A 57,671-nucleotide genomic window follows, 5' to 3' on the forward strand; every position below is an offset into this window, starting at 1 on the left:
AACTCAGTAGTGAAACGATGCATCGCCGATGGTAGTGTGGGGTTTCCCCATGTGAGAGTAGGTCATCGTCAAGATTAAATTCCGAAACCCCAATTGCGAAAGCAGTTGGGGTTTTGTTTTGGGCGCTCGGAAACCTCGCAGCCCTTAGTCCTACCCAGCATTAAATAACCCACCGTTGAGGGAAATCAATGCAAAGTGTTTCTGCATTTTTGGTATGGTGCAGCACATTTTCACAAGGATTGATCTTTATCCGCAGGAAGCGGCGTCGACCTTTTTCAACGAGATGCTGTAGAAATGCCTGAACCAATACCTATCAAGGATCACGAAAAAGAAAACCGCCTGGTCAACAAGCGCTTGCTCGCCTGTGCGCTGCTGGTGATTGGTATCACCTGCGCCCTGGTGGGGCGCATGTATTTCCTGCAGGTGGTGCAGTACGACTACCACTCCACGATCTCGGAAAACAACCGAGTCCATGTGTTGCCTATCACACCGACTCGCGGCTTGATCTACGACCGCAATGGCGTGGTCCTGGCCGACAACCGCCCGAGTTACAACCTGACTATCACCCGTGAGCGCACCACCGACCTCAAGGGTGAACTGGACGCAATCGTGAATCTTCTGCACTTGCCTGCCGAAGACCGCGCCGTTTTCGATAAGGCGCTTAAACAGGCCCGTCACCCGTTTGTCCCCGTCACGTTGTTCTATGAGTTGACCGAAGAGCAGATCGCCGTGTTGGCCGTCAACGAGTTCCGCCTACCTGGAGTGGACGTCGAGCCACAATTCGTCCGCCACTATCCGCTGGGCGCCCACTTTGCCCACTCCATAGGCTACGTCGGCCGTATTAACGAAAAAGAATCCAAGACCCTCGACTCCGTGGAATACCGCGGTACCCAATCCATCGGTAAAACCGGGATCGAGCGCTTTTACGAGTCTGAGCTGCACGGCCATGTCGGTTATGAAGAGGTCGAGACCAACGCCCAGGGTCGCGTATTACGGGTGCTCAAGCACACTGATCCGGTTCCTGGCAAAAACATCGTCCTGAGCCTCGACGTCAAACTACAGGAAGCCGCCGAAGAGGCCCTGGGCGACCGTCGTGGTTCGGTGGTTGCCCTGGACCCACAAACCGGTGAAGTACTGGCGATGGTCAGCAAGCCGAGTTTCGACCCCAACCTGTTCGTCACCGGTATCAGCTTCAAGGAATACGCCGCGCTGCACGACTCGATAGACCGGCCGCTGTTCAACCGCGTACTACGCGGGCTCTACGCCCCGGGCTCAACCATCAAACCGGAAGTGGCCATCGCCGGCCTCGACAGTGGAGTTGTCACCCCACAAACCCGGGTGTTCGACCCCGGTTATTACCAACTGCCGGACTTTGACCATAAATACCGCAACTGGAACCACAGCGGCGACGGCTGGGTGGATATGGACGCGGCCATCATGCGTTCCAACGACACTTACTTCTACGACCTTGCCCATAAACTCGGCATCGACCGCTTGCACGATTACCTCGCTGAGTTCGGCCTCGGTCAGAAGGTATCTCTGGACATGTTCGAAGAGTCTGCCGGGCTGATGCCATCCCAGGCCTGGAAGCGTGCGACCCGGCGCCAGCCGTGGTTTCCAGGTGAAACCGTTATCCTCGGTATCGGCCAGGGCTATATGCAGGTAACGCCGCTGCAACTGGCCCAGGCCACTGCATTGATCGCCAACAAGGGTGTATGGAACCGCCCACACCTCGCCAAGACCATCAATGGCGTGCCTCCCGTGGATGAGAACCCGATGCCCAACGTAGTCCTCAAGGATCCGCGCGACTGGGAACAGGTCAACCATGGCATGCAATTGGTGATGCACGACCCACGGGGTATCGCCCGGGCCGCCGCACAAGGTGCCCAATACCGCATCGCCGGCAAGAGTGGTACTGCCCAGGTGGTGGCGATCAAGCAGGGTGAACGCTATAACCGCAACAAGACCTTGGAGCGTCATCGCGATAACGCCTTGTTCGTCGGCTTCGCGCCGGCCGAACATCCGACAATCGTGATTTCAGTCATGATCGAAAACGGTGAGGCCGGTGGCCGCGTGGCTGGCCCGGTAGTGCGACAGATCATGGACGCCTGGCTGCTTGACCAGGAAGGCCATCTCAAGCCGCAGTATGCGACACCAGCCAAGGCGCCAGGCGACCCACGCGTCTAAGTCAGACCTTCCCACTCTTCCCAGCGCGCGACGCCGTCATAGGCAAGCCAGGGCACCTCATGGGCCGTCCAGATATGCGAGGTGGGCCTGACTCCCGGATCATCGTCCAGCGTCGCCACCCGCACAATCACATGAGGCTGATACCCACGTTCGGCGATCAGGTGTGAGCCGCAGCGTGAGCAGAAATGCCGGCGTTTGCCCGGTGAAGATTCAAAGGACGACAGCAGCTCTTCACCGTGCGTCCAGCGAAAATGCTCACGCATCACCCCGGCCGTGGCGACAAACGCGGCCGCATGTGCCTTGCGACAGCTTTCGCAGTGGCAGTGGCTGATGGGCATGTCCAGGCTGTCCACTTGGTAGCGCACACCTTTGCACAAGCAACTTCCGCTCAATGGGTCAGTCATAACCTATGGCCAGGTCAAGGATGGGGTCATCATCATGGCGCACAACTGAAGGTTGCGCATTGGTTGATGTCGCCTACTGTTCAATGGAGGAGGTGACTTATGCACGTATTAGATCGCATCGAACGAAAGGTCCTGCTCAACGCATCACGTAAACAGGTGTGGGAGGCACTTACGCAGGCCGAGCAATTTGGTGATTGGTTCGGTATTGCGCTCAGGGGTAAAAACTTTGTCGCCGGGGAAACCATCCAAGCGCCGATTACTTACCCAGGCTACGAACATGTGGTGTGGAAGGCCAGGATCGAGCGCATCCTGCCGCAAACCCTGTTCTCTTTCTGGTGGCACCCTTATGCGGTAGAAGAGGGTGTCGACTACGACATGGAAACACCGACCCTGGTGGAGTTCACCATTGAAGATCGCGCACCGGGCATCCTGCTGCGGGTCGTCGAGTCGGGTTTCGACAATGTGCCTGAGGCTCGGCGCCAGAAGGCTTTCAAGATGAATTCCCGCGGCTGGGACGAGCAAATGGGCAACATTGAAAGCTACCTGAGCCCAGCCGGATCAAAGTGATGGTATGCAGGGGGAAATCATCCCTCACATGTTTAAGCGTTTAGAAATCAATCGTCGCCGACAACTTCGCCACCCGCGGATCGCCCTGGCTCAGGAAGCCGCCCTGGGCCGACTCCCAGTACTTCTCGTTGGCGACGTTCTCTACCGTGGCGCCAATTGTCACATCGCGCTGGTCCAGCGTGAAGGTATAGCGCGCGCCCACGTCGAAGCGGTTCCAGGCCGGCAAGCTAAGGTTGTTGGCTGCGTCGGCGTACTGGCCGCCGGTGCGCAACATGCGCCCGTTGAGGGTCACACCCTGCAGGCCAGGCACATCCCAATCCACCCCGGCGTTGAGCTGGAATGAAGGTACGCCGATGGCCCGGTTGCCGTCGTTGGCGCCGTTGAGGGTGCCCTTGAGTTCGGTCTTCATCAGCGTCACCCCGCCCAGCAAGCGCAGGCCACTGACCGGTTCACCGAAGACGTTCAGTTCGACGCCCTTGTTGATCTGCTGCCCCTCACGCACGTAGCGGGCCGTGGTGGCATCGATGGCCTCGGCATACCCCGCGCCGGGTTGCTCGATACGGTAGACACCCAAGGTCGCGCCATAAGTACCCATGTCCACCTTGACGCCTGCTTCGATCTGCTTGGAGCGAGCAGGCGCATAGGCTTGCCCGCCACCGATGACCGTCAGTTCTCCTGATTTGAGTGGCGATGTCGGGCCCTGGGCCAGGCCTTCGATGCGGTTGGCATACAGCGACACATGCTCCCACGGCTTGAACACAATGCCGTAGACCGGTGTAGTGATCGATTCGTCATAGTTGGCCGTGCGGGTACCGCTCATGTAGTGGTAGCTCTGCACCACCATCTGCTGACGACGTGCGCCGACAGTCACCAGCAGGCGGTCATCGAAGAAGCCCAGGGTGTCGGAAACCGCTGCACTACGCACGAAGGTCTTGTCGGTGATGGTCGGATCGCTGAAGTCAGTGCCCGGGGTATTGCGTGGGCTGTTCAGGGCCGGTGGCGCGCCGGTCACGGGGTTATAGATATTGGTCGGGGTTTTGGCGCTGGCGAACACATAGGCGTTGCGCGCCTCGGTCCAGATGCCGGCCAGGCCGAAGTTGAGCCGATGGCTGACGGGGCCGGTCTGGAACTTGCCGTTGAGGCCACCCATCGCACTGGTGTTGTTTTCTTCGTGGGCAATAGTCGAGCCACTGGCGCTGGCATTGCCGAGATTGTCGCTCAGGGTCACAGACGAATAGCGCCCCATTTCACGGCTATGCTTGGCACCGGCTGCCGCATAGGCGGTCCAGTTTTCGTTCAGGTCGTACTCGGCGCGCAGCATCCCCAAGGTGTCTTCAAGGTTGGTACTGCTCCAGCTTGGCGCGTAGTTGGTGTCTGCCGACGGTGCATCCGGCACATGGCTGATCTTGCCGAGGAATACCGAGTTGCGTCCGCCGTTGATACGTTGCTTCTGATACACAAAGTCACCCGACAGCCGCAAAGCATCGCCGCGGTAATCGAGGCCGACGGCAAACAGCTTCGAACGCTGGTTTTCATCGTCAATGCCGGTATCGCCTTCGCGCTGAGACAGGTTGGCCCGTGCGCCGAATCGGTTGTCTTCGCCGAACCGCTGACCAATATCCAAGTGCTCGCCAATCCGGCCATCGCTACTGATGTCGGTGCTGAAACGACGCAGCGGCACATCATCGGCACGCTTGGGTTGCAGGTTGACGCCGCCGCCAATCCCCGAGCCCGTGGGCGTGACGCCATTGATAAAAGCGTTGGGGCCCTTGAACACTTCCACGCGCTCCAAAGCGTCAGTGGACATGATCTGGCGCGGCAGGATGCCGTACAAACCGTTGTATGAAATGTCGTCGCCACTCAACGGCAGGCCACGGATCATGAAGGTCTGGGCCTGGTTCGCATACCCCGAAGCCTGGCGCACCGAGGAGTCATTGAGCAGCACGTCGCCGACGGTTTCCGCCTGCTGGTCGCGAATCAGCTTCTCGGTATAGGAGGACATGCTGAAGGGTACATCCATGATGTCCTGATTACCCAGTACACCCAGTTGGCCGCCGCGCGCAACCTGGCCACCTGCAAACTCGGGTGGCAATGCAGTGGGCGCGGGCGCTTCAGCATTGATGCTGGTGGCTCCTAGCTCCAGTGCGTTATCCGCACCCGCTGGCGGTGCTGCATGTGCAGCAAAACTCAGGGAGCAGCAAAGCGCGAGCAGAGTGGGGCGAAACGGCAAAGCGGGAGTGTTACTGATGGGCATGGTCGATCCTGACGGCGAACCGTCAATGGTGAGGAAGTGGGCAACAACGTTGCGCTTCCTCACTGCGCGGATACGACTCCGGCGCAAATGATAGTAATTATTATTATCGGCGTGCAACAAGAATTTTAGATTGCGGTCTGCGTGCGCGTTAACGTGCCGCGTTTGCACGGATGCCGAGTAGAATCACGCCCTTAAAGCGATTCTTGAGGTGCGGTACGGTGGATTTACAGCAGGGTTTTGTTCTGACCCGGCATTGGCGCGATACCCCGGCGGGCACGGAGGTCAGTTTCTGGCTGGCCACCGACCATGGGCCTCGCTGCATTCGCCTACCCGCGCAAACCTCGGTGATGTTCATCCCCGAGGCGTACCGCAAGCCGCTCGATTGGCTGCTCAAGGGCGAGCGCGATCTCGAGTTGCGCCCGTTGCAACTGTGCGACTTCCACCACCGCCCGGTCCTGGGCCTCTATGCTCGCCAGCATCGCCAGTTGATGGACATCGAAAAGCGCCTGCGCAGCGCCGGGGTCGATGTCTACGAAGGCGACGTACGCCCACCCGAGCGCTACATGATGGAGCGTTTTATCACCGCCCCCGTATGGTTCGGCGGCACGCCCGACGCGAGTGGCACGTTGCTCGACGCGCAGATGAAGCCCGCCCCCGACTACCGCCCGCCCTTGAAGCTGGTGTCCCTGGACATCGAGACCACCGCCCAGGGCGACCTCTATTCCATCGCCCTTGAAGGTTGTGGCGAGCGCCAGGTGTACATGCTCGGCCCGCCGAACAAAACCGACGCCGTAGACTTCAAGCTCGACTATTGCGACACCCGCGCCCAACTCCTCGAACGTCTCAACCAATGGCTGGCCACCTTTGATCCCGACGCGATCATCGGCTGGAACGTGGTGCAGTTCGACTTGCGCGTTCTCCACGAGCACGCCCAACGCCTGAACGTGCCGCTGTTGCTGGGCCGTGGCGGTGAAGCCATGGCCTGGCGCGAACACGGCAGCCGCAATCACTACTTCGCGGCGGCGGCGGGGCGGTTGATCATCGACGGCATCGAAGCCTTGCGTTCGGCCACCTGGAGTTTTGAGTCCTTCAGTCTGGAAAACGTCGCGCAAACCCTGCTCGGCGAAGGCAAGGACATCTCTACGCCGTACCAGCGCATGGACGAAATCAACCGCATGTTCGCCGAGGACAAGCCCGCCCTGGCACGCTATAACCTCAAGGACTGCGAACTGGTCACGCGGATTTTCGAGAAGACCGAGCTGCTCAAGTTCCTGCTGGAACGGGCCAGCGTCACCGGGTTGCCGGCCGACCGCAACGGCGGTTCCGTGGCCGCATTCACCCACCTGTATATGCCGTTGATGCACCGCCAGGGCTTCGTCGCGCCTAACCTGGGTGACAAACCGCCCCAAGCCAGCCCTGGCGGGTTTGTCATGGACTCACGCCCGGGCCTTTATGAGTCGGTGCTGGTACTGGACTACAAAAGCCTTTACCCGTCGATCATCCGCAGTTTCCTGATTGACCCCGTGGGCTTGATCGAAGGCCTCAAGCACCCTGACGACAGCGACTCAGTGGAAGGCTTTCGCGGTGCGCGTTTCTCCCGCACTCGACACTGTTTACCGTCCATCGTTACCCGAGTGTCCGAAGGCCGCGAAGAGGCCAAGCGCGAACACAATGCGCCGTTGTCCCAGGCCCTGAAAATCATCATGAACGCCTTCTATGGTGTGCTCGGTTCCAGCGGCTGTCGGTTCTTCGACACCCGGCTGGCGTCCTCGATCACCCTGCGTGGGCACCAGATCATGCGCCAGACTCGCGAGCTGGTGGAGGCCCAGGGTTACGAAGTGATTTACGGCGACACCGACTCCACCTTCGTCTGGCTCGGCAGTGCCCATTCCCCGCAGGACGCCAATCGCATTGGCCTGGCGCTGGTGCACCACGTCAACGACTGGTGGCGCGCGCATCTAAGCAATGAGTACGGCCTGCAAAGTGCACTGGAGCTGCAATACGAAACCCACTTCAGCCGCTTCCTGATGCCGACTATCCGGGGTGCCGAGGAGGGCAGTAAAAAACGCTACGCCGGCTTGGTCGTGCGCGACGATGGCAGTGAAGATATGGTCTACAAGGGCCTGGAAACCGTGCGCAGCGACTGGTCGCCCCTGGCCCGGCAATTCCAGCAGGAACTCTACCAGCGCATCTTTCATCGCCAGCCCCACCAGGAATACATCCGCGACTATGTGCGGCGTACCTTGAGCGGCGAATTCGACGAGCTACTGATCTACCGCAAACGCCTGCGCCGGCCCTTGCACGACTACGAACGCAACGTCCCGCCCCACGTGCGAGCGGCGCGCCTGGCGGACGAGTACAACGACCGTCTGGGACGCCCGCGCCAATATCAGCGCGGCGGGTGGATCAGCTATGTGATCAGCGTCAACGGCCCGGAACCGCTGGAAGTGCGGCAAGCGCCCATCGACTACGACCACTACGTCACCCGTCAATTGCAGCCCGTGGCGGACGCGATCCTGCCGTTCGTGAATGACGATTTCGGCACCCTGGTGGGCGGGCAGATGGGTCTGTTCTAAAACCCTTGCGAGGCATTGCGAGATTCGCAATGGCCCCAGGTGAAGGCCCACTTACAGATCAAGCTATTGCGATAGGAGGAAATGCCCATGTACACGCTGTATGGCACTGACGAGTCCGGTTCCTGCATGATCGAAATCGCCCTGCAGCGCTGCGCGGTGCCCTGGCATCGCGTGGATGCCAGTTCATGGCAGGACGGCGAAGGCAGTGATGCCCTCGCACGTATCAATCCGCTCAAGCAGATCCCCACCCTGGTGACTCCCGACGGCCAGGTCCTGACCGAAAGCGCCGCCATCCTGATCCACCTGGGCCTGGAGTATCCCGACGCCGAGCTGCTGGCCGGCAATCGTGCGCAGATCCTGCGCGGCTTGCTGTACATCGCCGCCAATTGTTATTCGGCGATTGGCATCATCGACTACCCGCAGCGCTGGTTGGGCGACGCCGATGAGGCGGCGCAAGCGCAATTGATCTCGGGCACGCGTCGCTATCTGCATCAGGCCTGGGTGGTGTTTGCCGAGCAGTTTGCCGACCAGTTGTTCACCCCCACTGATGCGCCGAACGCACTGGGCATCATGGCGGCGGCAGTGTCACGTTGGGATGAGGCGCGTGAGGTGCTGAGCAGGCTGGCGCCGGGGTTTGCCCTGACCCTGGCGCGGGTGGATGCCGACCCTGTCGTGGCACCCGTTTTTGCCCGGCATTGGCCTGATTGGACGGCCTCGTAATCAGAAGAAACAATGACTCTTGCTACTACCCAAGCCCTTGCGTAGCGGGCGTCCTGACCTACGCTTCTCAAAGTGGTGTAGGAATCATCCTTGAATTTGACTGTCGCAGACATGAAACTCAAGAACCCTGCATGGAATTCAAAGGAGGTGCGCATGCTCATCCGGTCGCTGACCCTGGCTACCTTGATGGCTTTTACGGGGCCGTTGTTGGCCGCTGATGATATCAACCCGCTCAAGCAAGACGTGGGCAAGGCTCGACCGCTAGTGGTGGTGGAGCTGGATTCCGGCAACGACACCTTGGCGACCCTCAAGAAACAGCTGGACGAGCCTGCCACCAGGCAGTCTTTCGAAGAGCGCAGCATGGTGTTCTACACCGTGAAGTTCGGCAGCATTGGCGCCGAGGGGGAGAAGTTCGCCAAGGACGCCAAGGACAACAAGAAGCTCACACCGCCCGAAACCAACGCGCTGATCCGTGCACTCAAGCTCGGCGCCGGCAGCGGCACCAAGGTGATCCTGATTGGCAAGGACGGCGAGAAGAAACTCGAGAAGACCGTGCCACCGGATAACCTCGACCTGAAGGACTTCTTCGGCGCCATCGACCAAATGCCGATGGCCGAGAAAGAAGCGGCTGCGCCGGCTGCGCCAGAACCTGCGCCTGCCAAGAACCCTGCCAAAGCGGGTAAGGCAACCAAGCCCGCTGCGGCTCAGCAGCTGGATGACTGAGTCTGCGCAGGAGCTGGCTTACCAGCTCCTGCGCCGGCGTATGTGCAGCGGTGGCTCTATAGGTTTGCGGACTTTACTGTTTCCACGGCTTGAACCATCCAGCCAATCCCCCCAATACCAATGCACCCGTCAAGGTGCTCAAGCCCAGTTGCCAGCCATCATTGTGCAGCGGGTGCAAGATGACTGCTGCAAAGCCCAGTAGTACGGCACTCAGCCCCCATTGCAGCGGCCAGCCAAGTTGCCCAAGCAAGTGCTGGCGCTGCATCAGCAGCAGGTTGGTGACGACAACCCCGCCCAACGCCGCCAGTGCGATACCCGGCAAGCCAAAAAAGTACGGCAGCAGCACCAATAGTATGGCGTTGATCACACTGCCCTGTAGTTCGCACCGCAAGGGCAGACGCGTGTCGCCGCTGGCATAGGCGTAGCGGGCGAGCATGGCGTTCCAGGCGCCGAACACCAATGGCGTCGCGAACCAGGCAAGCAGTGCCGGCAGTGGGCCGTCGGCGCTTTGGGCGGGCATCAGCAGGTGAATCAGCACAGGGCTGGCGCCAATCAGGCCGAGGGCGGCAGGCAGGCTGAGCAGGGTTGCTGCATCGAGGCCTCGGCGTAGCAGGGCCAGGCGCTGTTGGCCTTGTTCGCCGCTCATCATGCCCAGCAGCACTTGGTTGAGACTCATCAGGGCGATCAATGGCAGGTTGATCAGTTTGCGTGCAAGGTTGACCCAAGTGACGGCGCCTTCCCCCAGGTAACTGGCGATCAATCGCTCGAGCAACGCCAGACCCTGGCTGGCGACATTGCTGGCCAACAATGGCCCGATGCGGCCCAGCAGTTCGCGGCCCGCCAGCGCATCGCCAGTGACCTGCCACGGCCGCCAGCCGAAGGACCAGACCGGCGCCAGCAACGGCAGGCACATCAACACACTGCCGGCAAAAAAACTCATGGCCAGTTCGGCGCTGTCGCTTGCGCTGCCACGGATAAACAGATACAGCACGGGCGGCAGGTTGAACAGTAAAGAGCCCAGCCCGGGCAGGACAAAACGTCGGCGTGCCTGCAATGGAATACTGAACAAACCATGCATTACCAGGCCCGGCGCACAGGCGGCCAGCCAGCGCAAGTTGGCGGCGGCTTCGGCATGGGCCGCAGCGTCCAGGCCGGGGCCGATCAGGCGCACCCACAGCGGCGCGCCCAGAGCCAGCACGGCAAACAGGCCCAGGCCCACGCCCAGTAGGCGTGGAGACAAGCTGGCCAGCCAGGCTTGCTGGCGTTGTGGGTCGCGTTGTTGATAGAGGGGCAGTGCGGCCGCTGCGAGCAAGCCGGCGGCCAGGGTCATGCGCAACGCCTCTGGCAAAAACACCGCCACCAGAAATCCGTCGCTGCGGCTGCCTGCGCCCCAGGCCGCCACCAGCAGCCATTCGCGGGCAAAACCGGCCACCAGCCCGGCGAGGGTCGCCACGGTCAGCCAGAGGGTGCTGCCGAACATCAGTGGAACAGGGTGAACAGGCCCTTGCCACCCACCTTATAATTCAGATCATGGCAACGTTCGCCCATGATTTTGGCGCCGGAACCGCCAATGATTTTGTAGGGGGCTACGGCTTTGGCCACCACGGTATTGGCGCTGATCACCGAGCCATGACCCAGGTGCGTGCCGTAGCCGATCAACGCACGGCTGCCGATCCAAACGTAGTCGTCGATGTAGATCGGCCCGGAAACCGACCAGAACTCCGGCGCTTGCAAATCATGACTGCCAGCGATGATCAGAACGTGAGAGGCAATCGCCACGTGGTTGCCAATCACCAGCCCGGCGCGGGCGTCCACCTGGCAGTGCCAGCCGATTACCGTATCGTCACCAACCACTAAATTGTGCATGCCCAACACTTCGGTGTTACGCCACAAACTTGAGCCCTTGCCGATCTTCGCGCCACCCAGGCGCAGCCAGGCAATGCGTACATGGTGGCTGGGGATCTTGTTGATCAGAATGTTGTAGGCCATGTCCCAGGCGTTGCGCCATCGGTCTTTGACGGTTGCCCAGTTTTTGCCGTAGCGCGGCAGTAGCTTGCACGGGATGTCCTGTTTCAGACGGTGGAACAGGCGGCGGGCCACCGGGTGCTCAATGGCGGCTTCCAGGTCGATGGAGCTTATCCAAAAACGCTTGTTATCTCCTTCGCCCTCTTCAAACACCACGTCATTGGCCAGGCACCAGTCCAGCGCCTCTTCCAGGTCTGGCAGGCTTACGCCTATTTCACCGGCCAGCGTTGGGAGGCGGTCGCGCAAGTCGGTGGAGTGAATTATCCGGTGCTTCATGGTTGGTTATCCTTTGGCGCAGTAACAGGAACAGTACCGGTAACGGTGGGGCGCAGACGCACCTGTTGCAGGCTCATGCCCATCAACAGCCAGAACAGCGCGATCAGTACAAAGGTGAAGCTGAAATAGTGGTCGAAAATCCCCGTCAACAGCGCTGCCATCACGCCGCAGATACACCCCAGCCACAGGGCGTTGTCGGCGGTGACCTTGCGCACCTGGCCCAGCGGCCGCACTTCCCGCCACCACAACACAGTGACGGTGATAAACAACAGCATCCCTGGAACGCCGACCTTGTAGATGAAGTTCAGCCACAGGTTGGAGATGCCCAACAGGTTGGTGCCGGGCACGGGCGGGTCGATCTTGAAGCCGATCCCCAGAGGGAATTTAGACATGGCGTCGGGGAACCTGGCGTACTCGTCGAAGCGGATTTCGGTACTGGCATTGGTGGACGAGAAGATAGTCAGCAAGCGCTCCTGCAACGGCGGATAGAACATCACCAGTGCAACCCCAAACGCCACGCCGATACCGATGATGCGCCCGCTGTTAGGCACACGCTTGTAGGTCAGCCAGATCAGGACCAGCGCCAGGGCGACGATGGCGCCACGGGAGATGCTCAGCAGCAGGCCGGCGCAACCCAGCACCGCCACCGCCAGGCCCAGCGCCCGGCGCCAACCGCTGCGGGTCCAGCCATAGAACAGCGCCAGCGGGATAAACAGCACCAGCACGCCACCGGTCAGGTTGGGGTGCACCCAGGGCGAGGCCATGCGCGTGTAGTTGGCGGAGAAAATATCCTTCACAGCTTCGGGGTGGGCGTACTTGAGGTCGGTGAGCACCTCGATCATCGACATGGCGTTGCGTGTCTTCAGAAACATGAAAATCGACAGCAACAGCATCGCCAGGTTGCCCAGCAGCAGGGCGACCACCACCTTGTCGCGGTCGGCGTCGGTGCGCAGCAGCAACGGCACGATAAACAGCAACGACAGGTTCATCAGCCAGCGTACCCAGTTCACCGGCCCGTTGCCTTCAGCATGGATGATGACCATGCCCCAGATAAACGGAATAGTGCTGAACAGCATCAGCCACATCAGCGCGCGCTCGGTCGGACGCCAGAGGATCAAGCCGCGGGTCTTGCCGATAAACGACTGCCAGAACACCCCGACCCAGGTCAGCCCCAGCACCGCTTCACTGATGGTGGTGCGGATGCCCAGTTCCAAGGTGGTGTAGGGAATGCTGGTGGCCAACACGGCGAAAATCAGCAAGCCCCACAGGGGAAAGCGGATCAGCGTCAAGGCCACGCCCATGCCGGCCACCACCAGCAGAACCTTTATCGGCGACAGGGCCAACAGCAAGCTGCCGAAGACCAGGCCCAGGAGCAGACTAACGAGTTTTCCTGGCAGCATCAGCGGTCCAATTCCTTGAGCAAAGTGTCCAGACGCGAGCGATAGGCGGGTTCGGCAAATTGTCGGGCCCAGGCGCGCTGCGTTTCGGCGTCTGCCGTGTTGCCTGCGGTTGCCAGTTGCTGCATGACGTTCTGCAATTGCCCGGCATCGTGTGGGTCGAAGCGCGGGGCGCCGGGCGGCGCGACTTCATCCAGGGCGGAACCGCGTGCCGCCGCCACCGGCGTGCCGACACTCAAGGCTTCCACCACCGGCAGGCCAAAGCCCTCGGCATAAGAGGGCTGCCATAGACAAGCGGCATGACGGTAAAGGGCTTGCAGTTGGCCGTCCGATAAACCGCTGCACCAATGCAGGCCCGGCAGTTCGCCAAGGGCTAGCGGTACATCGCTGGCGTGGCCCACCAGAACCAGGTCTGGTACGTCAAGGTTCACCGCGCGGCAGGCCTGCCATTGGCGCAGGAAAAACGCCATGTTCTTGCGCGGCTCCCGCGTGCCCACTACCAACCAGTAACGCGCCGGCAGGCTTGCTGGCAGAGGCTCTGGCGCTGCATTCAATTCGGGTACCAGGTTGCTCAACACCCGGAACTTCGCCCGGGCCCAAGGGAACACGCGGGCGGCTTCGTTGCAGGAAAACTGCGAAGGGCACCACACCCGATCCGCCTGCCACACCGACCAGGCAATCGAGGCGCCGTCGATCAAGCGATAGGCCAGGGCCTTGAGCCTGGAGCGATGGAAGTTACGGTGAGTCAGCTGAAACAGGTCGTGCAGCACCAGGACATAGCGGGTGCCGGCGGGCTTGCGGCACAGCGGCAAGCCCATATTGGCCGTGGCGATGTACAGGTCGACCTGCTGCTCGTGCAAGGCTTTGGGCAAAAACCTGCGCTCGAACCGCATTCGGACTTGCGGCCGTTGCAGACCATCCAGCGGGCTGGCCCAGGCTGGGCAAATAGCGCTCTGGCGTTGCGGGTGGTCCAGGGGGGCTTCGCTGAACAACAGCACCTCGGTGTTGCCCCGTGCGCGCAGGGCCTGCTCCAGGGCCAGGACCTGGCGGGCGATGCCCGACGACGGCGCAACCGTAGCGGGGCGATAGTCCAGGGCTACGCGCATGGCTGAGGCTCCTTAGCGGTGAGCAGGGTGCGGTAGATGTGCTCCAGTTCGTTACCGGCCACCGCCCAGTCGTGATATTGACGTGCATAGTCGCGCGCCGCATCGGCCAGTTGCCGGGCCAGCGACGGTTCATCCAGCAAGCGCACGATGGCGTCGGCCAGGGCCTCGGTGCTTTCGCCCGCCAGGTAATGCGCCTGTGGCTGTACTGCCAACCCGGAGACGCCCTGCGCGGTGCTGACCAGCGGCAAGCCGGCGGCCATCGCCTCCAACACCTTGAGCTTGGAGCCGCCGCCATGGCGCAATGCGGCGACAAATCCGGCGCAGCGGCGTTGCAAGGCGCACAGGTCGGGAACAAATCCCAGCCACTCGATACGTTCATCCGGCCAACGGGTGCGCCAGTGTTCGGGCAAGCCGTAACCGGCTACCGCCAGGCGCGCATTCGGGCACTGCAGCCAGACCCTGGGGAAAATCTCCTCGGCCAGCCACTGCACAGCGTCCAGGTTCGGTGCGTATTCGTAGTTGCCGACAAACAACAGACGCTGGCTTTGCGCATCGGCACTCACCTCGGCGAAGGCGCGGCTGTCGACCCCATTGACCACCACGCTCACCGGTGTCGAGGACAACGGCCGCATGGCCTGGGCGTCCGCCTCGGTCACCGCGATCACATGGGCTGCGCCATCGAACGCCTTGCGTTCCCATTGCCGGCAGCGCCATTGGTCGTACTGCACAAACGGCCCGGCCCACTTCGGGAAGCGGTCGTAAGTGGCGCCGCCGAGGCTCGACTCCAGGTTGTGTTCGGTCAGTACAAATTCACGCTGGCGCTGCTGCAAAGTACGCAGAAACGGCTGCAGACTGTAGCTGTGTTCCACCTGAATCACGTCCCAGTGTTCGTTCAGCAGTTGGGTAAAACGGGTCTGCAACGGTGCGGACAGACCGTTGACTGTGGTCAACAGCGGCCACGGTGCGAACACGCCACCGAGCAGGGTCAGCGGGTGTTTCAGCGGGCGGCGCGGCACCACGATCAAGCGTTCGAGCAACGGCTCAAGCGCTGCATGCACCGCGTCATCGGCCAGCGTCTTCGATTGCACCAGCAGCGTGATGCGATGCCCGCGCTCACTCAAGGTGCGCAGCAAATGGTACTGCCGGGTCTTGCCGCCGCTGGTGGTCGGCCACGGCAGGTAGGGCACAATCCAGAGGATTCTCATGTGTCGCTCTCCATGCCCGGCACTACCACACCAGTATCTGCAAGCTCGGCTTCACCACTGGGCGAATGCCGTTGTCGTCACTCAGGGTCTGGCTGGTCCCGGTCAGCGGGTCCAGCAGTTCTGCACGTTTAACCCCTGGCAGGCTGATGCTGCTGCCTTCGGCGCTCCAATACATCAACAGGTGCTTTCCGTCTGGGCGGGTCCAGGCCACGCTGTAGAAGGTGTCCGGTATATCTTTGAGCTGCGGCGTCGCGCCTGGTTGAAGCGTGGGGCCGGTGATCTCGAGGAAGCGGGCGAGGGCGGTGTACACCGGCTTCGGTTCGCCGTCGAGGTTCAGCAGGCCGTAATGCTGGTCCCGCGCCGAGGCGCGTTGGTCGAGGTCGGACAGGGCGAACAGGAAAATCTTCTGGTAGTCCTGGGACGCCATCAAGGCCAGGCGGCGCAAGGTGTAATCGGCCTGCCCATCGATACCGATCAGGTCCTGCATCTCCTTGGGGCCGGCATAGCTGGACCAGCCCCATTCAGTGGCCCATACCTGCTTGATCCCGGCGCCGTGCAGCATTGCATTGAGTTGATCGCCGCGCAGCAGCACTTCGTTCTTGCCCGGCTCATCGGTTTCCGGGGTCATCGAATAGGGGTGATAGGCCGCGACCATGCCCAGGTTTTGCACGCCCAGCGCGCCGAGTGCTTCAAACATCAGGGTTTTGCCACGGGGCGGCATTTGGCTGTAGTACGCCATGCCGCCCATGACCTGCAGTTTGCCGGGCGCGGCACTATTCAAGGCTTGGTGACTGGCCAATAACAATTGGCCGTACTCCTTGGCGTTGACGTTGGGGCGCCAGTTGTTCGGCAGGTTCTGTTCGTTCCACACCTGCCAGGCATCAATATTGGGGTAGCGTTTGGCCAGGAGCGCCAGGCGCATGGCATAGACTTCGACGTCCCGTGGTCGATACTGATCCTGGAACGGCGCGCCCTTGGGGGCGGTGGTGATAAAGGGCGCCGAGCCCACCAGGTAAAACACCGAACGGATTTTTTCGGCAGTCAGGGTGCGGTCCAGTTCATCGAACGTGCTGAGCTGATAACCGTCCTCCTTGGGCTCCAGGCGATCCCAGTGCAAGTCGACCCGCACCCATTCCAATCCAAGCTTCTGATATTGGTTGATCTGCTTGCGGTACTGCTCGGGTTTGAACCACAGAAAGTGCGCGTTCACGCCCAGAAAGTCTTTCCAGACTACGGTGCGCTCCGGCGCCAGGTTCACCGGTTGCGCATCGGCTTTTGCACTCAACAGCAGGGCGCCACCGATGGCGATTGACAGCACCAGCGGCAGATAGCGCCACATGGGGCGAACGGATGAAAGGTTCATCGCAACGGCTCCTCACAAGCATCCCGAAATAGTTCGGCAAAACGTTGGGCCGTGTTGGCCCACTGGCGCTGGCGGCCGATTTCCCCCGCTTGAGCGGCCCATTGCTGGGCCTGTTGCGGGTCGAGAATCAAGCGGTTCAAGGCGTTGCTCAAGGAATCTATGTCGCCCTGCTGATAGGTGATGCCATTGCCGCCGGCCACCTCTTCGGCAAAGGCACGGGCGTTGGAGGTGATCACCCCGCGCCCGCAGGCATTAGCCCACGACAGCGCGCCACTGGTGCCACGCATCTGCCCTAGAAAGCCGAGTTTTTTCGATTCACGGTAGGGCAGTACCATCACGTGGTGCGCCTGGATCGTAGGGGATATCTGGGTCGATGGCAGGTCGAGTTGCCAGTCCACCACATCCTCCAGGTGCAGCGCGCTGATCTGTTGGCGCAGGCCATCGAGGTAGTTACCCGCCGGGTCAAAGGTCATTTCCGGGGCGGTGCCACCGGCCAGGGTCAGGCGTACCTGGCCGCGGCATTGAGGGTGGGCGGCCAGTGACTGGGCCAGGGCCTGGAGCAGGTCCTCAATGCCCTTGCCGCGATAGATAAAGCCGAAATACAGCAGACGTAACGGCGCAAGCGGCGGCAACGCCTGGGGCGCGATGGGCAGGTTGCCGTGGGCAATAACGGCCAGTTGTTCCGGGCGCAGGCCCATGCGTTGGCGCAGGCAGTCGCCGCCCAGGCGGGTGAGGGTGATCAGGCGACGCATGCCTTTGGCCAGGCGCCGTTCTTCGTGCAAGGTCAGCGGGTCGGCCAGCAGCGCCGCCGCCTGGGGCAGCGGGTGGGGCAGGTGTTCGAGCAGGGTCAAGGGGAAAAACAGCTTGGCCCGACGCCAGATCAGGCGCTCTGGGTCATGAACCGTGGCGGTCAGGGGCAGGTGCGGTTGCGCCCGGCGCAGGTAGTTCAGCGCCTGGAACTCGCCGAAACGCCCACCGCCCAATTCGCCATGGACCAGGTCCACATCGCTCCAGTCAAAGGCCTGCAGGCGCCGCAACTGTTCAGGCAGGTCCTGGCAGCCCTCAAGAGGGGTCACCACCTCAAGGCCCAGTTCGATCAACGCAGTGCGCAGGTGCGCGGCGTAATCAGCGATCCCGGTTTGCTCCGGTGGCAGGGGGGCCAGCAGCGCGATACGCATCAGGCCGCCCCGCGCCAGCTGTTGATTCGCGCCAGGACCTTGGCCGGCACTTCAAAGCGGCGACGGTTGAGGATCATGCCGTCCACTTTGCCGAATGCGGTGGTCAGCAGCGACACGGCATTTTCGAGGGTCGGTACGGTGCTGGTGCGGGCCTCGATCACCAGCACGATCTGGTCGGCGCGGCGCAGAATCAGGAAGGCCTGCGGGTTGGACGACAGGGCAGAAGCGTCCAGCAGCAGCACTTCACCCGGCGTTGGCGCGTGCGCACCATTGACCGAGACGCGGTGGCCACGCTCCTCCAGCAGGCACTTGAGCTGCTCGACGATAAACGTCACGCCCTCGCCATGCCGCGCCGAGGTCAGGCCCAGGGCAAAGCCTTCAGTGGCGATGCGCTCCAGGGGAAGCAGGCTGTACAGGCGGTAGAGGCTGGCGGTGACGGCTGCCGGCGTTGCGTCCTGCACATCGGGGATGCTGCTCCACAGCGGTACATGGAACATCTCCTGCAACCGTGTGCCATCGTGGATACGTTGGTCCAACAGGTACAGCACATAGATGGTCAAAAAGCCCACGGCCACGCCGGCAGGAATGGCGAACAGCAGAATCAGCAAGCTCTTGGGAAACACGCGTGCCGGGTTCAGGGTGGCGTGTTCGATCAGGGCGATGTTGCTGATCTGACTGTTATCCAGTTCGTAGTCGATTCGCGCCTGTTCGAGGTTCTCCGAATACAAGGCGTAGCTCTTTTCGGCCGTGCGCAGTTGTTGGCTCAGCTTGTTGAGCTCCGGCTCATCGGTCATTGCCTTGTCACGCTGGGCACGCAGCTCGGCAAGGGTCTTGTCGTAGTTCTCGATTTCCCCGGCCAGTTTGCGCTCTTGCAACTGCGCGTCGATCATCTGCTGTTTGACGTTGATCACCAGGCTGTTGGGCGCAGTGTTTTGCGAGCGTTCCAGGCGTGTGGCTTCCTGGGCGCTGAGTGCTTCCATATCGCGGATGTTCTGCTCGATCTGGTTGACCTGAGGCGTGCCCGGCAAGTAGGTGCGCAACAGGCGTGCCCGCTCCACTTGCAGCGCATTGAGCTGACGCTTGAGGTCGAGTTGGGTGGGGTTGAGGCTGGTTTCACGCATCGTGACCACGTCCGCCGGCTGGCTCTTGATCTGCTGGCTGGCGTTGGCCAGGAGGCTGCGAATCCCCGAGATCTGGTTTTGTGCGCTGACCTTGGCGTCGGTGACGCGGTCGATCTGGCTGGTCAGGTTCTTCAGGCGCGCATCGACACTGATCGAGTCGATCTGCTTCAAGCGGCCTTGGAGTTGGTCCTTCAGACTCTGGATGTTATCTGCAACCTTGCTGCGTTCGGTTTCATAGAAAGTGTGCAGGCTCTTGCGCCCGAGAATCCGCGCACGTTCCTCAAGGTAGGCGTTGACCCATTCCTCGACGATTTTTTGTGCAACTGCCGGGTCGTCCCAGGTGAAAGAAATTTCAATCACCGAAGAGCCCGGCTCGTGACCGGCTGTGAAGTTTTTTTCCAGTGAGGTCGCCAAGCGCTCCAGCGGGCTTTGTTTCTCGGCCAGGCCGATGAACTGCAACACACTGCGCACGCCATTGATGACTTCGCCAACGCCCTTCTTGATGTAGAACTTGGTGACCTTCCAGAAGCCTTGCGGCGGTTCGGCGGTCATCGCCATATAGCGCTCGGCAACGATATGCACGATAGGCCGGCCCGTGAGCATTTTTTCTTCGTCGACAATCGGGTCGTGCTGGGTGCTCGGGGCAACCAGCGTCTGGCGGTTGGCGGCCTCGATCGGCAACGTGGTGTTATCCCGCCCCGGCTTGACCAGCAAGCGTGCGTCGGACTCGTAGCGAGCCGGCAACAGGAAGGCACCCAGCACGGCGACGACGATGGTCGTGATCACTGCCAGTTTGAATTCGCGGCGATAGATGAAAAACAGCCGCAGCAGGTCGCGAAGAGAGCGGATTTCGATCACAGGATCACTCCATTGGATAGATGTTGTTCGTCGAATGAAATCGACGTGCTCAAGTGATACAAAGCCTGCGTCATAATCATTGTGGAGCGCTGATATAGGTATCGCCGGACTTGTTGCCGTTGAGCTGATAATTCAAGCCCAGTCCAACCCCTTTGCTAACCGGAAACAGCTTGGTGAAGTACATATCCACAGCCTCCACCGTCGCGCCGATGCCCGACTGCGGCACAAAGATCAAGTCGCCGCGCTGCAACGCCACCCGGGGGTGATTGGAGTTGGTCAACATGCTTTCCAGGCTGATGAAGTACGTTTTGTACTTGCCATCCGGCCCGGTACGCATCAAGGCCACGTTGGAGGCATCCGCCGAAGGCAAAACACCACCGGAACTGAGCAGCGCCTGCTCGACGCTGACGTTGCCGGCCAGGTCGAAGAACGCCGGGTTAGGCACCGCACCGCCGATAAACACCTTGTTGCTCGGCGCGCTGGCGATGTTCACCGTGACTGCCGGTTCGCGGTAGATGCGCTTGTACTTCTCGGTGATTTCCCTGCCCAGGTCTTCGGGCGTGCGCAAGGCCGCCTTGACGCGGCCAATATTGGGTACCGAGATCACGCCATCGGGGCGCACGACGAACACGCTCATGTCATCGGCTGCCGCCGGTTCCTGGGCATCACGCACGATACGCAGCGAGTCGCCGCTCTGGATCAGCACTTGCGGCGGTGGCAGGTCAGCCAGGGTCAGCGCCGCTTGATGGCCGGCCTTGAGCGTATCGTTATCAGGAAGCGGTACCCGCGCGGGGGTCGAACAGCCAGTCAGCCAGATCGAGGCACTCAAGAGGCCGAGCAGGGTAAGACGGGAACGTCGGTTGATAGTCTTCATGACGGCTCAAGTCCAGTAGGTGGAAAACATGCCCAGGCGCCGTTTAAGCGAGTTGGGCAAGTAGCGTTCAAGGTGGCCGAGGCGATAACCCAGCAATTTAAAGGCGCTGCGCACGACCACTTCGGGGGCGCGGTGCAGCGCGTTGGCCTCGCGCAACGCGCGTAATTCGGCCAATACATAACGTTTGCCTTCGCCGCCGGCGTCGCCAAACGCTTGGCGAATCCACGGCTCGCGACCGTAGAACACACCGATATCGAAGTAGCGGTGAAACTCTTCCAGCAAGCGGTAATCGTGGGAGTGATAAACCTGCGCACTGGCGGCGTAGCGCACCTGGTAGCCGGCCAGCAGCATGCGTGCGGCGACGTAGGCGTCTTCGCTGCCAATCACATCCTGGGGAAAGCCGTCCACCGCGTGCAGGGCGCTGCGCCGGTACACCGAAAACGAATCGGAGCTGAAGCAGGTCTTGATCCCCAAGTGCGGTACATCGGCCAGGCTTTTGCTGCGGCTGGCCGCCGGGTAATTGAAGTGTCGCGATTGTGCCCCCAGCACCCCAGCGCCTGGGTGCGGCAGTTGTCGGCCATAGGCCACGCCATTGAGCGGGTCCAGTTGCAGTTCGCTGATCAGGTTGGCGAAGGTCTCGGCTGTGGCGGGGATCGCGTCCTGGGTCATGACGATCAAAGCGTCGCCACCCACCTGCTCACTGGCCCAGCGCCGGGTGCCGCCGTGGTTGAAGTCACGCGCATCAATCACCTCCACACGCGCGCCAAACTCGCGAAAGCGCGCCACCGTGTCATCGCTCGACGCGCTGTCGACCACCAGCATCTCGTCCGGTTGCAAGGTCTGCATGCGCAGGGCAGGTAGCAGGCGGTCCAGATGGCTGGCCGCGTTGCGGGTGGGGATGATCAAAGACGTACGCATCAGGGTTTGCCTTCCACCGGCGCACGGCCGTAGATGTCGTCATAGCGCACGATGTCGTCTTCACCCAGATACTCACCGCTCTGTACCTCGATCATCACCAGGTCGATGATGCCGGGGTTGGTCAGGCGGTGCTTGTGCCCGGCGGGAATGTACGTGGACTCGTTCATGTTGAGCAGGATCTCCTGCTCGCCATTGGTGATCATCGCCGCGCCGCTGACCACTACCCAATGCTCGCTGCGGTGATGGTGCATTTGCAGGGACAGCGAGCCTTTAGGCTTGACCACAATGCGTTTGATTTTGAACCGCGTGCTTTCTTCCAGCACCGTGTAGGTGCCCCAGGGGCGGGTGACGGTGCGATGCAGGCTGAACGCCGGGTGATTCTGGCGCTTGAGTTCGGCGACGATATACCGCACGTCCTGGCTGCGGTGGGCGTCGGCAATCAGCAGTGCGTCCGGGGTGTCGACGATGATCAGGTCACGCACGCCCACTGCACCCAGTACACGCTTGGGCGAGTCGATATAGCAGTTATGGACGTCGTGCAGGATCGCCTCGCCATTGATCTGGTTGCCATTGTCGTCACTGGGCGTCAGTTGGCGCAGGGCTTCCCAGGAGCCGATATCGCTCCAGCCAATGTCGCAGGGCACGACTGCGACCTGTGCGGATTTTTCCATCAAGGCCACGTCGATGGAGATATCCGGCGCGGTGCCGAAACCTTCCGGGCTCAGTTCGCGCTGGCGACTGCTGCTGTTTTGCAGGCTCTGGCTGTGCTCCAGTGCGGCCTTGGCCGCGTCCAGGACGGCCGGGGCGTGGCGGGCCAATTCGTCCAGCACGGTGGCAGCCTTGAAGCAGAACATTCCGGCATTCCACAGGTGCTTGCCGCCGTCCAGATAACCTTGGGCGGTGGCCTGGTCGGGCTTTTCGACAAAGCGCTGGACCTGGAACCCAACACCCAAAGCCGCGCCTTGTTCGATATAGCCAAAGCCGGTTTCCGCTCGTTCAGGCTGGATGCCAAAGGTCACCAGGTAACCGGCCTCGGCCAGTGCGCGGGCTTTTTCTACGGCTTGGGCAAAGGCGCTTTCATCGAGGATCAGGTGGTCGGCGGGCATCACCAGCAACTGTGCGTCTGCGCCGAAATGTTCCTGCACATGCAAAGCGGCCACGGCGATGGCGGCGGCGGTGTTACGGCCAAAGGGTTCCAACAGCAAGTCAAGGGCCAATCGCTGGGTGTTCACCGCGCGGTAGTCATCGAGGGTGCGAAACAGCAGGTCGCGGTTGGTCACCGTCAGAATGCTGTCCACTCCGGGCAAGTGACTGGCCCGCAGGAAGGTCTTCTGCAACAGGCTCTGATCGTCGCGCATGCGCATGAAGGGCTTGGGCATGTTCTGCCGCGAAACCGGCCACAGCCGCGTACCCGAACCACCGGAGATGATGCAGGGAATCAATCCGTTAAGTGGGTTCATCAATAGACTTCCTTGGTGGAAAGGACGGCAGGAACCGTCATGAAAACGATGTACAAATCCAGCCACACCGACCATTTGGCGATGTATTCCAGGTCGTATTCGACCCGTTTCTTGATCTTGAACAGTGTGTCGGTCTCGCCGCGGTAGCCATTGATCTGCGCCCAGCCAGTGATGCCCGGCTTGACCCGGTGGCGCGAGCTGTATTCGCTGACCGCTTCCTCGAAAGGAATCCCGGCGGCCTTGGTGGCCGTGGCGTGGGGGCGCGGGCCGACCATCGACATATTGCCCAGCAACACGTTGAACAGTTGTGGCAGCTCATCGATGCTGGTCTTGCGGATGATCCTGCCTACCCGGGTGATGCGTGGGTCCAGGCGCGTGGTCTGGTTCTCGGCGTTGAGGTCGGTCTGGTCGACGTACATCGAGCGGAACTTGAACACGCGGATCAGGTTGTCGTTGTAGCCATAGCGTTTCTGGCGAAACAGCACCGGGCCCTTGGAATCGAGTTTGATCGCGATGGCGGTCACCAGCATCAGCGGTGACAGCAGCAGCAGGCCCATGCTGGCCAGTAGCAAGTCTTCGCAACGCTTGATAAAGGGCGACCAGCCGCGCAGTGGCAACTGCGAGGTGTTGAACATCAGGATGCCGCCCACATCGGTGATGCGGTTATGGCCATAGCGCAAGGCGGCCATTTCCGGCACCAGCATGACGTTCACCGACATTTGCCGCAGGCGCTTGACCAGCCCGTTGATGCGCTGCTCGGCGGCCCAGGGCAGGGTGATCATGACCTGGTTGACCTGTTCGGAGCGGATCAGCTTTTCCAGGTCGCGGGTATTGCCCAGCAAGGGCAGGCGGCTCAATTCCTTGGGAATGCGCTCGGTACGGTCGTCGATAAAACCGATCAGGCCGGAGCGGATATCACTGTTGCGCGACAGGTGTTCGGCCACATGGACCGCTGTCTCGGTAAAGCCGAGGATCACCGTGCGCTGGAGAAATTTGCCGTTCTTCATCAAATGGCGGTACAGGCGCAGCATCAATATCCGCTCCACGCCGAACAGCACCAGGCTCATGGAAAACCAGGCCACCAGATTGCGCGGGCTCAACTGCGGGAACAGCAGCAGGATCTGGTACATGAACAGCAGGATGCAAAACGCCGAGATCCAGGCCACCAGCATCACTCGAAAACGCAGGCGATTGCTGAACAGATCCTCGGAGTACACCCCCAGGGCCTGGAACAGGATGATGGTCAGCAGCGCAAAGAATACCAGCAGGCCCAGGTAGTGGTTACGCATGTGCTCGGCGACTGGGTCCGGGTAGAACAACAGGAGAATCGCCGGCAACACTGCAGTCAGGCCATGGATCAATTTTACGAAAACAACAAAAAACTCAACGAAACCGGGACGAGTCAAAAACAGGCTATCGACCGACGATTTACCGCGCATAGATCAGATCCTCAATACACCACCAGAACGTTCCTATTCGTTTGCTCATCCATAAGGCAGGCTTGCTTTACAAGTGGTGCAAATCGAACGACTGCTGTTGCTGGGTAATACGTAATGCCTGTCTAGACGCAGGAATTCACGGAACAATGGCTAACAGTGGCTTTCCTGAGGTTTGCGTCAATTGTATGTCGCTTTAAGCCCGTGCCATCAATAGCTCTCATAACGCCTACATGATATGACGGTTTGTTGACTTGCATTGGCGAGGTTTCAGAAAAATCGAGAATCGATGATGGCTTTTTGGAGTGTAGGAACAAACCTGGAGATTTTCCTGCCAGCAATAAAAGCTTCTTTGACGGAGGGGGATGGGGAAGGGGGGTGTCGAACCAGAGCCGAGTTGCCGGCTCCGGTGCAGGGACTTGTGGGGCTTAGAAGTTGCCTTTGAGGCTCAGTGTCAGGTTGCGTGGCTCCCCGTAGAGATTGCCCCAACCCGCTGTGCCCACGGTTTGGTAGTAGGTTTTATCGAATAGGTTGTTGCCGTTGAGCGCCACGGTCCAGGTGTCGTCCACCTGATACGCCAGGCGTGCACTCCACAACGCATACCCGGCCTGTTCCAGCTTGATGGTTTGCAGCCGGTAGTTGCTGCTTTGGGCGTTGACTCCTGCGCCGACTGTCCATTTCGACAGTGCACCGTCCAACTGGTAGTCGCCCCACAACCTGAGCATATGCCGTGGTACGTAGGTGTTGGACACCGCGCCTTCGGCGGTGCTGTCGATGTTCTTCAGGTTTTTGGTTTGGGTGTAGGTATAGCCGCCGAACACTTGCAGGCGTTCAAGCAGTTCACCGCTCAACTCGGCCTCGACCCCCTGGGCGCGAACTTTGCTCGTGTCGGTATAGCAGTAACCGTCGGAAGAACTGCCGCAACGGGTCATGAAGTCTGTTTGAGCGGCGTTTTTTTCGATTGCGCGGAACACCGCCACAGAGCTGTTCAGGCGTCCGTCAAACCATTCGCCCTTGATGCCCAACTCATAATTCTCACCCATTTTCGGCTTGAGCGCCGAACCGCTGACCGTGGCGTAGGAGCTTTGCGGCTGGAAGATATCGGCGTAGCTGGCATACACCGAAAGGTTGTCATTGAGGTCGTAGATCAACGCGGCAAACGGCGTAACTACGCCGGTTTCCTTGGTGCGAGCGTCTTGATCGGCCCACTCGTCCCAGGCCAGGTTCAGGGACTGGCGGCGGTTTTCGTACCAACTGACGCGACTGCCGACAACCAGCATCAAAGGCTCAGCCAGGCGCAGGCGCAAGGTGGCATAGGCGCCGTATTGCGTGGCGGTCTCGTTGACGGTGCCGCCACGGTACATGTTGGGCCAGAAGGTATCGTCGGCAGGTTCCGGGAAGTGGTGATTGGGGGTGAAAACACTTTGGCGCTGGGGCAGGTTGCGGATCGCATAGACATCGTCTTGGGTGCCACGACTGCCATTAGCGCCAAGGATCAACTCGTGTTGCAGGCCAAACGCTTCAAATTGACCGTCGATATAGGCATCCAGGCCGTAGTCCTTGTGATCGTAGTTCAGCAGCGCGGCGTAGCTGCTGAGGGTGGGGGCCGGGTCGCCATAGTCCACGGTGTCTTGGCTGGCAGCGTATTTGATATCTTGCAGGTTGCGGCTATGCACGGCGCTGACTTTGAGTTTCCAGGCGTCATTGAAATGGTGGGTCACATCAGCGAACAGCGTGGTGCGCTGGCTTTGCCAGTCGTTCCAGGCTTGGCCCAGGCAGGTGGAGCGGCTCAGGCCGAGGCTTTTGCCGTCGCGGTAGCGCGGCAGGCCGCTCCAGCACGGGGTGGCGTCGACATCCTCATGGCTGGCACCGAAGCCTAGGGTGGTGTCGGGCGTGACATCCACGTCCAGGGCCGCGTAAAACGCTTGGTCCTGGCGCTTGGCAAGGTCCATGTAGGAACCACGATTCTGTTGACTGACCGACGCGCGGCCACGCACCGTGCCGCTGTCGTTCAACGGGCCGCCGGTGTCGAGTTCGGCGTGGTAGTTATCCCAGGTGCCCGCCGACAGCCCGAGGCTGGTGGTGGGGGTGGCCTGGGGCCGCTTGCGCACGAAGTTCACCGCACCACTGGCAGTGCCCGCGCCCTTGAGCATGCCGGCAGCCCCCTTGAGAACCTCCACTCGGTCATAAATCGCCATGTTCGCGCTGAAACTGTCGGCCTGTATGTAGTCCTTGCCGATGTCCAGCGGTACGCCATCGAACTGGTACTGGCCGAGCATCTTGAAGCCGCGGGAGTAAAAATACTTGCCGCCCATGGGCGACTCATAGCTGGTGATGCCTGGCGTGCGCTCCAGCAATTGGTCGATGGTGGTGATGTTCTGGTCATCCATCAGCTTGCGGGTCATCACGCTCACCGATTGCGGGGTGCGTCGCAGGCTGTGTTCGCCCTTGCCGATGGTCACTGCGCCAGTGGTGTAGGAACCGCTGCCTTCGGTGGTGGCACCCAGGCGCTCGCCGGTGACGGTGGTCGCGCCCAGGTTTAGCGCCGAGCCGTCTCGCTGCTGGGGCAACAGTAACCAAGCGTTTTGGCCCTGGCTCTGAGCCTGCAACCCCTGGCCTTCAAGCAACCGGCTCAGGGCCTGTTGTGGGGCCAGGGTGCCGCTCAGCCCAGGACTGCTTTTGCCGGCCACGCTGCCCGCGTCATACGACAGGCTGATACCGGCCTGCCGTGCAAATTGATCAAGGGCGCCGGCCAGAGGGCCAGGAGCAATACTCCAGGCGCGGGCCTGGCGCTCGTTGCCGGGTTCCTGGGCGCTTGCGGTATACGGCAGGGTGCTGGCCGCCACGCACGCACCGAGGAGGGTGGCGTTGACGGCGTGTCTAAAAGGTGAACGTTTGGAGGGGAACGCTTGCATGACCGCGGGATGCTCCTGAGGGAAATGGATAACACCGGCCTGTTGATCGGCCTTTCCTTACAGGTCGAACGGCAATGAGAATTCACCTCATTTATTTCTAGTCAGTTAAACCCGAGCGGAGACGGACACCCAATAGCGGCTGCGGTAGGTCACATCGATGGGCAGCGATTGGGCCACCAGCTTCAGTACTTGATCAGTGTCATCCAGTTGATAGGTACCCGAGACCCGCAGCCCAGCCACCGCCTCGCTGCAACGCACCAACCCATTGCGGTAACGGCCCAGTTCGACCAGGAAGTCATCCAGGCGCATATTCTGGGCGCTGATCACGCCGTCACTCCAGGCCCAGGGGTCAAGGCCGTTGGTGGGCGAGGGGCGTATGCCGCTACGGTTGAACAGCACCTGCTCGCCGGGCTTGATGACTTGGCGTGCGCTGGCGTCATGGCTGTCGGCAAACACCGCCACCGCACCCTTCTGCACGGCCAGTAGCGTGCCTTGGGATTCTTCGCGCACCAGCAAGCGCGTGTCGAGGGCACGCAGGTAACCGTCACGGGTATGCACCCAGAATGGGCGGAGGTCGCCGCCGGTATTGACCAGTATTTCACCCTGGTGCAAGTTCACAAGCCGACCCTCGGCATTCAACGCGATATCAATGGCGCTGGCGCTGTTGAGTTGTACCTTGCTGCCATCGTTCAACGCCACCCAGCGCCGCTCGCCGACCGCGGTGCGGTAGTCGGCCAGCAGGGCAGGCAAGGGGGTGTAGTCGCGACCCAACCAGGTTAAGCCGGCAGCGCCGGCAAACAGCCCCAGCACCTTCAAGCCTTCACGACGACTGATGCGGTGGCGTGCGCCAGTGAGCGCATGGCGGCTTACCTGCGCTGACAGTTGATTGAAATCGTCATTCATTGTGGCCACTCGGTGCCACGCCTCTTGATGCGCAGCACTGGTCTGCAGCCACTTCTCAAAGGCCGTAGTGCTGGCGTCATCGGCGCTGTTGAAGCGCAGCTTGATCATCCACTGGATGGCCTGGTCCACCAGGCGCGGGTCAGAGCTCGGCATAACGCAACCGATAACAGGCATGCAGCGCCTTGGACAGGTCGCGCTCCACCGTGGCCTTGGAAACGCCCAGGCGCAGGGCGATCTGTGGGCAGGTCAGGCCATCCAGTTGCGCCAGTAGGAATGCCTCGCGCACCCGAGGCTTGAGCTGGTCGAGCAAACGGTCGATGCGTTCCAGGCTGTCGAGGATCAGTAGCCGGGTTTCTTCGCTCGGCACCTCGACTTGCGGGAAGTGCGCCAGGCTTTCCAGGTAGGCGCGTTCCAGCTCGCGGCGCCGGTACTGGTCGATCATCAAGCTGCGCGCAATGCTGCTCAAGTAAGCCCGCGGCTGTTGCAGGGTTTGTTGCGCGCGCGCGTTGAGCAGGCGCACGAAGGTTTCCTGCGCCAGGTCGGCGGCGTGTTCACGGCAACCGGTACGTCGGCTCAACCAGCCGCGCAGCCAGGAATGGTGGGCTTGGTAAAGCTGGCCGATGGCGGCAGGGTCCAGAGGGGGATCGCTCGACATGGTCATCCTGGCACAGCAGGCTTAATTGATAATGTTTCGCATTCTAGACGTTGGTCGTGGTAATGAGCAATCATCGCTGCGGTGAAGCAACAAGGCCGCTGAAATTGTATCCCGCACAATTTTTTGTTTGTGTCAGTTGCGCTGATTAACCTGCAGGCTTTGTCGGCGGATGACTGGCCATGATTGATCTTGCAACGTTGGCAATTTTTTCAGGCGCGGTTTTACTCCTGCTGTTGTCGCCCGGGCCGAACATGGCGTTTGTCATCAGCCAAGGCGTACTCCACGGCTGGCGTGGCGGTGTGGCCTCTGGCCTGGGCATCGGCGTGGCGGACTTGATACTCACGGCATTGACCGCCACCGGGGTGACCGCTGTGGTCGCCAGTTGGCCGCCCTCATTCGACCTGATCCGCTACGCGGGGGTGGTCTATCTGTTGTGGCTGGTGTTCAAGACCTTGCGCAAAAAACCTCGCCTGGCGGCTGCCAAGGTTGAGCCGGCGCGCCTCGGCCTGGTGTTCTTGCAGGCCGTGCTCAACAGTCTGCTCAACCCCAAGGCGCTGCTGTTCTTCGTGGTGTTTTTACCGCAGTTCGTGCGCCCCGAGGCAGGATCCATTGCTGGGCAGCTGTTGGTGTTGGGAGGCATCCTGACGTTGATCGCCGCCGTATTTCACATACTCCTGGGGATTTTTGGCGGTGCCGTGAGCCGCTTTTTCAGCGCCCGCCCAGCGGGCGCCGCCCTACAGAAGTGGGGGCTGGCAAGTGTATTGATGGTGTTGGCGATACGCCTGGCGCTGATGTCGCGGCGCACCGCATAAAAATGTGTGTAGGTATTTTGCGTTCGGGCCTGGTAACAAATCAGCGAAAGCGTCAGCGGAAATTTCATATCGCCCGTATTGTTAATATATTAACAACTTGAAATAAGTCACCCCGAATAAACACGATACTCAAAATTCTTACATATTCTTTTGCGGTTTTTGTTTTTTACAAAAATCAAGCCTCAGCATGTGTTGTAAAAAAATAATTCCATTAGCTGCCGCACTTTAAGTTATGGCGACTGACACGGTGGTTTAAAAAAATCGCCAGAAACCTAAGCCGTTTCCTACGTGAGAAAAACGTTTATACCCTGATGTATCTGCCCTCGCGCTACCTGCCAGTATAGGTTTCAAAATGTTTATCTGCGATTGCTTGAAATATAGTTAACCTATTAACTATGTCTCACGCCTAGCGACACATGGCGCTAAGCATCGGTATTGAACACTCGGAAATTAAATTTCGCGCCTCTCTACAAAGTTGCGTGTTACGGGCAATTAATAGGTATCTAAAATGAATAATCCCTCGTTCGACATCTCGGTAAACATCTTGAATGAAATCCTCAAAGTACATCGCCGTGATATACAGAGTGATAAATCGGATATGCACAGTCATGAACTAGAGCTGATTCGGTCTGTACAGATTCCGCGGATTCAGCACTTTGTGGAAGCGGGAAAACCTATTGAATTCGTATTGCCGGCTTTCCCCGCCAAATCACCCAACCCCGGCAAAGTAATCGGCCGGCTGCCCGATCTGGCAGAACGGCTTTCCTTGCAGTCCCTGGATAAATTGTGTGCTGACATCCAGCGTTTCTATACCCCGGGGGCTCATCTGACTATCTGCTCGGATGGCCGGGTGTTCGGCGATGTGATCGGTGTCGACGACAATGATATCAGCCAGTATCAGGCGGTTATCGGCCGGCTCATCGCGCAAAAACACGCCGATCATCTGCGGCTCTATAACCTTGAAGACTGCACTCGGTTCAACGCGCCCAGCCGTGACTTTGATACGTTGCGCCAATTGATGATCGATAACCATGCTGATTCGTTGTTTGCGATCAAGAGCACACTGATGAAGTCTGATGAAGGCGTGGCGTTATACCGTGCAATCTCACGCTTCATGTTCGAAGACGGCCTGACTCCGGACTACTCCGGAAGCCGAACGGCCTTGCAGCGAAAAGCCAAACTCATGGCGGTTGAAGTCATTCAACGCAGTTGGGCGTGGGGAGATCTTCTGGCAAAAGAGTTTCCACACGCAATACGATTGTCCATTCATCCGCAAGCACCCAGCAGCCTTAAGATCGGCATTCATATGATGCCGACACACGATTGCTGGATAACGCCCTGGCATGGCGTAGCGGTAGAGACGGGCGGGCGGGTTGTATTGATGAGTCGCAAGAACGCACAACTCTGTGGTGCCCGGTTGGTGATGCAGGACGGCCAGCCCAGTCACTATGTTATGGCGGCTTCTCAAGTCGACGAGTTAACCCCAGCCATCGTGCAATGGCAGGGAGCGCACGCATGATGGACTTGAACCTGCATCACCTGATCACGATGACACCACTGCCAGGGGCCCATGGCTCGCCTGAGTTTGGCGTAATGCTGACTGCTCGGCGTGAGTTGCATATTGGGCAACTGTCACCGGCCTGGTTGCGCATGCTGGTGTACAGCCATCAACTGGTGATCCTTCGCGGTTTCGAAGGCTTCAACTCGTCCGAGAGTTTCAGTCGTTATTGCGCCTCGTTCGGCGAAATCATGATGTGGCCTTTCGGGGCAGTGCTGGAGCTTGTGGAGGCCCCTATGCCCGATGACCACATTTTTTCCAATAGCTATGTGCCTTTGCATTGGGACGGAATGTATCTGGATACCGTGCCCGAATTCCAGATCTTCCACTGCGTCAATGCGGGCGATTTCGCCCACGGCGGCTGCACCACGTTTGCCAGTACCCCTCAGGCATTACGCATTGCATCGCCTGAAACGCTGGACTTGTGGAGCCGGGCACAAGGCAGCTACAGCCGGACCGTCAAACTTTACAGCAACCAGGCTCAAGCGCCGATCATTAACATCCACCCACGGCGCGAGTTTCCAGTACTGCGGTACTGTGAACAGCCGCTCGCAGGCGACAGTAGCTTTATCAACGCGTCGCAATATGAATTCAGTGGAATTGAAGCCAGTGAGCAATCCACGTTGCTCGACAGCCTTCACGCTGCGCTGCATGACCCCAGCGTTTACTACGCACATCAATGGCAAACCGGGGATGTGTTGCTGACGGACAACTTCAGCCTGCTCCATGGCCGTGAGGCTTTTACCCACGGTGGGGGACGGCATTTGCGTCGGGTGCATATCCACAGCACCCCGCCATTGCGCAACCCGCACATTCCATCGGCCGCGTGACGTCATGCTTCGCAACGCAACGCAGGCATGTCTGGCGCGCACACACCTGAGAATCGCTGTCGATAGGTCTGCGGCGTGACGGCCAGTATGCGAAGAAAGCTGCGGCGCATGGTTTCTTCGCACTTGAATCCGCATTGTGTAGCGATTCGCTTGATCGGCGCATCGCTATCGGCAAGGCGCCTTCTTGCGGTTTCTACCCGTAACAGCTCCACCGCCCGGGCGGGTGTCTGTCCGGTGTCGGCGCGGTAATGGCGGATAAAGCTGCGTTCACTCATCCCGGCCTGCGCCGCCAGGGTTGATATATTCAGGTCCTGCGTCAGCCGCTCAGCAATCCAGGCGTGCAACTCGGTAAAACGGCTACTGCTGTTCTGCAGCGACAACGTCACGCTGAATTGGGATTGGCCGCCCGGGCGTTTTAGAAACACCACCAGATGCCGTGCGATCTCCAGAGCTACCGCACGGCCCAGGTCTTGCTCCACCAGCGCCAAGCACAAATCAATCCCGGCCGTGACGCCGGCGGAGGTCCACAATGCCCCTTGCTGGACGAAGATAGGGTTGGTCTCAACCTGCAATTTCGGATATTGGCGGGCCAGTTCCCCACAGCGCGTCCAGTGGGTTGCCACACGACAGCCGTCGAGCAGACCGGTGGCCGCCAGTAGGAAGGCGCCGGTGCACACCGAGACTGTTCGACGCGAATGGGCGGCTTTTCTGCGCACCCAATCCACCAGCGCAGCGTCCTCGGCGGCACCATACACGCCCCAGCCCCCGGCGATCACCAGGGTATCGCACAGCGCATCGATCGCCGGCAACGGCTCAGCCACCAGCGCCAGGCCCGCGGACGTCATCACCGGTGCCGCCTGGGCAGCCACCACATTGACCGCATAGGGCACGCACAAACCTTGCTGTCGCGCCAGGTCGTTGGCCGAGGCAAAGACTTGCAGTGGCCCGGTAACATCCAGCACCTGCGCATTGGGGAAGGTGAGCACATGAACGATTCTTGGCATGTTGGCGTGATTCGTGGGCGGAATGGCGTGTAGGCCAAATCCTGAATCACTAGAGTGAAACCGTCTACTCCCTTACAGGAAAATCGGCATGACTCTACAGATTGGCTTTCTGCTATTCCCTGGCATCCAGCAACTGGACCTGACTGGCCCTTACGACGTTCTCGGTTCTCTGCCGGACGTAAAACTGCATCTGGTGTGGAAGGATCTGGCGACCGTGACCTCCAGCACGGGACTGGTGTTCACCCCGACGATAACCTATGCCGACTGCCCGAACCTGGACGTGATCTGCGTACCCGGCGGCGCCGGTGTCGGCCCGTTGATGGAAGACCCCCAGACCCTGGGTTTCCTCAAGGACCAAGCCCATACCGCACGCTATGTCACCTCGGTGTGCACTGGCGCGCTAGTACTCGGCGCAGCGGGTTTGCTGCGCGGGCGCAAGGCAACTACGCACTGGGCTTACCATGACCTGCTCGCCGCGCTCGGTGCCACTGCGGTTAAGGCGCGAGTGGTGCGCGATGGCAACCTGCTGACCGGCGGCGGTATCACCGCCGGGATCGACTTTGCCCTGTCCCTGGTAGCCGACCTGTACGGCGAGGCTGCCGCGCAACTGGTGCAGTTGCAGATTGAATATGCACCCGCACCCCCTTTCGATTCGGGCAGCCCGCAGACTGCGCCCGCGCATGTGCTGGCGCAGGCGCTTAAGCGCACGGCGCAATCGCGTAAGGACCGTGCAGAGATCGTGGCACGTGCCGCTGCGCGTCTGGACCGCTGAGATAACGGTACGCTTGATGGTGTGAGCCTGAAACGAACTTTTCCTGGCTCACGCTGACACGGGGTATTGTTATTGAATTAAATAAGACGTTGCCTATAGATGTCGACTTTTATATTGGCCCGCCCGCAGAGTGAACTAAGAGTTTTGCGAGCCAAGCAGTAAAAAAGTCGATTGATTAAATGTCTGTGCTGCAATGTTCGGCCAGTTACAAATTTTAAGTATCATTTGCGTAATTGAAGACAAGTTTAAGTAACTTATGATGGTCGGCCCATTGTGAGAGGTCGGCCATCATGCAAATAAGTACTTTCAACTTGATCAAGGCGATTGCCAGCCAATATCGTCTATGTAATATAAATCCTACGTTCGTAGGTCTGGTTGGTTTTCCAACACTTCGCTGTTGTGAAACGCCTGTTCGTATCAACGCCTGCCGTGGAGTTCGTCCATGATGGCGCAGAAAACTGATGTCGTCATTATTGGAGCGGGCCCTGTGGGGCTTATGTGTGCCTATCTCGGTCGCCTATGTAACCTCGAGGTAGTGATCATCGATAAATCGCTCGAGCCCTTGCAAGTGGGTAGGGCCGATGCGCTCAACGCCCGTACTTTGCAATTGTTCGAGAGCGTTGGTCTGTTCGACCAGTTGCATCCTCTGGGCAAGCCTTGTAATACCAGTTCGGTATGGGCAGACGGGAAGTTTGTCTCGCGTAAGTCAGCCTGGTGGGACGAATTGGAAGGCTGTTTTCATAAGTATTATCTTATGCTCGGGCAATCGTTCGTCGAGCAGGCGCTGGACGAGCGGATCAAGACGTTGGGCTGCCCGGTCCACCGTCAAACCTCCGTGCGTGATATCAAAATCCTGGAGGAGGGTTGCATGACGACACTGTCGACAGGCGAGACCATCCAGTCGGAGTTCGTCATCGGTGCCGACGGTTCCCGTTCGTTTGTGCGTGATTGGTTCAATGTGCCTTTCGAGGTGACCTATCCGCAGCTGATTTGGGCGGTGCTGGATGGCATCGTCGACACCGACTTCAATAAGGTGCCGGAAATCATCGTCTTTCAAGCCGAGACCTCGGATGTGGCGTGGATTCCGCGGGAGGGCGAGATCGACCGCTTTTACGTGCGCATGGATACCCAGGACTTTACCGTCGAACAGGCCGTTGCAAAGATCAACCGCGCAATGGCGCCACACACCTTGCGATTCAAGGAACTCGTTTGGTCTTCACAGTTCACGGTGCGCGAGTCAGTGGCGCAACACTATGCAATCGAGGGCAAAGTCTTTATCGCCGGTGACGCCTGCCACATTCATTCGGTCAATGGCGGCCAAGGCTTGAATACCGGTTTGGCTGACGCCTTCAATCTCATGTGGAAGATGAGCATGGTGTTGAAACACGGTGCGTCGAAGGCGTTGTTACCGACCTATGAGCAGGAGCGTAAGCCGGTTGCCCTGGGTGTGATCGAGACGTCCGGCGAACTGGTGCGCACTACCAAGTACTCGGCCCAAGGCACCCACGCAGAGGACTATCTGAAGGTTGTCGAGCGGCGCGCAGGCTTTATCACAGGAATGGGTATTCGTTACGGCCAGCACGACCTCGATGGCCAGCGGTTGCTCGATTTCAAGCTTCGCGAACCTGTCAGTGGCGAACTGACCGCTACCCGCATTTATTCCCTGCTCGACTATCGGTTTTTTACCCTGCTGGTGTTTGGTGACGCGCCGATAACCGCGGATCTCCCTGCCTACGTCAAGCAGATCCAGATTAATGATGAAAGCAGCCCCTACGCCAATCAACTGATCCTGGTTCGGCCCGATACGTATATTGCGGCGTCTTCTGCCCTGAACGACCTTGCACCGATAACGGCTTATCTGGATTCAGTGGTGTACCCGCGCACGACATGACGCCATCCCGGTGCGCAAAGCAAGGCAGCTATAAAAGTACCGGGTGGTATCAAGCCAGCAATTCCAGCAGCGCATCAAGGGTGGCCTGGGGGGCTTCCTGGGGAATATTGTGCCCCACACCTTTCAATATCCGGCGCCGATAAAAGCCGCTGAAATGTTCTGCGTCGTCGTCCTCTTCAGGGGCTGGGCCCACTCCATCATCGGCGCCACACAGCGAAATGCTCGGCACGCTGATCGGAGGTTGCAGCGCCAGTGCCTGCTCGATAGTTTCCAGGGCCGGGTCGCCGGGGGCATACATGAAACGATGGCGATAGGAGTGGATCACGACCGCGACAAAATCCGGGTTATCGAACGATGGCGCGGTTTTGCCATACAGGCTCGGCCCTTCGACCCAGGACGGTGACCACAGCGACCACAGCAGTTGGCAAAGGTCGCGGCGGTTGGCGGTCAAACCGTCGACCCCGCGCTGGGTGTGAAAGTAGTACTGGTACCACAATCGATGCTCAGTTTCCGGTGCTCTAGGCTTGAGCGACTTGGCGATGTCCTGAATGTTGTAGCCATCGCCGGTCATTAACCCGCGTACCCGTTCCGGCCACAGCGCCGCGACAATACACGCGGCGCGCCCACCCCAGTCAAACCCGGCGAGGGTGGCCTGAGGGATCGCCAGGGCATCCATGAAATCCAGCAAATCCTTGGCCAGCGCTGCTTGTTGGCCGGAACGAATGACCTGAGCGTTGATAAACCGCGTCGGGCCATAACCGCGTAAATACGGGACGAACACCCGATAACCACGCTCGGCCAGCACGGGTGCGATCTCGTCGTAGCCGCGCGGGTCGTAGGGGAAGCCATGCAACAGGATCACGGGCTCACCCTCGACAGGGCCGTGGGTTTCGTAGGCTACCTCGAGCATGGGCGTGCGCACATACAACAGCGGGGCAGGGCGGCTCAGGGTTGCCATACGGTCTTCTCCCCGCTGAGCTTGCGGTCCAGGAACGTCGCTGCACTGATCAACGCCAAATGGCTCAAGGCCTGAGGCGTATTGCCCAGGTGCCGGGCCTGGCTGTCGAACTCTTCGGCGTATAACCCCAGCGGGTTGGCGTAACGCAGCAATTGTTCGAATTCCAGATGGGCTTTTTCCACCTGCCCGGCGCGGGCCAGGCATTCGACATACCAGAACGAGCAGGCAGCAAACGCGCCTTCGGTGCCTTGCAAGCCGTCGATCTGACTGTCGTCGTTGCGGTAGCGGTAGACCATGCCGTCGCGCACCAGGCTTTTCTGGATCGCTTCCAGTGTCGACAGCCAGCGCGGGTCGGTCGCCGCGACGAAGCGCACCAGTGGCATCAACAGCATCGAACCGTCCAGCGCAGTGCTGCCGATATGCTGCACAAAGTGCCCACGCTCCTCGTTCCAGAAATTGCTCCAGATGTCGGCGTAGATCGCCTGGCGCGTCTGGTCCCAACGCGCGAACGGGGCCGGCAGTGAACGTTTGGAGGCCAGTCGGATGGCACGGTCCAGGGCCACCCAGCACATCAGGCGCGAATGTAGGAAGTGGTGCTCTTCACCACGCATTTCCCAGATGCCTACATCCTTGCGGTTCCAGATCTCACACACTTGGTCGGCGACGTCCACCGTATGTTTCCAGCCTTCGTGGGAGATGGCTTCGCCATACTTGTTGACCAGGTACACCGCGTCCATCAGCTCGCCGTAGATATCCAGTTGGATCTGGTCGAACGCTTCATTGCCCACGCGTACCGGTTGGGCGCCGCCGTGGCCACTCAAATGGTCGAGGGTGGTTTCCGGCAGTTCCTGGCGACCGTCGATGCCGTAGAGGATATTGATCTTGGTCGGCTGGCCGCAGCAGTCGCTGACCCGGCCTTTGAGCCAGCGCATATAGGCATTGGCTTCTTCGACAAAACCCAGGCGCATGAATGCGTAGACGGTGAACGAGGCGTCGCGGATCCAGGTGTAGCGGTAATCCCAATTGCGCTCGCCACCTGGGGTTTCCGGCAGGCCGAAGGTCGCAGCGGCGATGATTGCGCCGTGTTTGCGCGAGGTTAAAAGCTTCAGCGCCAGGGCCGAGCGGTTGACCATTTCGCGCCAGCGCCCACGGTAATTGGACTGAGAGATCCAGCCGCGCCAGAACTTCAGGGTGCGCTCCAGGTACAGGTCCGTGCAATCGTTGATCACTCGCGGATCATCCTGGCCGCCGAGCACGAATTCGGCGCCTTCGTCCTGGGCCAGGGTGAAGCTGGCGACGGCTGCATCCTCTTCGAGGGTCAGCGGGTGACTGCCCACCAGACGCAGGCCGGGCTGGCCGTCGGCGTTGAACAACACGCCGGTGTCGTCAGACCTGGCCTTAGTCTTGGCGCGGGCATAGTCGTGGCGCACGGCGCAGCGCAGGTGCAGGGTAGCCTGGCCACTGACCACACGCACCCGGCGAATCAGCAGCGGCAGCTCGTCGACGTCTTCGCTGACGGCCAGCAGATCGGTGACCTCCACTACCGCTGCATCGCTGAGCCAGCGGGTTTGCAGCACGTTGGTGTCGGGCAGGTAAATCTGCTCGCGGCGGGCATTGGGCAAGTCCGGGGTGAGCTGGAACGTGCCAGCCTCGGGCGTGTCGAGCAGTGCGCAGAAGATCGACGGGCTGTCGAATTCCGGCCAGCAGAAAAAGTCGATGCTGCCCCGGTCGTTTACGAGTGCCGCACTGCGCATGTCGCCGATGATGCCGTGGGCATCGATGGCGCTTTGGGGTTCTTTCTTCAAGTCAACCATTGCCACGAAACTCCGGATACAGGCTCATGCCACCGTCAATAAACAGCGTACTGCCGACCACATAATCAGACGCGTCGCTGGCCAGCCACACCACCGCATTGGCCACGTCTTCCACATCCCCGACGCGGCCATAAGGAATCAATTTGAGCAGCTCTTTTTCCGCCGCGCCTTCAGTGGCCGCACGGTTGATCGCCGTACGAATGGCCCCCGGCGCAATGCCGTTGATGCGAATTCGTTGCTCGCTGACTTCCTGGGCCAGGGTGCGCATCAGCATCTCCACGCCTCCCTTGGATGCGGCGTAGTTCACATGCCCGGCCCAAGGGATGATTTGATGCACGGAGCTCATATGGATGATTTTGCCGGCGGCGCGGGATACGCCGTCCCGAATGCCCTGGCGATTGAAAATACGCACCGCCGCACGCGCACAGAGAAATTGCCCGGTGAGGTTGACGCCGATTACGCTGTTCCAGTCATCAAGGGTCATGTCGACCAGGTTGGCGTCTTTTTGCAGGCCGGAGTTGGCCACCAGGATATCCAAGTGGCCGAAGGCGTCGAGCGTCTGGGCGAACAGGCGTTCGACGTCAGCCTCTTTGGATACGTCGCCACCGATGGCAAGTGCCCGGCCGCCGTTGGCATTGATCTGCGCGGCGAGGGCCTCGGCCGGTGCCGCCTGGGAGTTGTAGTTGAGCACCACCGCCGCGCCCGCTTCGGCCAGGGCTTTGGCCGCGCCCGCACCAATGCCGGAACTGGCGCCGGTGACCAGGGCCACTTGTTGCTGCAAGGAAATCTGCATCGCCCACCCACTGTGTTTATGAGAGTCCTTTCAGCTGACTGGCGGCGGGCAGTGGAAGTTCACCGGCAGCTCACAGGCCCAGGCCGTGGGCGACAACGGTGAGCGCGCCGTTGCAGGCTTGTCGCCTGACCCTGGCGGCCGTATCGAACCGGGACAGGTGTTGAAACAGCGGATCGGCTATGTAGGCATCAATGGCCGAATCCGGATCATGCGGACTGGGAGGCGGCCCTTCGCGCGCAGCAGCCGGCCGGTTAATGATTTGCCCGTCGAGCATGCCGATTTCTACCGCGGCCCTACCTGCCATCAGGTTTACGAACGTGTGCATGTCATACAGCAGGATGCCGTTCTGCAGTGACCACATATCCATGCTGCCGACATTGTGTAGACCGACGGGGATGATGCGGTCGCATTCGGCAGGTGTGAGCCCGTTGCTGATCAGGCATGCCCGCGATTTCTCATCATCACGGGCAAGCAGCACCAGGTTCTCCAACTGCCGAACCAGGTTACCCAATCCGCTTGAGGGCTCTCTGAGCAGGCTGAGCCATCCCAGTAAGCCGCTATGGGAGCGCTTTTTGAGGTGTTTGAGCTGTACGCCATAAATCTGGCTGTGCACGTGATCCCTGATGAAGAAATCGACATCCACTTCAACGGCATTGTCTTTTGTGTGGTGTTGCAGCAGTTCGAAATCGAGCACTTCAATATGAGCGCAGCGTTTGAGCCGGTTCACCAGGTAGGCCTTCTGAGCATCTGATGTGGCCTTGCCGTGCCAATTGGTGCCCAGCTTTATTTCTGCGAGTTTTTCGGCTGTCTCGATGGCGCCACTCGCCAAATTGCGCGTTCCCAGTACCAGCCCGCCTCCAGAGAAATCGAAAAGCCGGTCAACCACGGGGAGTTGCGTTTGAATTCGATGGACATGTTCGTAGACCTGCGTAATGCCCTTTTGCGCGGCGTGGCGATGATCGAAGGGTGGGGTTCCAGGATGCTGTGTTGCATGGACCGCGTGAATGATCATCAGCAGCAAGGGTTCAAGTTGATCGAATAATAGGCCGGCCACGGGACCATAGTCTGGCGGCAGCCGCCAATGCTGGGGAAATAGAGTCAGTGCCGATACCCTGGCATTTTGCAGTTGGTTTCGTCGAGCCGGGTCGGCAGCCACGATGGCAAGGCTTTGGATGGCCAGCGAGGCGGACGCAAGAGATGCCTGTTCCAGGGCTGAACCAAACCATACCCTGCGAAGGTGCGCGCGCATGGCGTCCGATGACGGCGTGATGGTGCAATTGCCAGTCTCGTCAACGGTTGCCCTGGCGATGCCCAGGATGACCAAGGCCAATAGTTCTGAAAGCCAGACGCAGTGGCACGCCAGGCCGACAGTGTCTTGTGAGGATGGGGCACCCTGGGGGTCGCATGGCATTGTCGACAGCACGGTTCAAGCAGTTGCAGGTCGTACAGTCGCGCAACATCGGTGAGGGTTCCGTCGGGTAGAGGTGCCGTGTCGAGGGTGGTTTGTATCTGGGTTTGCTGCAGCCACACCTCGCGGGATTTCCACAGTGTGGTCGTGCCAGTGAGTGGGAGCTTCTGCGCTAGCATCGCCTGCATTGGGTACAGCCGTTCGACCAATGTCTGCACGCCTGGGCATTGATCGGTCAGGGAGGTGATGAGTATTCGATTTGGCTCGCTCAAACAGAACTTATGCGGGTAAGTGCTGACGTTGCAGGCAAGGCGTAAAGCATGGTGGCAGCGGGTGTCGATAAAAGGCGTGTGCATAGACGTAGCGCTCGGCCGCAAGGGGAGTGTTATCGTATTATGCTGAAAATAAAGGGAATACAAGGGGCGAGGGAATGTATATGCCGACAGGCACCGGACGCGTGAATATCGTACTCATCGGCCTATCCGCAGTTTTATCACTGGCTCAAGCATCAGGGGCCTTTGCGGAAAACATCAATGGCAAGACGCTCTACTTACAAAGGTGCGCTGTGTGTCATGGGCTCGATATCAAAGCGACAGGGCCATTGGCTAAAAAAAGCAATCCTCCAACGCCTGACCTTACAACCATCGTTTTCAAGAAACGACTCAGTGATTATCCAGGCGTTATCGTGTCGTCAATCATACTTCGCCCAAATGGAAATCTGATTCCAAAGACGTTGCAGGAGAACGGTGTAAAGATAGCGCCGCACGCGTGGAGCGTTAAGGATTTACGAGACCTGCATCAGTACATGAGTGATGTCATTTCAAAAAAATAACGCTCTTGATAGGGGATAGGGTGCAGCGACAGGCAGCAATTGCCCTGCTTAATAGGAAGCATTACTATTCACGCCCCGCCTTCCCAGTGCATCCGCGATGATTCCCCAGCCGCCCCGCAGAACAGGCTTTTTCGAGCACTACGAAGAGTTGATCGGAACCTGGACGCGCCGCCTGAGAAACCGTCAGCAGGCCGAAGACCTGGCCCATGACACCTTTGTGCGAGTGCTGGAGTCGAGTACCAGCGAGGTTGCGCAACCGCGCGCCTACTTGCATCAAACGGCGCGCAATATCGCAGTGGATGCCCATCGCCGCGAAGACCGCCGCGAGGCGCTGACGCTGCAAGCGGTTGATCACAGTGCGCCCCATAGCGGCGACCCGGAGCATTACATGCACGCGATCCAGTTGGCCGACTCCATCGAGCGGGCGTTGGCCGAGTTGCCGCTCAACTGCCGCAAGATTTTCATCTGGCAGAAAATCGAGGGACTCACCCAGCTGGAAATCGCCGAACGCCTGGGCCTGTCTAAAAACATGGTGGAAAAGTATATGATCCGCACCCTGCGGCATCTGCGTGATCGTCTGGATGCGATGGCGCCATGACCCGCTTTGAAACAGGATCTTCCACGATGGATACCCGTGTCCGTGATGAGGCCGCGCAGTGGTTTGTGCGCCTGCAGGACGGCCAGTTGAGCGCCGAAGAGCGTCAATGTTTCGATGCCTGGCGTGCTGAGCAGCCCGAGCACCAATATGAATTCGATGTGTTGCAAGGGCTGTGGAGCGCCACGGATCTGCTGCCCAAGGCTCGCTTGCAGGCCCTGTGCGAGGCGCCGGCCGAGCATTCCAAGCGCCGTGCGGTGTTGCGCTATGCCGTTGCCGCCAGTGTGGTCGCCGTTGCAGTGGGCGTGGGTTTATTCAGCGGGTTGGGCCAGCCAAAGTCGTACAGTGCCGAGTTCAGTACCCGGTTGGGCGAGCATCGCCAGGTGGCCTTGCCCGACGGTTCGGTGATGGACCTCAACAGCCGTAGCGTGGTTGCGGTTCACTATGAAAAAGGTCGGCGTGGCGTGGAACTCAAGCAGGGCGAGGCGATGTTCAGTGTCGAGCATGACGCCAGTCGTCCGTTTGTGGTGGCCGCGGGGGCAGGGCAGGTGACGGTTACCGGCACGCGCTTCGATGTGCGTCGGGATGCCGACCAGACCCGCGTGGCCGTTGAGGCCGGCACGGTCAAGGTACAGGGGCGCCTGTTGGATCAGACGGTGACGCTGACCGCCGGCCGTGGCACCCATGTCGATACCCAAGGCCAAGTGGCGGCGGCCTACGCGGTGAACGCTGAAGAACTGACCGCATGGCGCACCGGCAAACTGGTGTTCAACAACGCCACACTTGGCGACGTGGCGCGGGAAGTGTCGCGCTACCGCGAGCAACCGCTGCGCGTCAGTACCACAGCGGTGGGCAACCTGCGCCTGACCAGCGTATTCAAGTCCAACGATACCGACGCCTTGCTCAAGGCCTTGCCACACATCCTTCCCGTCGCCTTGCGTACCTTGCCGGACGGCAGCCAGGAAATTATTTCACGCTGACATTCAGGTTTTTTTCGAGTTCTTCGTCTTCTCCTGCAACTGCAACTGGTTTGCGTTAACAGCCGCGCACTCTTGCCATCACAGGACTAGGTTCGACGTGAAAAAACTCGCCCTCTACAACTATAAAGTTTCTCGCTGGGCGCCCCTGGCCCTGGCCCTGGCAGTCAGTACCGCGCTGCCAGCCGCGTATGCTGGCGATGGCATTCATATCCGCGCCCAATCCCTGGGCGCAGCCTTGAGCCAACTGGGCCAGCAGACCTCGCTGCAAGTGTTCTTCAGCCCCGACATGGTCGCTGGCAAGCAAGCCCCGGCGGTGGATGGCAACCTCTCGCCCGAACAAGCCCTGCGCCAATTGCTGCAAGGCAGCGGCCTGGATTACCGGATCGACGCCGGCTCCGTGACCTTACGCCCGGTTAGCAACGGCACCGGCGAGGCTGGCTCGCCGCTGGAGCTGGGCGTCACCGACATCAAGGTAGTAGGCGACTGGCTTGCCGATGCCGATGCAGCCGTGGTGCAAAACCACCCGGGCGCGCGCACGGTGGTGCGCCGCGAAGCCATGGTGGAGCAAGGCGCGATGAATGTCGGCGATGTGCTGCGACGTATTCCGGGTGTGCAGGTACAGGAATCCAACGGTACCGGTGGCAGCGATATTTCCCTCAACGTCGGTGTACGCGGCCTGACCTCACGCCTGTCGCCGCGCTCCACCGTGCTGATTGACGGCGTACCGGCAGCGTTCGCCCCGTACGGCCAACCGCAACTGTCGATGGCGCCGATTTCCGCCGGTAACCTGGAAAGTATTGACGTTGTTCGCGGTGCAGGTTCCGTGCGTTATGGGCCACAGAACGTGGGTGGGGTGATCAACTTCGTGACCCGCGCGATTCCGGAGAAATTCTCCGGTGAGGTCGGCACCACCCTGCAAACCTCCGCCCATGGTGGCTGGAAGCACGTTGAGAACGCCTTTATCGGCGGCACTGCCGACAACGGCATCGGCGCCGCGCTGCTGTACTCCGGGGTCAATGGCAACGGCTACCGCAACAGCAACAATTCCAACGACATCGACGACGTGATCTTCAAAACCCACTGGGCGCCGACCGATCAAGATGACTTTTCGCTGAACTTCCACTACTACGATGCCAGCGCCGACATGCCCGGCGGCCTGACCCAGCAGCAGTTCGACGCCAACCCCTACCAGTCGGTGCGCGACTGGGACAACTTCAGCGGCCGCCGCAAGGACGTGTCCTTCAAGTACATCCGCCAGATCGACGACCGTACCCAGGCCGAAGTGCTGACTTATTACTCCGACAGTTTCCGTGGCAGCAACATCGCCAACCGCGACCTCAAGACCATCAGCTCCTACCCGCGCACCTACTACACCTTCGGCATCGAGCCGCGAGTGTCCCATGTGTTCGACGTGGGCCCGAGTACCCAGGAAGTCAGTGTTGGCTATCGCTACCTCAAGGAAGGCATGCACGAGCAAGCCACCAGTCTCAACCTGGCCAACAACGTGCCGACGCCGGGCGGGCAGAGCGATGGCCATGTGTATCAGGACCGCACTGGTGGCACCGAAGCCAATGCGTTCTACATCGATAACAAAATCGATATCGGCAGGTGGACCATTACCCCGGGCATCCGCTTTGAAGACATCCGCACCGAATGGCATGACCGCCCGGTCGTGGCCCTGAACGGCAAGCGTACCGAGGAGAAACGCCGCGAGGTCCACAACAACGAACCGTTGCCGGCCCTGAGCGTGATGTATCACGTGTCTGACGAATGGAAACTGTTCGCCAACTACGAAACCTCGTTCGGCAGCCTGCAGTACTTCCAGCTGGGGCAGGGCGGCACCGGCAACCAGACCGCCAACGGCCTGAACCCGGAAAAAGCCAAGACCTACGAGATCGGTACGCGCTACAACGACAGCGTCTGGGGCGGCGAAGTGACGCTGTTCTACATCGACTTCTCGGATGAGCTGCAATATGTCAGCAACGACGTGGGCTGGACCAACCTCGGCGCCACCAAGCACGCTGGTATCGAAGCGTCGGCTCACTACGACCTGTCCAACCTCGACCCGCGCCTCGATGGCCTGACCGCCAACGCCGGCTTCACCTACACCAAGGCCACCTCTGAAGGTGACGTGCCATTCAAGGGCCGCGATTTGCCACTGTACTCCCGTGAAGTGGCGACCCTGGGTCTGCGCTACGACGTCAACCACTGGACCCACAACCTGGACGTCTACGCCCAGTCCGGCCAGCGTGCGCCAGGTACCGGCACCACCTACATCACCCAGGGCACCGCTGACGGTCAATACGGTGATATCCCAGGGTATGTCTCAGTCAATGTGCGCAGTGGTTATGACTTTGGCGCGCAACTGTCGAACCTGAAACTGGGTGTGGGGGTGAAAAACGTGTTTGATCAGCTGCACTACACGCGCTCCAGCGACAACAACTCCGGGATATACCTGGGTGAGCCGCGTACGTTCTTTGTACAAGCAAGCGTCGGATTCTGATCTTTAGCTGATAGGAAAAATCGCAGCCCAAGGGCTGCGATTTTTTTTGCTTGGGCAGGGCGTGCCACCCATTTACTGCTGGAAGACCACCGCCTGCCAATCTGTTTCCTACAGCTGCACAGCACATATTGTTGCTGGATCAGGAACTGGTTCCGACACAAAACCACATAGGGAAGAGCTGATGGGCTTCGACGTTACGTTGGAGCGACAAGCCGAAAATTGCGCCCACTGTAATGGAGAAACTTATGTCGGTATCGATGTCGGATACACCCCTACCTACTTCATCAACTTCTGGCCTCCCACAGGCCGATGCCAAAACGGAGTCTAAGGTCAGTCGCGAGGCGCCTGCCGCGCCTTCTTTCAAGGGGCAGAATGCGGCCAACGTCAATTTCCAATCGCAGGCAAACAAGGGCGGACCGATGTTTGGTTCTGATCAGTCACCAGCAGGCAGTACCGACGCCCTTGCTCGTCACTATAACGCTCCTGCGAAGCAGAGCTTTCTGGATCACTTCAAGCAGTGGAGCAGCCATTGGTTTACTGGGCATCGGCCACCCACGCACCCTGGTTGCGGCAATCCGCCGGCAAGGCCGAATCCTGGGTGGAGTAACCCACCGCCAAGACCGAACCCCGGTTGCAGTAACCCACCGGCAAGGCCAAATCCTGGGTGGAGTAACCCACCGCCAAGACCGAACCCCGGTTGCAGTAACCCACCACCAAGGCCGAATCCTGGCTGGAGTAATCCACCACCACGACCAGACCCCACTGCAGGTAGGCCTTACCCGGTGGCGCCAGGCAGGCCTGATCCGCAGTATTCACTCAAGAGTCGTGAAGAGCTGGTACAGCAGTTGCGTGATAGCTACCCAGCTTTCCTGGATCCCAATAACCCAGGGTATATCAGTGTTGACAGTATTCTTGCGATGGCACAAAGAGGTTGGTCATCTAATCCCGCCATGCGCGAAAACATTCGCTTGGCCAATGCGCTGCTGCGGGATCCGGAATTGATCGCAACCCTTATCCGGAACAGCGCCACTGGTGCATCGGGCAATCTTGTTGATTGGAATGGCGTGAACTCGGTTCTCCATGGGCAAAACTACTTCAAGTACAAAACTGACAAGGAGCTTGCCGGTGAGATGATTGAGCATTACAAAGAGTTGAAAGGCTGGGGGTTCAGCCTGACAGTCAAAGATATGCGAAAGCTGGCTAGCCAACCTCTGACGGGCGATGCTGCCAAGGATCACCTTAGACAGTTGGCCCAGGAATTTCTTAATCGCCCTGAATTCATCGCGTGTGTCACTTCTGGCGGAAAAGTCAGCCTCAAAGCACTGTATTCGGCTTCCCATTGACTGATCTTCGGGCGTCGTAACAAGTGGGCGGCGCCTTACTCAATTGTTTGAGGAACGGCTTACGCTCATTTGCCACATAGGTGGTACCAGCGGTGGTGATTAACGTGCCGCTCTTGAGATTTCGAGTGAGGGAAAACATATGACTTCAACCTCGTTTAATTCCCCCAAACCCGGCCGCCTTGAACACCTATGCAGTACTCAGCGAGCCAATTTCGCGGTCTCTGAGGAGCGCGCAGCATCACGAGGCCTGCCCCTCCCGTCGAGGGCGTATGAGGTTGAGACCCGGCGCATGAAGGCCTTCGCCGGCCAGCGCAAATTCCAGGCCCCCGTTTCCGATGACTTTTCCCGGGGATTGCTCTCGGCCAAGCAGTCGCCGAGTGAAAACGCCGAGCCAAAACACACCGGCCTGATCAATAGCCTGACGGCCTGGTGGCGTCGGCAAATGCAGGGTTAACTCAGCCCTCGACAACGTTTTTACATGTTGTCATGGCTATTAGCTGATCTTCCGGAACTGTCGTGATCTTCCAGCCACACATGAGGTGCTCGTCTGGCTGGAATTCATTCGACAGTTGCAGCTTTTTGGCAGCGCTCGCCAGGCAAGTCCGGATCCTGAATAGTGGGAAGTGAAGCATGACAATCAATAGCGCAATACCTCGCAGCCTGCTACCTCCCGTGAGTGGGCAAGAGGTGCAACCGACTTCGCCACCACCGATTGATCATTTCGCTCATGGAGTGGGCACATGGGATGCACTGCCGCGCCGGCCAGCGGTGCTATCAAGCGCCTTGTCCGCGCTGCGTTCCCATCAATTGCAAAATGCGCCGGACATTCGCGCGAATGCGATTCCACCAGGCTCGCACTCAACCGATAGCCAACTAGTGGCCGAGTTGGAAAAAGGCTTTGGCGAGCTGCACGCTTATTTCAAAGAGGGGCGTGGGTCGCAGTCTTCCCTTCTACAGGTCGCTGCGCAAAGACTGAGTGGAGAGTAATGTGCGAGATCGCCTGATCCTGGTCGTCAGGGAGATTCTAAAACGGCCGTCCTTGAATGACGCAATCATGGATTGCGAAGGGTACATTACCCGCGACAGTCTCAGGATTGCTGCGACGACTTTGCGAGGTAACAGTTCTTCCGACACCTTCAGTCAAGACCCTTTCCATGGTCTGGACAATGCCGCGGTCGTTCGGGCTCTTCAAGGCTATTTCAAGCATCTGCGGGACGCGACCAAAGATCGCAGGAGCTTTTTTGAAGAATTCGAGTACGTGGAAATCGCCCTCCTCAAAGCGGTGATGAATGACCCTGATGAGGTTGATTCCCAGGGCCTGCCCATACTCGAGCCTTCCACCGGCCTACCCAGAAAGCAATACAGCGAGCACTGCGTCTACACGGCCAAAAACATCATTGAGCGTCCGGGCTTGTTACGCTCGTTGGTACATATAAATAGCATGCGCCTGTTTGGCCGGCTCAAATCTACGGAGTGGCTCAGCAATACAAGCCTGGAGCGCTGGCTGGAGCGATACAAGCTACACAAAGCCAGGTAACACCGGCCTTGTGCACCGCGTGGTTTACACCTTGAGGATCTTGCCACTGATTGCCACACCGGCCAGCAATAGTGCGACCAATACAAACGCTGTACTCAGGCTGCTGCCATGGGCGATAAAGCCGATCATGGCCGGGCCGGCAAGAATGCCGGCATAGCCCAGCGTGGTGATAGCCGGCACAGCAATGTGTTCGGGCATGACCTTCTGCTTGCCCACGGCGGTGTACAGCACCGGCACGATATTCGAACATCCGGCGCCGACCAATGCGTACCCGAGCAGCGCCGTTTCCCAGGCCGGTAATAGCGTCGCGAGCAGCAGACCAGCACAGGCCAATGTGCCACCGATCACGATCACTCGTGTGGTGCCCAAACGTCGGACAATCGCATCACCGGTCAGGCGTCCAGCCGTCATGGTCAAGGCAAATGCCGCATACCCAAGGCCTGCATAAGCTTCATCCAAGCCGCGCTCGGCGCTCAGAAACACAGCACTCCAATCCAGTACCGCGCCTTCAGCCAGGAACACAATGAAACACAGGCAGCCGATAAACAGCACCACACCATGAGGCACCGCAAATGCCGGGCCTGAGCTTTCACTGCCATACGGCAACAGGTGCGGTGCGGCCTTGAGCAGTGCCGCCACCATGATAACCACGACCACCAGGGTTGCCTGCAATGGCGACAGGCCCAGGCCCAGCAACCCGGCCACTCCTGCCGCGCCGACAATGCCCCCCAGGCTGAACAACCCATGGAAACCCGACATCATGGTTTTGCCACTAGCGCGCTCAACGATCACGGCTTGCAGGTTGACGGTGGAGTCCACAGTGCCCAGGCCCGCGCCAAACAGGAACAGTCCAGCGATCAGCAACGGGATCGAGCTGACGGTGGCCAGCATCGGCAGGGCCAGGCAGATCATAAGTGTCCCTGCGGTAAGCACGCGTCGGCAGCCATAGCGCGATGCCAGTGCGCCCGCCGCCGGCATCGCGATGATCGACCCCACCCCCAGGCATAACAGCAGCAGGCCAAGCGTGCCTTCATTCAGGTTCGCGCGCGCTTTGGCATAGGGCACCAAGGGCGCCCAGGCGGCGATACCAAAACCGGCGATAAAAAAGGCGATACGGGTCGACATTTGTTCCAATCGCCCGGGAACCACGGGCGCTGGAGTGGGAATGGCAGTCATGAAAAATCCTTGGTTTTGCGTTCAACGAACGATGTCCGGCCTGACATCCTTGCACATCAGGCCCTCTCGAGCGAGCCGGGTTCCCGTTGCGTTCAAGATTAAAAGCACGGACTTCGAACATTATTTTTTACAAACGTGGAACGCTTGGGGCCTTGGTAACCACCCAGGAATTATCGAACGTGTAGGAGGTGGTCTGGAAGGTGCTTAATCCCCGTGAGCATGGCTGAACCCCAGGTTCTTGCGGTGGGTTATCACCTTCCAGGCCACCTCCTGCAGATCGACTGTTCTGTAAAATGATGCTGTGCCAGTAAGTAGGTATCTGAACGGACGAGGTATCACGACAAACCTGATGCGGTATCGCCCGTGGTCACTTATGTCGAGCCGGCGGTGGATGAACAGGTGTCAGCTATTTCCTTAAAACCTAGTCATGTAAGTGCAAGTTTGAGTCAGAATTTTCTTTTTGTTATTAGATAGGTTATTGGCTGCATTACTTTTATGTAAAAGACAATTCCATCCTCGTCGTACGAAACTTCTTTTTTAGTTTTGAAGATTTGAAATGCTCCTGAAATCGCTAAGCTTGAGCATGTTCAGGTGCTTTTTTTCGCAATCCAATGGGTTTTGGCGGGGGGAAGTAGTTCAGTCGAAAAATTGATGGCGGGTAACAAAGGATGGTTAACGCGTTTGCTTCGTCACGTTTCAAATTGGTCCTTACAAGGATAAATACAGGTTTTCAAGTACTAGGGTTCAAAGGCAGCGAGGCCCTTGATCAACCCTACTTCATACATGTGCAGTTAGTTAGCGAAGACCCTGCCCTTGACCTGGAGGCGTTGCTTCATCAACCCGCCTACCTGGACTTTGGCGAAGCGGGTCAGGGCCTGCATGGGCAGGTCTACGCCATCGGTCGAGATGGTCCAGGTGCGCGGCTCACCCGTTACCACCTGACCCTGGCCCCGCGCCTGGCATGCCTTGCCCATCGCCGGGATCAACGGGTTTTCCAGCAGCGCAGCGTGCCGCAGATCATTGCGACGGTCCTTGAACACCACGGGATCCTCGCCGACGCCTATACCTTCGAGCTCGGGCCGGTGGTGTATCCGCCACGAGGATTTTGCGTGCAGTACAGGGAATCCGACCTGCACTTCATCCAGCGGCTGTGTGAAGAAGAGGGCATTCACTACCACTTTCGTCACCGCGTGGACAATCATCTGTTGGTGTTCGGTGATGACCAGACGGTGTTTCGACGGTTGCCGGTGCAGCATTACTGTTCATCGGCTGATCCGGCGCTCGAGACCCGGGTTGTCCAGCGTTTCGACCGGCGCCTGCAAATGCGTAGTCGGCGAGCCGTACGCCGTGACTATGACTTTGAGCATCCTTCGTTTTGCCTGCAAGACAAGGCGGGTACTGGGGGGGTGGATCCTTTGGAAGACTATCGTTACCCCGGCGGCTTCAGCGGCCATGCACGGGGAGCACAATTGGCGCGACGCGCCCTGGAGCGCCATCAGCGTGATCGCCATCGGGTCTTGGGCAAAAGTGATCAACCGGCATTATGCAGTGGCCATTTTCTTGAGTTGTGCGATCACCCGGATCCAGTCTGCAATGACTTATGGCTGCTGACGTCGGTGCGTCATGAGGGCTACCAGCCTCAGGTATTGGAGGAGTCGACATTTGAGGCCAGTGGATTCCAGGGGTATCGCAACCGCTTCACCGCGACACCCTGGCGCGCAGTGCATCGGCCAGCGCTCAAGCACCCCAAGCCGACGATCAGTGGCAGCCAGACCGCAACGGTAACCGGGCCTGCGGGAGAGGACGTGCATTGCGATGCCTATGGTCGGGTGAAGGTGCGCTTTCATTGGGATCGCCTGGACAAAAACGATGATACGAGCAGTTGTTGGCTGCGAGTGGCTTCCGGGTGGGCGGGTGATGGGTTTGGTGCCATGCTCATTCCACGGGTAGGCATGGAAGTGCTGGTGAGCTTCCTGGAGGGCGACCCGGACCAACCCCACGTCAACGGCTGCCTGCCCAATGCGTTGCACCTGCCTGCCTATCCCTTGCCGCAACACAAGACGCGCAGCGTACTGCGTAGCCGCAGTTCTCCACAGGGTCTGGGCGCCAACGAGTTGCACCTAGAAGACAGGCGCGGTGAAGAACTTATCTACCTGCGCGCCCAGCGCGACATGGAGCAACAGGTGGGCCATGACAGCCGGCTGGAGGTGGCCGGAGAGCGGCACGAAATCATCCGGGGGTTGAGCACGGCTCGCCTGGAAAGCGAAGAGCATCGCCACGTCGCTGGTGATCGCAAGGTCACGCTCAAGGCGCATGACCACCTCGACGTGCAGGGCGATAGCCTGACCCAGGTTGGCCAGACCCTGGTGATCGAAGCCGGCCAGCAGGTTCATCTCAAGGCGGGTGCCAGCCTGGTTATCGATGCGGGGTCGCAACTGAGTCTGAAAGCCGGTGGAGAGCATTTGGTGATTCACGCCGGGGGCATTTTCAGCAGCCGGCCCATCACACAGGGCGGCTCGCCAACCCCAACACGTTCGGTTAGTCCCACGGCGGTTGCCCGCCCGCAAGTCTCTGCTGCACAAGGCGTCATCATGGACTTGGCCAGGCAATTGGGCGCGGACTTCTGCCCCCTGTGCGAATGCTGCCGTGACGGCCTGTGCGATCTCACGGGGAGGGCGGCTTGATGGACAGCTTGCCCATTCGATGGATGGCCCAACAGCAGCAGAGTGGGTACCCACTGTGCCTGATGCTTGAAGGGAGCAACGAGGCTCGCCAACCGCTGCTGGCAGGGCGCGACCAGACGCAATATTGCAACCTCTACAGCGAGACCGATGCGGCGCAGTTGGCGAGTTCAGGCCCGGCCATCCTGCTGCTGGAGAAGATGAGTGAGCCCGCGTTGGTCGGCTTGCTGCAAAACCCTGAGTCGAACTGGGGTTGGCTGGGTAGCTTGCCTGCTGCCGACTTGAGCGATGTGACACGACATTGGCGCGAGAGGCTGCTGGTAGGACCAAAGGGGCAACAGGCGCTTTATCGCATTCACGACAACCGCACCCTGGCCCGTGCCTTGGCTTACCTACCGAAAGAGCATTGGCCGAGCTATCTCGGGCCGTTGATCGGTGTGTGTTATTGGCATGAAGGCCGCTGGTGCCACCACCAAAACCCCGCCCCCGGCGACTACCCGGTACCTGACCCCGCGCCTTGGCTCGGCACACCCAACCCCCAGGCCCAAGCCATCCTGCACGCCAATATCCTGCGCTACCTGCTGGCGGAGCACAGTGAAGACCTGGCGGCATTGGTCGAATTCCAAGACCCGAAGGTCTGGCTCGCCCAGGTACTGGAACAGGCGCGCACCTGGCAATGGCGCGGGCCGGAGCAGTTGGAGTTTTTGGTGGTGCGCCGGTTGGAAGAAGCCACCCGCAGCAGTGTTGTTCGTTGGCAACCGAGGATCGGGGAGGCACCAGGGCAGCATTTTGAACGAGTGGTGGAGCAGTGGCGCAGGGAGGAAGGCAAAAGTGAGTAGGTGGATGGGAGTGGTCTTGCTGATCGTTGGGGTAATGGGGCTTTCGGCATGTACGGGGAGGGCGGTGGAAAGTTTTACGTTGGAGGTGGATTTGCCGGAGCAGTTCGAACTTAAAACGGCGGCTAATTATCGACCCGCGACGGGTGAGACGTGTGTGTTGCCGAGACGTCGAGGCGAGAGGCCAGAACGGAAAGTCTTTTTTACGGACTACAAACCTGTAGCGAGCAGGGTGAGTTATGAGTTGCCGCTGACTGAAACGGTAGAAGGGTGTCCGTTAGTCCTGCGTAGTGTGGAGTTTGATTTTTACGCGAAGTGGGGAACGCGGGATACGGATGTGGGTGGGAGCTTTGCGAGTATTTCCGTTCGCGATCGTGTGGAGGACGGGATGTCAGGGATGCCTGAGTCGGGTGTACAGAAAGTACTTGGGGAATGTAAGTGGCATTTTCGAACGGTGGGACCCTTGCATGCAATCAGGAAACTCCTGATATGTAGTTCACTGGATTCAATTGGGACGGTACGGGAATCACGGGTGGGGGGCGTTGCGCAACGTTCGCAATTATCGGGAAAAAAGCTGAGGTTGGCGCTGACTGTCAGTGAGGATGAGTTGCCTGCGTTTGGTGACAGATGGATAGCTGTTCCGGGTGGATGGAGACGTTGCAGGGGGAAGAGTTTTGAGGACCTGTTTGGGTATTGCACAGGTAACACCACGGAATTTAAACCCATAAAAATGCCGGACGGGCGCATATGTGACATCTATCCGACATGCCAATAACGAGGACGAAGTCATGAAGCTGGACGCATGGAAGCAAGCTTATTTTGGTGAACAAATGCCTGCTTGCGCATTGCAAGGGCACTGGGCAAGTTTTCGTTTGGTCGATGAGACGGGCAGTGGAAAGGCTTATGGTGGGCTTCCATTCACGGTCCATGACAGTACAGGGCGACGGTACGTCGGTAAATTGAATGGTGAGGGGTTCGCCAGTCTGCAAGATTTTTACTGTGGCCCTGTCGTTTTGACGTTGGATGATTTGTACAACGGAATTGAGGAGCCGTATTACCTGCTTAGTACTCGCAAAACGTACAAGTTACCTATTACTGAGCTGCAAGTTCGCGCCGAACGAACGTTTTACTCTGGCAATGACGGTATACGTGCTGAGCGGAGTTCTGCACACCATCAAACAGATAGATTCTACCAAGTTGAAGTGAGCGATTTAGTACGCCATAGCGCTCACTTGCCACCACTGGCTTCGTCAGTTCATCGCCCCAAGCGTCATGTATTGAAAATGATGGCTGATCTTGGCTTCGGTCCACCTCAGCCCTCATTGTCAGGCGTCGTATTGTTCCCTAACCAACATTCCGTTCTGGAAGTACGGCCGTTGCGAGCCTTGCGCCCAGTGCTATCGACCGAAGACAGCTTCTGTGCCCTGAACCTGTACCAGTTGGCACTATTTTCTGCGTTGAGTTATTGCGACTTTGGGCAAGTTCCCTCAGAGAAACCCTTAGATGAAGTCCTGTTTCCGTTGGATCCAAGTGTTGGAAATTTGTTCGCTGAACAGCTGTCGGTGTATCACGAAGCCTGGCAAATTGATCCGGAGCAAACGCAGCGTTTTTATCCGCTCTATGAAGAGGTCCCTTACTCCCAGCGTTTCGAAATCCTGCCTTTTGACCCTGAGTTGTACCCCCAAAATCGCCCGGAACTAAACGAAGAGCAGGAACATCCCGCACGCTTGCACTTTTTCGATGACGAAAAATTCGGTACTGATACCCAGGCTTTCATCATCCACCACGATGAAGTAATCCTGATCTCTGTGCGTGGAACCGTCAGCCGTGCTGACGTATTACGTGATGCAGACGCCCATCAAGTGGCTTTTGTAGACGGCGTTGGTAAGGCGCACGATGGTTTTCACCAGGCCTACCGGGCTATGCGTAATTTCGTCTTGCAATACCTTGATCGGTTTCACATCGGCCAGCGCATTGTGATTTGTGGCCACAGCCTCGGCGGCGCCATTGCGTTGCTTTTGGCCGAGGGACTGCGTCGAACCCCAGACGCGCACTACAACATTCTCCTCTACACCTACGGCGCCCCCCGCGCCGCCGACACTGAATTCACCGCCGGTGCCTCATCCCTGGTCCACCACCGTATCGTCAACCACAACGACCCCGTTCCCAGCGTCCCGGCCCCCTGGATGAACACCACCGCCAAACTCTGGATCCCCGGGGCGATCACCTTGTTCAGCGCCCCCGCATCTGGTGGCCTGCTGTTCGCCGCCGGGTTGGTACGCGTGGGCGGCAACCCCTATCAACATCACGGTGAGCAACATCACTTCATGCCGATCACGCTCCCGGACGGCACGCATTCTTCGGTGCTATGGAAACCCGGCTGCGAGTCCATCCAGGAAGCGGGCTGCAATCGCACATTGCAACTGCAGGGCGATATGCCCGACCGTGACAATTTGTTGAGGCAGCTTTTTCAGGCCGGCCAACATTTCATGACCACCAGCTATATCCCCGCAGCCTGGGCCACACTGCGACGCTGGCAGCAAACCCTGGATAGCCAGGGCCCTTTGGTTACTCCAAGGGAGTTTGAGTTGCTCGACCGGGCTCTCGAAGACATGCGCGAGAAACTGAGGGCCAAGCGGCGTGAATTTGCCCGCCAGCGCCCAGCCAATGACCGTAGCTACGAACCTATTGATGCCTTGAATGCCGAGATCGACCGTTTGCACACCAGCCGCGAGCGCCTGGCAACCCTGCGCTGGCGTCGCCTTGAAGCGCGCGACGTCTACGGCAGTCATGCACAGTCTGCGCACCTGCAATCGAGCCTCAAACGCTGGTTCAGCCACCGTGAAAACTGCGAGGTTGCTCAATTCGCCAGCATCCCGCCGCCCTCCCACAATGATCAGGGAAGGGTGCAAATGCTGGACGTTGACTCCATCGTCTAGCTAACCGGGTTAAACAAACTCCACCTGTGCCGGCTGCCGTTTCATCAGCACCTTGCCGTTGCGGATCGAGTACAGCGGCAAGCCCTGGCTACGTATGACTTCATAGTCACTGTCGGCCGACAGGATCAGCAGGTTGGCGGGGCGACCCGCTTCCAGCCCATAGCGGTCACCCAGGGCCATGGCCTTGGCGCTGTTGTCGGTAACCAGGTCCAGGGCGCTTTGCAGGTTGCGGTAGCCGAGCATATGGCAGATGTGCAGGCCGGCTTCCAGCACTCGCAGGATGTTGCCGTTACCCAGGGGGTACCAGGGATCCACGATGGAGTCCTGGCCGAAGCACACGTTCATGCCTGCTTCGAGCAGTTCGTTGACGCGGGTAACGCCGCGGCGTTTCGGGAAACTGTCGAAACGGCCTTGCAAGTGAATGCTTTCAGTGGGGCAAGAAACAAAGCTGATGCCGGAGTGCCCCAGCAGGCGAAACAGTTTGGCGCAGTAGGCGTTGTCGTAGGAGCCCATGGCGGTGGTATGGCTGGCGGTCACACGGGCGCCCATGTCGCGGCTGCGGGCTTCTTCGGCGAGCACTTCAAGAAAGCGTGAATGAGGGTCGTCGGTTTCGTCGCAATGCACGTCCACCAGGCAACCTGTGCGTTCGGCGAGGTCCATGAGGAACTTCACCGAACTCACGCCCTGGTCGCGGGTGTATTCGAAGTGGGGGATGCCGCCGATCACGTCGGCGCCCAAGCGAATGGCTTCTTCCATCAGTTCACGCCCATTGCGGAACGACTCGATGCCCTCCTGGGGGAAGGCGACGATTTGCAGGTCGATCAGGTGCGTGCTTTCTTCACGCACTTCCAACAGGGCCTTGAGCGCAGTGAGGTCCGGGTCGGTGACGTCGACATGGGTGCGCACATGCTGGATGCCATGGGCGGCAAGCGCCTGGATGGTTTTTTTGGCGCGGGCTTTGGTGTCCTCCAGGGTAATGGTGGCCTTGCGTTCACCCCAGCATTCGATGCCTTCAAACAACGTACCGCTCATGTTCCAGCGCGGTTCGCCGGCGGTGAGGGTGGCGTCGAGGTGGATGTGGGGTTCGACGAAAGGCGGTATTACCAGGTTACCGGCGGCGTCCAGGTCGCCGTTTGTTAGCGTCGGCACCGCGGTTTGCGCAGTAATGCTGGCGATCCGGCCGTGTTCCAGGTGCAGATCATGCAGGCCTTCACGGTTGCGCAGGCGGGCATTGATGATGTGCATGGTCAAGTTCCTCTTGGCTAAAAACAATCAGGCAGACAGCCGC

Annotated in this window: 46 protein-coding genes; 21 read left to right on the forward strand and 25 right to left on the reverse strand. The window is 59.4% G+C overall.

What is annotated here, in order from left to right:
• Positions 1–294 precede the first annotated feature (294 nt).
• Complete coding sequence (mrdA, locus tag FRT59_RS25845) at positions 295–2,187, forward strand: penicillin-binding protein 2 (RefSeq protein ID WP_153838506.1); 1,893 nt, start codon at positions 295–297, stop codon at positions 2,185–2,187.
• On the opposite strand, the gene FRT59_RS25850 is transcribed toward mrdA, so the two are convergent.
• On the reverse strand, positions 2,184–2,591 hold the full coding sequence (locus FRT59_RS25850; protein ID WP_153872733.1) for a GFA family protein: 408 nt from the start codon (positions 2,589–2,591) through the stop codon (positions 2,184–2,186). The genes mrdA and FRT59_RS25850 overlap by 4 nt on opposite strands.
• Positions 2,592–2,690: 99 nt before the next feature.
• Between FRT59_RS25850 and FRT59_RS25855 the strand changes: the two genes are divergently transcribed.
• Positions 2,691–3,158, forward strand: coding sequence for an SRPBCC family protein (locus tag FRT59_RS25855; RefSeq protein ID WP_153872734.1), 468 nt, complete (start codon positions 2,691–2,693; stop codon positions 3,156–3,158).
• Positions 3,159–3,198: 40 nt separating this feature from the next.
• On the opposite strand, the gene FRT59_RS25860 is transcribed toward FRT59_RS25855, so the two are convergent.
• The gene (locus FRT59_RS25860) at positions 3,199–5,412 is read right to left on the reverse strand and encodes a TonB-dependent receptor (RefSeq protein WP_153872735.1); all 2,214 of its coding nucleotides are present in this window, start codon (positions 5,410–5,412) and stop codon (positions 3,199–3,201) included.
• A 218-nt stretch (positions 5,413–5,630) separates the two neighbouring features.
• On the opposite strand from FRT59_RS25860, the gene FRT59_RS25865 reads away from it, so the two are divergent.
• The 3 genes from FRT59_RS25865 to FRT59_RS25875 all read left to right on the forward strand — a co-directional run bounded on the left by FRT59_RS25865 (position 5,631) and on the right by FRT59_RS25875 (position 9,431).
• Complete coding sequence (locus FRT59_RS25865; RefSeq protein ID WP_198809874.1) at positions 5,631–7,988, forward strand: DNA polymerase II; 2,358 nt, start codon at positions 5,631–5,633, stop codon at positions 7,986–7,988.
• Between the two features lie 87 nt (positions 7,989–8,075).
• Entirely contained in the window at positions 8,076–8,708 is a 633-nt protein-coding gene (locus FRT59_RS25870; protein ID WP_153872737.1) for a glutathione S-transferase N-terminal domain-containing protein, read from the forward strand.
• A gap of 153 nt (positions 8,709–8,861) precedes the next feature.
• Positions 8,862–9,431 (forward strand): DUF4174 domain-containing protein, encoded by a 570-nt coding sequence (locus tag FRT59_RS25875; RefSeq protein WP_153838501.1) that lies wholly within the window; start codon positions 8,862–8,864, stop codon positions 9,429–9,431.
• A 73-nt stretch (positions 9,432–9,504) separates the two neighbouring features.
• Here the strand turns inward: FRT59_RS25875 and murJ are convergent, their stop codons facing one another.
• From murJ to FRT59_RS25950, 15 genes are all read right to left on the reverse strand, one after another.
• On the reverse strand, positions 9,505–10,911 hold the full coding sequence (murJ, locus tag FRT59_RS25880; protein ID WP_153872738.1) for a murein biosynthesis integral membrane protein MurJ: 1,407 nt from the start codon (positions 10,909–10,911) through the stop codon (positions 9,505–9,507).
• Complete coding sequence (locus FRT59_RS25885; RefSeq protein ID WP_034118972.1) at positions 10,911–11,732, reverse strand: acyltransferase; 822 nt, start codon at positions 11,730–11,732, stop codon at positions 10,911–10,913. Before FRT59_RS25885 ends, murJ begins: the two co-directional genes overlap by 1 nt.
• Positions 11,729–13,132, reverse strand: coding sequence for an O-antigen ligase family protein (locus tag FRT59_RS25890; protein WP_153838499.1), 1,404 nt, complete (start codon positions 13,130–13,132; stop codon positions 11,729–11,731). Before FRT59_RS25890 ends, FRT59_RS25885 begins: the two co-directional genes overlap by 4 nt.
• On the reverse strand, positions 13,132–14,235 hold the full coding sequence (locus tag FRT59_RS25895) for a glycosyltransferase family 4 protein (RefSeq protein ID WP_153872739.1): 1,104 nt from the start codon (positions 14,233–14,235) through the stop codon (positions 13,132–13,134). Before FRT59_RS25895 ends, FRT59_RS25890 begins: the two co-directional genes overlap by 1 nt.
• Positions 14,226–15,440: a glycosyltransferase family 4 protein gene (locus tag FRT59_RS25900; RefSeq protein WP_153872740.1), complete on the reverse strand. Its 1,215-nt coding sequence runs from the start codon at positions 15,438–15,440 to the stop codon at positions 14,226–14,228. The genes FRT59_RS25895 and FRT59_RS25900 overlap by 10 nt, the downstream gene beginning before the upstream one ends.
• A 22-nt stretch (positions 15,441–15,462) precedes the next feature.
• Complete coding sequence (locus tag FRT59_RS25905) at positions 15,463–16,803, reverse strand: glycoside hydrolase 5 family protein (RefSeq protein ID WP_153872741.1); 1,341 nt, start codon at positions 16,801–16,803, stop codon at positions 15,463–15,465.
• Positions 16,800–17,981 carry a glycosyltransferase gene (locus tag FRT59_RS25910; protein ID WP_153872742.1) on the reverse strand — a complete coding sequence of 394 codons (1,182 nt, stop codon included), beginning with the start codon at positions 17,979–17,981 and terminating at the stop codon, positions 16,800–16,802. Before FRT59_RS25910 ends, FRT59_RS25905 begins: the two co-directional genes overlap by 4 nt.
• The gene (locus FRT59_RS25915; RefSeq protein ID WP_198809875.1) at positions 17,981–19,960 is read right to left on the reverse strand and encodes a GumC family protein; all 1,980 of its coding nucleotides are present in this window, start codon (positions 19,958–19,960) and stop codon (positions 17,981–17,983) included. The genes FRT59_RS25910 and FRT59_RS25915 overlap by 1 nt, the downstream gene beginning before the upstream one ends.
• A gap of 76 nt (positions 19,961–20,036) precedes the next feature.
• Positions 20,037–20,834, reverse strand: a complete 798-nt coding sequence (locus FRT59_RS25920) for a polysaccharide biosynthesis/export family protein (RefSeq protein WP_153872743.1) — start codon at positions 20,832–20,834, stop codon at positions 20,037–20,039.
• A gap of 6 nt (positions 20,835–20,840) precedes the next feature.
• Positions 20,841–21,752, reverse strand: coding sequence for a glycosyltransferase family 2 protein (locus FRT59_RS25925; RefSeq protein ID WP_153872744.1), 912 nt, complete (start codon positions 21,750–21,752; stop codon positions 20,841–20,843).
• Positions 21,752–23,212: a mannose-1-phosphate guanylyltransferase/mannose-6-phosphate isomerase gene (locus FRT59_RS25930; protein ID WP_153872745.1), complete on the reverse strand. Its 1,461-nt coding sequence runs from the start codon at positions 23,210–23,212 to the stop codon at positions 21,752–21,754. Before FRT59_RS25930 ends, FRT59_RS25925 begins: the two co-directional genes overlap by 1 nt.
• On the reverse strand, positions 23,212–24,651 hold the full coding sequence (locus tag FRT59_RS25935) for an undecaprenyl-phosphate glucose phosphotransferase (RefSeq protein ID WP_153872746.1): 1,440 nt from the start codon (positions 24,649–24,651) through the stop codon (positions 23,212–23,214). Before FRT59_RS25935 ends, FRT59_RS25930 begins: the two co-directional genes overlap by 1 nt.
• A 425-nt stretch (positions 24,652–25,076) precedes the next feature.
• Complete coding sequence (locus tag FRT59_RS25940) at positions 25,077–27,563, reverse strand: TonB-dependent siderophore receptor (RefSeq protein ID WP_153872747.1); 2,487 nt, start codon at positions 27,561–27,563, stop codon at positions 25,077–25,079.
• 105 nt (positions 27,564–27,668) lie between these two features.
• Positions 27,669–28,619: a FecR domain-containing protein gene (locus tag FRT59_RS25945; protein WP_153872748.1), complete on the reverse strand. Its 951-nt coding sequence runs from the start codon at positions 28,617–28,619 to the stop codon at positions 27,669–27,671.
• Positions 28,606–29,121, reverse strand: coding sequence for a sigma-70 family RNA polymerase sigma factor (locus tag FRT59_RS25950; protein ID WP_034118985.1), 516 nt, complete (start codon positions 29,119–29,121; stop codon positions 28,606–28,608). Before FRT59_RS25950 ends, FRT59_RS25945 begins: the two co-directional genes overlap by 14 nt.
• 179 nt (positions 29,122–29,300) lie before the next feature.
• Here FRT59_RS25950 and FRT59_RS25955 point away from each other — a divergent pair, with 179 nt between their 5' ends.
• From FRT59_RS25955 to FRT59_RS25965, 3 genes are all read left to right on the forward strand, one after another.
• Complete coding sequence (locus FRT59_RS25955) at positions 29,301–29,933, forward strand: LysE family translocator (RefSeq protein ID WP_153872749.1); 633 nt, start codon at positions 29,301–29,303, stop codon at positions 29,931–29,933.
• A 508-nt stretch (positions 29,934–30,441) separates the two neighbouring features.
• Positions 30,442–31,452 (forward strand): L-tyrosine/L-tryptophan isonitrile synthase family protein, encoded by a 1,011-nt coding sequence (locus FRT59_RS25960; protein ID WP_153838490.1) that lies wholly within the window; start codon positions 30,442–30,444, stop codon positions 31,450–31,452.
• Entirely contained in the window at positions 31,449–32,321 is an 873-nt protein-coding gene (locus FRT59_RS25965) for a TauD/TfdA dioxygenase family protein (protein ID WP_034118988.1), read from the forward strand. Before FRT59_RS25960 ends, FRT59_RS25965 begins: the two co-directional genes overlap by 4 nt.
• Positions 32,322–32,323: 2 nt before the next feature.
• Here the strand turns inward: FRT59_RS25965 and FRT59_RS25970 are convergent, their stop codons facing one another.
• Entirely contained in the window at positions 32,324–33,325 is a 1,002-nt protein-coding gene (locus FRT59_RS25970) for a GlxA family transcriptional regulator (RefSeq protein ID WP_034118989.1), read from the reverse strand.
• 88 nt (positions 33,326–33,413) lie between these two features.
• Between FRT59_RS25970 and FRT59_RS25975 the strand changes: the two genes are divergently transcribed.
• Both FRT59_RS25975 and FRT59_RS25980 read left to right on the forward strand, forming a co-directional pair.
• Positions 33,414–34,097 (forward strand): DJ-1/PfpI family protein, encoded by a 684-nt coding sequence (locus tag FRT59_RS25975; protein WP_153872750.1) that lies wholly within the window; start codon positions 33,414–33,416, stop codon positions 34,095–34,097.
• Positions 34,098–34,539: 442 nt separating this feature from the next.
• Entirely contained in the window at positions 34,540–35,988 is a 1,449-nt protein-coding gene (locus FRT59_RS25980; protein WP_034118991.1) for an FAD-binding protein, read from the forward strand.
• 49 nt (positions 35,989–36,037) lie between these two features.
• On the opposite strand, the gene FRT59_RS25985 is transcribed toward FRT59_RS25980, so the two are convergent.
• From FRT59_RS25985 to FRT59_RS26000, 4 genes are all read right to left on the reverse strand, one after another.
• A complete protein-coding gene (locus FRT59_RS25985) occupies positions 36,038–36,946 on the reverse strand; it encodes an alpha/beta fold hydrolase (protein ID WP_153872751.1) in 909 nt (302 codons plus the stop codon).
• Positions 36,934–38,760 (reverse strand): glycoside hydrolase family 15 protein, encoded by a 1,827-nt coding sequence (locus FRT59_RS25990; protein ID WP_153872752.1) that lies wholly within the window; start codon positions 38,758–38,760, stop codon positions 36,934–36,936. The genes FRT59_RS25985 and FRT59_RS25990 overlap by 13 nt, the downstream gene beginning before the upstream one ends.
• A complete protein-coding gene (locus FRT59_RS25995) occupies positions 38,753–39,553 on the reverse strand; it encodes a glucose 1-dehydrogenase (RefSeq protein WP_153872753.1) in 801 nt (266 codons plus the stop codon). Before FRT59_RS25995 ends, FRT59_RS25990 begins: the two co-directional genes overlap by 8 nt.
• 70 nt (positions 39,554–39,623) lie before the next feature.
• Positions 39,624–40,877 carry a hypothetical protein gene (locus FRT59_RS26000; protein WP_153872754.1) on the reverse strand — a complete coding sequence of 418 codons (1,254 nt, stop codon included), beginning with the start codon at positions 40,875–40,877 and terminating at the stop codon, positions 39,624–39,626.
• Positions 40,878–41,418: 541 nt separating this feature from the next.
• On the opposite strand from FRT59_RS26000, the gene FRT59_RS26005 reads away from it, so the two are divergent.
• The 4 genes from FRT59_RS26005 to FRT59_RS26020 all read left to right on the forward strand — a co-directional run bounded on the left by FRT59_RS26005 (position 41,419) and on the right by FRT59_RS26020 (position 45,871).
• Positions 41,419–41,793, forward strand: coding sequence for a c-type cytochrome (locus tag FRT59_RS26005; RefSeq protein WP_325168007.1), 375 nt, complete (start codon positions 41,419–41,421; stop codon positions 41,791–41,793).
• A 97-nt stretch (positions 41,794–41,890) separates the two neighbouring features.
• Entirely contained in the window at positions 41,891–42,391 is a 501-nt protein-coding gene (locus FRT59_RS26010; RefSeq protein WP_034118997.1) for a sigma-70 family RNA polymerase sigma factor, read from the forward strand.
• A 26-nt stretch (positions 42,392–42,417) separates the two neighbouring features.
• Entirely contained in the window at positions 42,418–43,368 is a 951-nt protein-coding gene (locus FRT59_RS26015) for a FecR family protein (RefSeq protein WP_153872756.1), read from the forward strand.
• A 97-nt stretch (positions 43,369–43,465) separates the two neighbouring features.
• Positions 43,466–45,871, forward strand: coding sequence for a TonB-dependent siderophore receptor (locus tag FRT59_RS26020; RefSeq protein ID WP_198809876.1), 2,406 nt, complete (start codon positions 43,466–43,468; stop codon positions 45,869–45,871).
• Between the two features lie 534 nt (positions 45,872–46,405).
• Here the strand turns inward: FRT59_RS26020 and FRT59_RS27410 are convergent.
• Positions 46,406–46,687 (reverse strand): hypothetical protein, encoded by a 282-nt coding sequence (locus FRT59_RS27410; RefSeq protein ID WP_153872757.1) that lies wholly within the window; start codon positions 46,685–46,687, stop codon positions 46,406–46,408.
• A 29-nt stretch (positions 46,688–46,716) separates the two neighbouring features.
• On the opposite strand from FRT59_RS27410, the gene FRT59_RS26030 reads away from it, so the two are divergent.
• The 3 genes from FRT59_RS26030 to FRT59_RS26040 all read left to right on the forward strand — a co-directional run bounded on the left by FRT59_RS26030 (position 46,717) and on the right by FRT59_RS26040 (position 48,751).
• Positions 46,717–47,214 (forward strand): hypothetical protein, encoded by a 498-nt coding sequence (locus tag FRT59_RS26030; RefSeq protein WP_153872758.1) that lies wholly within the window; start codon positions 46,717–46,719, stop codon positions 47,212–47,214.
• A gap of 289 nt (positions 47,215–47,503) precedes the next feature.
• Positions 47,504–47,668: a type III secretion effector protein gene (locus tag FRT59_RS27335; protein ID WP_080752957.1), complete on the forward strand. Its 165-nt coding sequence runs from the start codon at positions 47,504–47,506 to the stop codon at positions 47,666–47,668.
• A gap of 534 nt (positions 47,669–48,202) precedes the next feature.
• Positions 48,203–48,751, forward strand: coding sequence for a hypothetical protein (locus tag FRT59_RS26040; protein ID WP_034119002.1), 549 nt, complete (start codon positions 48,203–48,205; stop codon positions 48,749–48,751).
• Positions 48,752–48,775: 24 nt separating this feature from the next.
• Here FRT59_RS26040 and FRT59_RS26045 read toward each other — a convergent pair whose 3' ends face one another.
• Complete coding sequence (locus tag FRT59_RS26045) at positions 48,776–49,927, reverse strand: MFS transporter (RefSeq protein WP_034119003.1); 1,152 nt, start codon at positions 49,925–49,927, stop codon at positions 48,776–48,778.
• A gap of 668 nt (positions 49,928–50,595) precedes the next feature.
• Here FRT59_RS26045 and tssI point away from each other — a divergent pair.
• From tssI to FRT59_RS26060, 4 genes are read left to right on the forward strand one after another with little or no spacing between them, the layout of a single operon-like run.
• A complete protein-coding gene (tssI, locus tag FRT59_RS26050; protein WP_153872759.1) occupies positions 50,596–52,611 on the forward strand; it encodes a type VI secretion system tip protein TssI/VgrG in 2,016 nt (671 codons plus the stop codon).
• A complete protein-coding gene (locus FRT59_RS26055) occupies positions 52,611–53,447 on the forward strand; it encodes a DUF4123 domain-containing protein (protein WP_153872760.1) in 837 nt (278 codons plus the stop codon). The genes tssI and FRT59_RS26055 overlap by 1 nt, the downstream gene beginning before the upstream one ends.
• Before the next feature lie 4 nt (positions 53,448–53,451).
• Entirely contained in the window at positions 53,452–54,219 is a 768-nt protein-coding gene (locus tag FRT59_RS27340; RefSeq protein WP_411828995.1) for a hypothetical protein, read from the forward strand.
• A gap of 13 nt (positions 54,220–54,232) precedes the next feature.
• Positions 54,233–56,383: a lipase family protein gene (locus FRT59_RS26060; RefSeq protein ID WP_153872761.1), complete on the forward strand. Its 2,151-nt coding sequence runs from the start codon at positions 54,233–54,235 to the stop codon at positions 56,381–56,383.
• Between the two features lie 9 nt (positions 56,384–56,392).
• Here FRT59_RS26060 and codA read toward each other — a convergent pair whose 3' ends face one another.
• Positions 56,393–57,628: a cytosine deaminase gene (gene codA, locus FRT59_RS26065; RefSeq protein WP_153872762.1), complete on the reverse strand. Its 1,236-nt coding sequence runs from the start codon at positions 57,626–57,628 to the stop codon at positions 56,393–56,395.
• Positions 57,629–57,671: the final 43 nt, after the last annotated feature.

The organism is Pseudomonas haemolytica, from assembly GCF_009659625.1.
Taxonomy (GTDB): domain Bacteria; phylum Pseudomonadota; class Gammaproteobacteria; order Pseudomonadales; family Pseudomonadaceae; genus Aquipseudomonas; species Aquipseudomonas haemolytica.

Excerpts from the sequence above, each read along its gene's own strand:
- FRT59_RS25895 (WP_153872739.1), bottom strand. The coding sequence starts at position 14,235 with ATGCGCGTAGCCCTGGACTATCGCCCCGCTACGGTTGCGCCGTCGTCG.
- FRT59_RS25890 (WP_153838499.1), bottom strand. The coding sequence starts at position 13,132 with ATGCTGCCAGGAAAACTCGTTAGTCTGCTCCTGGGCCTGGTCTTCGGC.
- FRT59_RS25920 (WP_153872743.1), bottom strand. The coding sequence starts at position 20,834 with ATGAAGACTATCAACCGACGTTCCCGTCTTACCCTGCTCGGCCTCTTG.
- tssI (WP_153872759.1), top strand. The coding sequence starts at position 50,596 with ATGGTTAACGCGTTTGCTTCGTCACGTTTCAAATTGGTCCTTACAAGG.
- FRT59_RS25975 (WP_153872750.1), top strand. The coding sequence starts at position 33,414 with ATGACTCTACAGATTGGCTTTCTGCTATTCCCTGGCATCCAGCAACTG.
- FRT59_RS25965 (WP_034118988.1), top strand. The coding sequence starts at position 31,449 with ATGATGGACTTGAACCTGCATCACCTGATCACGATGACACCACTGCCA.
- FRT59_RS25990 (WP_153872752.1), bottom strand. The coding sequence starts at position 38,760 with ATGGTTGACTTGAAGAAAGAACCCCAAAGCGCCATCGATGCCCACGGC.
- FRT59_RS25935 (WP_153872746.1), bottom strand. The coding sequence starts at position 24,651 with ATGCGCGGTAAATCGTCGGTCGATAGCCTGTTTTTGACTCGTCCCGGT.
- FRT59_RS25995 (WP_153872753.1), bottom strand. The coding sequence starts at position 39,553 with ATGCAGATTTCCTTGCAGCAACAAGTGGCCCTGGTCACCGGCGCCAGT.
- FRT59_RS26060 (WP_153872761.1), top strand. The coding sequence starts at position 54,233 with ATGAAGCTGGACGCATGGAAGCAAGCTTATTTTGGTGAACAAATGCCT.
- FRT59_RS25970 (WP_034118989.1), bottom strand. The coding sequence starts at position 33,325 with ATGCCAAGAATCGTTCATGTGCTCACCTTCCCCAATGCGCAGGTGCTG.
- FRT59_RS25860 (WP_153872735.1), bottom strand. The coding sequence starts at position 5,412 with ATGCCCATCAGTAACACTCCCGCTTTGCCGTTTCGCCCCACTCTGCTC.
- FRT59_RS25955 (WP_153872749.1), top strand. The coding sequence starts at position 29,301 with ATGATTGATCTTGCAACGTTGGCAATTTTTTCAGGCGCGGTTTTACTC.
- FRT59_RS27335 (WP_080752957.1), top strand. The coding sequence starts at position 47,504 with ATGAAGGCCTTCGCCGGCCAGCGCAAATTCCAGGCCCCCGTTTCCGAT.
- FRT59_RS25900 (WP_153872740.1), bottom strand. The coding sequence starts at position 15,440 with ATGAGAATCCTCTGGATTGTGCCCTACCTGCCGTGGCCGACCACCAGC.
- FRT59_RS25885 (WP_034118972.1), bottom strand. The coding sequence starts at position 11,732 with ATGAAGCACCGGATAATTCACTCCACCGACTTGCGCGACCGCCTCCCA.
- FRT59_RS25980 (WP_034118991.1), top strand. The coding sequence starts at position 34,540 with ATGATGGCGCAGAAAACTGATGTCGTCATTATTGGAGCGGGCCCTGTG.
- FRT59_RS26010 (WP_034118997.1), top strand. The coding sequence starts at position 41,891 with ATGATTCCCCAGCCGCCCCGCAGAACAGGCTTTTTCGAGCACTACGAA.
- FRT59_RS25945 (WP_153872748.1), bottom strand. The coding sequence starts at position 28,619 with ATGCCGAGCTCTGACCCGCGCCTGGTGGACCAGGCCATCCAGTGGATG.
- murJ (WP_153872738.1), bottom strand. The coding sequence starts at position 10,911 with ATGTTCGGCAGCACCCTCTGGCTGACCGTGGCGACCCTCGCCGGGCTG.
- FRT59_RS26015 (WP_153872756.1), top strand. The coding sequence starts at position 42,418 with ATGGATACCCGTGTCCGTGATGAGGCCGCGCAGTGGTTTGTGCGCCTG.
- FRT59_RS25940 (WP_153872747.1), bottom strand. The coding sequence starts at position 27,563 with ATGCAAGCGTTCCCCTCCAAACGTTCACCTTTTAGACACGCCGTCAAC.
- FRT59_RS25905 (WP_153872741.1), bottom strand. The coding sequence starts at position 16,803 with ATGAACCTTTCATCCGTTCGCCCCATGTGGCGCTATCTGCCGCTGGTG.
- codA (WP_153872762.1), bottom strand. The coding sequence starts at position 57,628 with ATGCACATCATCAATGCCCGCCTGCGCAACCGTGAAGGCCTGCATGAT.
- FRT59_RS25870 (WP_153872737.1), top strand. The coding sequence starts at position 8,076 with ATGTACACGCTGTATGGCACTGACGAGTCCGGTTCCTGCATGATCGAA.
- FRT59_RS25985 (WP_153872751.1), bottom strand. The coding sequence starts at position 36,946 with ATGGCAACCCTGAGCCGCCCTGCCCCGCTGTTGTATGTGCGCACGCCC.
- FRT59_RS25875 (WP_153838501.1), top strand. The coding sequence starts at position 8,862 with ATGCTCATCCGGTCGCTGACCCTGGCTACCTTGATGGCTTTTACGGGG.
- FRT59_RS25910 (WP_153872742.1), bottom strand. The coding sequence starts at position 17,981 with ATGCGTATCGCGCTGCTGGCCCCCCTGCCACCGGAGCAAACCGGGATC.
- FRT59_RS25850 (WP_153872733.1), bottom strand. The coding sequence starts at position 2,591 with ATGACTGACCCATTGAGCGGAAGTTGCTTGTGCAAAGGTGTGCGCTAC.
- FRT59_RS26055 (WP_153872760.1), top strand. The coding sequence starts at position 52,611 with ATGGACAGCTTGCCCATTCGATGGATGGCCCAACAGCAGCAGAGTGGG.
- mrdA (WP_153838506.1), top strand. The coding sequence starts at position 295 with ATGCCTGAACCAATACCTATCAAGGATCACGAAAAAGAAAACCGCCTG.
- FRT59_RS26045 (WP_034119003.1), bottom strand. The coding sequence starts at position 49,927 with ATGACTGCCATTCCCACTCCAGCGCCCGTGGTTCCCGGGCGATTGGAA.
- FRT59_RS27340 (WP_411828995.1), top strand. The coding sequence starts at position 53,452 with ATGGGAGTGGTCTTGCTGATCGTTGGGGTAATGGGGCTTTCGGCATGT.
- FRT59_RS25960 (WP_153838490.1), top strand. The coding sequence starts at position 30,442 with ATGAATAATCCCTCGTTCGACATCTCGGTAAACATCTTGAATGAAATC.
- FRT59_RS25950 (WP_034118985.1), bottom strand. The coding sequence starts at position 29,121 with ATGTCGAGCGATCCCCCTCTGGACCCTGCCGCCATCGGCCAGCTTTAC.
- FRT59_RS25930 (WP_153872745.1), bottom strand. The coding sequence starts at position 23,212 with ATGAACCCACTTAACGGATTGATTCCCTGCATCATCTCCGGTGGTTCG.
- FRT59_RS25855 (WP_153872734.1), top strand. The coding sequence starts at position 2,691 with ATGCACGTATTAGATCGCATCGAACGAAAGGTCCTGCTCAACGCATCA.
- FRT59_RS25925 (WP_153872744.1), bottom strand. The coding sequence starts at position 21,752 with ATGCGTACGTCTTTGATCATCCCCACCCGCAACGCGGCCAGCCATCTG.